This window comes from Opitutia bacterium ISCC 52 (assembly GCA_014529675.2).
Classification (GTDB): Bacteria; Verrucomicrobiota; Verrucomicrobiia; order Opitutales; family UBA2995; genus UBA2995.
Genome location: CP076040.1, coordinates 3287275 through 3344945, shown reverse-complemented (window position 1 = coordinate 3344945; position 57671 = coordinate 3287275). Strand labels below are relative to the sequence as shown.

The following is a 57671-nucleotide window of genomic DNA, read 5'->3' as shown; positions in this document are numbered from 1 at the left end:
GCAAACTCGGCCCGTTGAAAACCGAGGAAGGCCATGTTCATCATGTTCCGCAGGACGCGGAGTAGGGCAGTGCCGATGATGACACCGATGATGGTTCCCGATCCTCCTCGAAGGCTGCAACCACCAAGCACGGCTGCTGCGATGGCGTAGAGTTCGTAGAAGTTTCCGAAGTCAACGGGCTGAGCCAGATTGAGATCCAATACAAAAAGGAGTCCTGCCAGACCGGCCAAGCCAGAGCAAATAACATAGGCCAGCGTGATCATACGGTCGGTATTGATACCGCTGAACTTGGCTGCTTCCTCGTTGTTGCCTAAGGCTAGGAGGTAGCGGCCATAAATGGTGCGATTTAAGAAGATGCCTACGGCGATCGCGATGACGATAAGGATGACAGCCGGGAAGGGGATTCCGAATCCAGGAAAGAGTGGAATCTCACCGGTAGCTATCCAGCGCAGACCTTTCAGATCATTTCCGAATCCAGCGGTTTGGTCGCCGGTGAACCCTCGTGTGACACCTCGATAAATGAGCAGTCCGCAGAGCGTAACGATAAAGGGTTGGAGTCTGAGCTTGGTGATGAGAAGACCGTGACTAAGTCCAATCAGCATGGAAATGACAATTGCCAAGATGAGGACAATCCAGGGTGACCAACCTTGATCCGTAATGAGCCATGGTACTCCGACGCCTACCAGGCAGACAACTGAGCCGAGCGATAGGTCGATTCCACCTGTGATGATGACTAGAGCGACTCCTATTCCCAAGATGCCGAACAACGAGGTTCGACGAATTAGATTCTCTTGATTGTAGGCACCAACAAAGTTCGGGTTGATAATTGCGGTGATGATATAGACCACCATGAGTAGCACAAAAATGCCGAGGACACGTTTCATCCCTTCGCTTTGGGATCCGATCAACTTTGAGAAGAAGGTCTTCATAGTTTTAAAGTGATTGTTTTGTTAGGCAGCTTCTGTGTTACCGGTTGCGAGTTGCATGATGGCTTCCTCGCTGAGTTGTTCGCGGGTGAGTTCACCTGTCATTTGTCCTTCGTGCATGACGAGTGTGCGGTCGGACATTCCCATGATTTCCTCCAGTTCGCTTGATACAAATAGTATGGCGACTCCGCTTTTCGCGAGGTCTTCCATGAGTCCGTAGATTTCCTGTTTCGCTCCTACGTCGATACCGCGAGTGGGTTCATCGAGTAGTAGGACCCGTGGTTCCATTGCGAGCCACTTTCCAATGACAACCTTTTGTTGGTTACCGCCAGATAGGTATCGAACGACTTGTTTTTCACTGGGGGTCTTTACTCGCATTTGCTGAATCATGAGTTGGGTGATTTCTCCCTCACGTGCGTCGTTCATGAAAATGCCATTGGGGCTTTCGCGTTTGAGACTCGCTAATCCCATGTTTGCACGGACTGACATTTCAAGAATAAGACCCTGCAGCTTCCGATCTTCCGGGACGAGGGACATTCCGGCATTGATGGCTTCCTCTGGAGATTGAGCATCGATGCTTTTGCCAGAAATCAGAACCTCTCCTCCTACATTCGGTGTCACTCCAAATAGGGTAGCCAACAATTCAGTTCTGCCGGCTCCGACCAATCCAGCCATCCCAACAATCTCTCCGGCTCTTAATGAAAAATTCAATTCATGGGTTGGGTGAACCGGAGAGCGAAGATTCTTAACCTCTAAGGCCACCTCGCCAGGTTTGTGAATGGTTCTTGAGTAAAATTGTGAGATGTCGCGTCCGACCATAAGTTTGACCATGGAATCGTGATTGATGTCCTCCCGCGGAAGGTCACCCGCATTTTCCCCATCTCGTAGTACGCTCACGCGGTCCGCTAACTCTTTTGCTTCACCTAAGCGATGGGAAATATAGATAACGCTTACCCCGCGTTTCCTCAGGTCCTTAATCACATCGAACAGCGTCTCTGTTTCCTTTTGAGACAAGCTGGAGGTGGGTTCGTCCATGATGAGGACACGAGCATCCACCGATAGTGCTTTGGCAATCTCAACGAGCTGCTGACGGCCAATGGTTAAATCGCCTACGATGATATTAGGATCCACATTCAGACCCACCATCTCCAGATAGCATTTTGACCTTTCGTAGATAGTGGCTTCATCGATCAATCCTCGTTTCTTAGGTTCGCGGCCTAAGAAAATGTTGGCGCCCACACTGAGGTTGGTTGCCATATTAAGTTCCTGGTGGATCAAAGCGATTCCGTGTTCGAGTGCATCTTGAACACCTTTAATCTCAACGGACTCACTGTCTAAGAGAATTTGCCCTTCATCCGCTGGCTGAACGCCCGCCAGGATTTTCATTAAGGTGCTTTTTCCCGCACCGTTTTCACCCAGAAGGGCGAGGACTTCGCCACCCTTTAATTGCAGGTTTACATTATTCAGTGCTCGAACGCCTGGAAAACTTTTTCCAATGCCGCGTACTTCGAGAAGCTGTTTTGAAGTATCAGAGCTCACTTACTTGCCAAGCTTGACCTTCAGGTCGGCCCAGAATTCCTCAACGTTGTGTTTCTTAATTTGCCTGGCGTCGATGTTGATAAAATTGTCTGGTCCGGCTCCTGTGTCGCGACCTTCGTGAAGGGCCTTGAGCACCTCAATCGATTTGTAGCCATACATGTAAGGGTTCTGGACTACCGTTCCGTGCACGTCGCCGTCAATGATGCCCTGCAAGGTGAGTTCGGCTTCATCAAAACCGATAACCTGAACGTCTTTGAGGCGACCCGCCTGTTCCAGGGCTTCAATAATGAGCGGTGGGTTGTAGGCAAAGAGTCCTACCATGGCACCGACGTCTGGATTGCGGGCCAGTGTGTCCTCGGCGTTTGCTTTAGCTTTCGCTCGGTCAAACTGATCGGTCAGGGTCCCAAGAATGGTATAGCCGTTTGCGGTGATTGGACTGCCTGGTGGGTCGAAGCGAGAAGGGTCGTGTGAGCGTCCGAGAACCTCGTCAATGACTCCCTGGCGTCTGCGACGCGCATTATCCTGCTCCATTCTGCCAATTAGAATCATGACTGATCCGCCATCCGGAAGGGCCTCTACCACGAGCTTTCCGCATTCCCGTCCGGCATCGTAGTTGTCCATGCCGATATAAACCTGTCGGTCCGATTCAGGTGCATCTGAATCTTGAGTGATCAAAATGGTTTGGGCGGCCACTTGATTTAGAAAATCGGTCTGGTTTGCTGAGTCGATCGGTGAGACTGCGATTCCGGTAGTTCCGCGGGTCATCAGATCCTCCAACATGCTTTTCTGTTCCACTGCTCCAGCGGCAGGCATTAAGACATCGGCATGCACCCCCAGGTCAGCAGATGCGGCTTTCACTCCGCTTTCGGCAATCGTCCAAAATGGATCTACTCCATTAGACACGAAGGCAAAACTGACTTTGTCGCTGCTGGAGGAACCACCGCCACAACCAGCGATCAGGAGTAATGAGGTGAGAAGAAAGGTATTTTTTATCATAAAGAATGGAGTAATGATTGATTAGAGCCATACAATGTGAGGAGGCGCTCCGAATCAAGAAGGGAGTTTAACCTACCCACTGGCCATTAACATTACCGTCTAGGGAGTTAACGATAAAGGGGGTCCACCGACTTTCCGTTCGTAGTAAGCACATGCACCTGATGCCCTTTTACCGTGGGATGAAAGAATTCCCAAACCACTTCCTTCTCTTCATTAACTTCGAAGAGTTTTACCCTTTGCGGATTTCTTTGACCGTAGCTGGAGATGAGCGTGTTTCCATTGGGGAGTCGTTGGCCTCCACAGGGATCTGCAAATCGGCCTTCTGCGTCGTTATTGTCGCAGACCCAAACCACGGATCCATCCGGAGCAAATTCCGCTGTTTTGTTTCCATGGGTAAGATTGACGACGGTATTCCCGTTGGGCAGGCGAATGGCGGTAAAAGGCCAGTTTTCAGCTTCGAGGCCACCCAGCTCGGGCAGATCCGTGTGAATCACATTTACCACTTCCCCTGTTGGGGTGTATTCTTTGACTTTGAAAGCGAGCAGGTGAGGCACAAGGTAGTTTCCATTTTCGAGCTTCCGGGCCATGCGGGTTTGCATGTGATTGTTCTCGGTCTCAGGTTGCAGAGGCACATCGATCACGATTTCACCTTTTGGGTCTGCCTCAAGGAGTCGTGGTAGGATTCCTCGCTCGATGACCAGCGTATTGCCGTTGGGAAGACGATTGACCGTCCCCAGTTCCTTGTTTTGCGGATCGAGCGCATACGACCATACAACTTCCTGGGTGCCTTTACGAAATTCTTTGGCTATGTTATTAATTGAGAGTAAAATATTCCCGTTTTCTAAGACCATGCCATCACGAGCGTTACCAGGAGTCGACCAGACGACTTCGCTATCTTCGTTAAAGATCGCGGTCACCCTCCCGCACACGAGAAAGGAGTGACGAATACCAGAGTCGCTCACTTGAATGCCATTGGGGATTTGGTTCTCATCGATCTTCTTGAGATTGTCCTTGGCTTCCGGATCAAAGGTCGTGGAGTTTTGCTTTGCCAATTCGGTGATCCTGCGGACCGCATCCAGGTTAACATTGCCCGTTATTTGGACATCCGGGTAACGTTCCTCAAATCTTTTCAAGCCCATAGATGAGATGGGGGAATGCCCGGTAAACAATTTACCTTGAGCGGGAACTTGTAGACTGGTGAGCCCTGTATCTGTGATTCGGGTACCCGATAAATTTAAGGATTGGAGTGACTCCATCTGGTTGATGCGGTCGACAACGGAATCGCTTGCATCACTCATTCGGATGTCGAGCTGCACGAGTTTTGGAAGTTCGTCGATCGCTTTTAATATCGAGTCAACTTCAGAATGGCCTGGTAGGCGTAAAACGGCAATCAATGGGGCGAGAGCATTGAGCGCCTGGATGCATTCTGGTTCTCTCGGATTCTTTAGTTGCTGAAGATCTGCTACCAGGGTGCTGTCTTTCTTTCCTTGTTTGTGAATGATCGCCCCTTTGCTACGGAGAATATTCACCGCAGCGAGTTGTGCCTCTTCGAGCATTTGATCGATGGGAAGGGCAGCCTGCTCAGCCATTTTACTGGGAGCTCCTTCATAGATCCAGTGGACGATTTTAAGAACCTCTTCCGCTGTGGGTGTTTCTTCATCCTCCGGGGGCATCGCATACTCATCCTCTTTGGGAAGAAGCAGGTACTCCACCAAGGGGCTTTGCATGGGATAGAATTTGGCAATCGGTTTCTCGTCGCTGCTTCCTGGAGTTAGTAGGTGTTCATAGGTGTCTAGCCGGTAGCCGCTCTTCTGCTTATCCGGGCCGTGGCATTGGACGCAGTATTTCTCTAATAGGGGAGCGATGTCGTCGTCGTAATCATAGGCAGCGGAAAGGCTTGAGACTGAAAAGATGAGAGTAAAAGCAGTAAGAAATCGGCTCGTAAGGAATGTCGGCTTCGCCTTGGAACGGCGATCAATCCCTACCTTTTTAGTCAGCTGTAGGAGGGGCTTTACGCCCCGATTGTTTTGAGGCTTTATCGCGGAACCGAGGCATAAAGCCTCTCCTACAGTTTTCAAATTGATCAAATTCATTACGCCAAAATCTCGGGGATGATTTCACCATGAACATCGGTCAGGCGAATGTCGCGACCGCTGTAGCGGTAAGTAAGGTTGTGAAAATCTATTCCTAAAAGATGGAGCATGTTGGCGTGCATGTCATGCACCGTCATTTTATTGGCAACTACACGATATCCATATTCATCGGTCGCACCGTAAATGGTGCCTCCCTTGATACCGCCTCCGGCCATCCACATGGAGAAGCCTTGTGGGTTGTGGTCGCGGCCGTTGGTTCCTTGGGCAAATGGGGTTCGGCCAAATTCTCCGCTAAACACCAAGAGAGTGCTGTCGAGCAGGCCGCGAGATTTGAGGTCTTTGATCAGGCCAGCAATCGGTTGGTCCACAGCCATAGCATTTTTCTGGTGACCATCGATGAGCTTACTGTGCTGGTCCCAACGGTCTCCGTTGCCAGGATTGATGGTCAGTTCCACGAAGCGGACGCCTCTTTCTACGAGTCGTCTGGCCATGAGACATTGACCGGCATAAGCACGCGTATTTTCGTAGGGCGCATCTAAGCCATAAAGTTTTTTAGTGGCCTCGCTCTCATTGTCGATGTTTGCCACGTCGGGCACTTCCATCTGCATTTTAAATGCGAGCTCATAGTTTTGAATGGCCGACTCAATGGCCTCGGCATGAGCCATGCGGGCATTCAAATCTCCATCAATGTCATGAAGGAAATCGAGTTTCTTTTTCTGAACCTCAGCTGAACTTTCCTTGAAAGTAGTATTGTTGAGGACAGGATGATCAGGGAGGAAGATGGAGCCGGAATGATTGGCGGGAAGAAATCCGCTACCGAAGGCTTGCATGCCTCCAGCTGGAACTTGGCCGCCGTGAATGACTACATAGCTCGGTAAGTCCTGACTGAGTGTTCCCAAACCATAAGAGACCCAGGCGCCCATACTTGGTCGACCGGAGAGCACATGGCCGCAATGAAGCGCGTAATTGGCATTCGGGTGGTTGGGCGAAAATGCCGTCATTGAACGCATGATGCACAGATCGTCAGCACAGGAACCAATGTGAGGAAATAGATCACTGATGGGTATGCCGCTCTCGCCATAGTGATGAAAATCCCAGGGGCTTTTCAGGATGTTGCCATTGTTGTTAAATACCGTGGCATCGACTTTAAACTTGGGCGCTTGACCATTTTCTTTAGCCAACTGGGGTTTTGGATCAAAGCTATCGACTTGAGAGACTCCGCCATCCATGTAGAGGAAAATGACACTCCGCGCTTTGGGTGCAAAATCCGGTGTCTTTGGATAGAGTGGTGAACTCGTGTTTCCCAACAGGTCTTTTTGCATGACCCCGGAAAGGGCCATGGTGCCAAAGCCCATGGCGCTCTTCTTTAAAAAATCTCTGCGGGTAAACATCAGAACAAATAGATAAAGTCTTTTCGGTTGAACATCAAGTGACAGAGGTCTGTCCAAACGCGTAGATCGTTCGGGTCCGTTTTGTAATCTCCAGCTATGGATTGAAGCACCTGGTTTGCCCAAGTAATCTCCTTTTCTGTGGCTGGTCGACTGAAGGCGGTGATATGGAGTTGTTGGATGCGGTCGTCGATTGAAAGATCGGAAGTGGTAATCCGTTTGGCCCAGGCTTCCGCTTGCTCATGCACAAAGGGGGCATTCATCAGGGCCAGTGATTGAGCGGGGACGTTGGTAACTTGTCGGGCACCTGTCGATTCGGTCGCGTTGGGCATATCGAACGCACGGAGAAAAGTCGGTAAAAAGCTGCGTCGCAACTCCAGGTAGACAGAACGACGACCGTCACCGTCCAGTGGACCGGGATTTGGTTTTGCTCTGCTGTCAGGCAAGTCGGCTACATAGGCCTCAGCGCTGGGACCAAACATCTGGGTGTTCAGTTCACCACTAGAGGCAAGGATGTGGTCACGGATGGCTTCAGCCTCCAGTCGCCTGACTGACATGTGTTGCAATAACTGATTGGCAGGATCCTCCGAGAGGGATGCTTGGCTGGGGGAGGAAGACATTTGATAAGTGCTGGATAGGACCAGCTCACGAATGATTGATTTTACGGACCAATCATTTTTAACCAGTTCCTGAGCCAGGTAATCGAGTAGTTCTGGGTGGGTGGGTGCGCGACCCATTTGACCAAAGTCATTCACGGTAAAGACGAGTCCCGCTCCAAAGATGTGTTTCCAGAGACGATTGACGAGTACCCGGCTTGTGAGCGGGTTGTCGGGATCCACAACATGTTGCGCCCATTCCAAGCGTCCGCTTCCTTTGGTTTTTAGAATGGGGCCATCTAGACCGTCGAGCCAACGACGTGGATTCGGTTCCTTGCTGGCGTTGGTGTGGAGGCCGCGAATGTAAACGGGCTCATCTTTTGGATCACCATCGGTTAAACTCCGGACGAATCGCGGGGCCGGTATCTGGTGGGCAAGCGATCGATAGGTGGTGAGAGCTCGGTCGAGCTTTTCATGTTTTGAGGAATCAGCCGATATGAGGCCCGCTCCAAAAAATGCGCTTAGCAGTTCCGCTTCTGTTGCATTTAATCGATTGCGTCGACCTTTTTCCCAAAGTGTTTGTAGAGCAGCTGCAACTTTCTCCTGGTCATTCCAAAAAGATTTCCAATCGGGTCCTCCATCGAATCTGACTGTGATGTAGGCATTATCATTCGGGGTGGGTTCGGACTCCTTCGGTTTGACCGAGTGAGTAGCCGCTCCGTATTGTAATACCTCGAAGTAAGCTGGCTGACCTTCCCAAAGATAGGTCTCCATTTTAATTTTCTGCCAATGATTGCCTTCTACTGCCTGGTAAAGTTTGGCAGTGGTAGGACCTCGTCCTGTTAGCTCATAATTGCGAACCACTAAACGGACAGCGCCATGTTGACCTTTAGCTTCCAGTTCAATCGGTTTGCCATCTAGAATAAAGTCGGGAGAGCGATAAACTCCACTCACGCGAGCGGTGAGGGGTCCGCCTACCAGAGTGTCGCCAATGATGGCTTGAACCATTTGGCTTCCTTCTCCGCTCACGATCAGGCTACCTGGCTTGGAGGGCTGATGCTCAAAACCTAATCCTTGTGGCATCCAGTCCTCTAACGATTGGCTTAGCTCTGTAAATACATGGCTTGTTTCTTCATCCTCAGAATTTTCCAGATGACCGTGTATGCCAAATAGTTCTGGCCAGCGTTCTTGCTCTTCCTGGTCACTGGTCAGTGCAATCCAGTTAGCAAGAAGATCTGGGTCTAGCTCAGCAGAAGCTGTCGAAAAAGAGCTTATAACTTTTCGTTTGGCTTTCTCGTAGGCCTCTTCGTTTTTGTTTCGTTTGTTTTGGGGGTATTCAGATTCTAATGACGCCAATGCGGCTGTGAATTTCTGATTGGTCTGAAGGCCTTTGGCTGCTTCCAGATAAGCTGCTGCATTCTCCACATCATTTTTGGCTGCATCGAAAACAGCTGCGCGGAGGGACCGTTGTTTTGAGGGAAGGCGTTTGAGTGTTCTTTTTTGCTGAACTTCCGGAATGGTATTGTGATGAGCAAAGCGAGAACTCCGGAGTAGCCCATACATGGAATAATAGTCGGCCGTGGTAACCGCATCAAACTTATGATCGTGACAACGAGCGCAAGCTACCGTCGTTCCCAGGAAAGCCTTACTCACCGTGTCGATCATGCCGTCGAAGATACGTGCTTCATCTTCGTGTATATCCGGCGGACCGTGTTGTCCATCGGTTAGATAAATGAACCCAGGACCTTTGACGGATTCGTTCTCACCTGTTTCCGGATGGTGCCGTGGATTCTTGAGGAGGTCACCCGCAAGTGATTCCAGGACAAATTGATCGTAAGGTAGATCTTCGTTGAGAGCTTGAATCAAGTAGTCCCTGTAACGCCAAGTGAAGGCCATGGTGTAATCCTGTTCAAAGGATTTGCTCTCCGCATAGCGTGTGAGATCCATCCAGTGCCGCGCCCATTTCTCTCCAAAGTGGGGAGAAGCTAATAGGCGATCGACCTGTTTCTGATAAGCATTCTTCGACCGGTCATTTACAAATTCATCGAGCTCCTCTGGAGTTGGAGCCAGTCCGATCAAGTCAAAGCTTAGGCGGCGGAGCAGGGTGCGCCTATCGGCGGCTTCGGCGGGTTGCCAGTCTCGCTCTTCCAGCTTTGCCAGGATAAATTGATCGATCTCATTGGAGGGCCAGTCGCCATCTTCTGTTTTGGGTGGCTGGTGATTTTCGACGGGTTGAAGGGACCACCATTGCTTTCGTTCCTCCAGATTGAATTCAGAAGCCAGCGCATCAGTTTGAATTTCTTCTGTTCTAGGATCTGGCGCTCCTTGATTGATCCATGTGACGAGTGTTTCGATCTCGTTGGCTGCCATTTTATATTTCGGTGGCATGGACTCAAATTCAGGCAACTGGCGAATCATGTTTACCAAGCGGCTGTTTTCAGCATCTCCAGGGGTTATGGCTGACCCACTATCACCTCCTCGCAGCATTGCTGGTTTTGAATCGAGCAGAAATCCGCCTCGAATTCTTTCAGAGTCCGATGCGTGGCATTTGTAGCAATGTTCGACCAGGAGTGGGCGAACCTTCGCTTCGAAATACTCCAGATCAGCTGGTTCCAGTTCTTCGCCATACAGCGATAGGCCGGCCTGCGTAAGGACGATTGATAGCGTGATTTTCTTAAAAATTCCTTCCATTCCCGGGGTAGCGAGTTTGAGACCTGGGTCTCAGTCTATAGGTATACTTGATTATCTGATTTTCGTATACTGCTTTATGGACAATTCCTGATACAATTTCTACAACAATTGCTAACAATCGTTCTATAAATTGTTCTAATAGCATCAGAAGTAACGAGAATGCCCAAAATTGAGCCAGTCAAAGGTCGTGAAGCCCAACGAGAAATTATTTCTCAGGAGAATCAATTGTTTTCCTTCAAAGCCGATACGGATATTTGGACAGCCTGGCACTATCATCCTGAGATTGATATTCTGCTGACTCTCAAGAATACGGGTTATCACATCACCGGAGACTTTATGGGAGACCTTAAACCGGGCACTTTGCTCCTGAATGGCTCAAATGTTCCTCACGCCTTTCATCCCAATGAAGCTCCAGAAGGTGACCCTGACAAACCGGCCATGTTGGTGATTCAATTCTCCACCGAGTCTCTTGGAGAAGATTTCTTGGCCAAACTCGAGATGGATCGCATTCGAAGCTTCATTGATACCACGGGCCGGTCATTTGAATTCCTTGGAGCGACACGCGTCCAAGTTGAAAAGTTAATGTTGGGGATGGTCGATCAGAACCCGGGGCAACAGTTTGCCCAGTTTATCTTGATACTGGATACACTGGCATCGGCACCCGAAACCGATCGTGTGCCACTTGTCAGTCAGATTTATGCACCTTCCCTAAATGAACAAAACGTTGAACTTATTGATCGGGTGAAAAACTGGATCCTGCACAACCTCGATCAGATTATCCGTTTGGAGGGCGTGGCGAAGGTAGCGCGAATGAGTCCGAAGTCTTTCTCCCGTTTTTTCAAAAAGAATACGGGCAAAGCGTTCATTCAATACACCAATGAATTACGGGTTGGCTTAGCGTGTCGAAAGCTGATGCAAAGTGAGGCCAGCGTGTCTGAAATCTGTTACGCCTCCGGCTTTAACAACTTGTCCAACTTCAATCGTCAGTTCAAAGAGCGGAAAGGGATGTCGCCCAAGGAGTTTCGCAAGCAGTACCAGACCAAGTTAGTGAGCTAGGGTTCGCGGCTATGGCTAATCGGTTTCTGAGTTACCTAGTGGTTAATAGCATTATTGCTTTCATTGCCTTCCTTTAAGACTTTCATGCTTGGCCGCTTAATGATTTGCGGACTTCAACTGAGGGGTATCCCCCATGACTTCTGTATTTGACCGTTGGTTCAATGAACCATAGTTTATCCAACCATGAAGGTAACCCTCCTTTTTGCTGCCCTGGTCGCGGTCCTCGTTGTAACGGGTTGTGGCAGACAATCCCTCACCCTCGATAAAGGTAGTCGTCAGCTGGCTCCGTTATTGGGGGCCGACTCTAAGGACCTGCAATACTTCAATCACGCCGTATTCGCTTAGATTCAGGATAGGACCGAAAAAGTGGTGGCTGATAAGACGGGAGCGGTGGCGGTGACGTCATTGGAGTTAATCCTGGCAGAAGGAGCAGCCAATTCGATTACAGAGGATGAGGTCGTTCGCATTCTTATCTCAGATATTGAGGGAGTTTCCATGGAAGGTCCATTTGTCCAGCTCGTGCATGGTGAAAATAGATACGTCATTCTTCCCTATCGTTGTTACATTGATACGGTCGATATGGCTCAATTAAATGCTCTATCGGAGCTACTTGCGTCAAAATCAGTTCCCGCTATGGCACCGGTCGATTTTGAATGGACCCGAAGGATAATTCACAACGCAGAAGGCGCGGGTGTGCATATTGTGAATTCGTCGTCTCAGAAGAGAGGTAGTTATGCGGACTATGAAAGGCATTATTCCGGTGCTGGTAACTACAATGGTGATGGCCCTCCTCGTGATTCACAGGCCTTTACTCCGTGGCAGGAGTGGGGGAAGTAGTTGTCACCCAGATGTTTTTATAAGCTACCGGACCATGGTCCCCTTGTAATAGGAGTGGTCCGGTCGGTCCTTCATCTTCAAATATTGCGCCTCGTGTAGGTCCAGAAATGGAGGCGTGTTCGTGAACGAGGGTTCCGTTCTGCACCACCTTAACAAATTCAGCATCCTGAGTCTTGTTTCCTTGTTGGTCGAATCTGGGCGCACGAAAAGTAATATTGAAGACCTCCCATTCGCCTGGTTTTCGACTGGCGTTTACGCGTGGTATGTGACCGTCGTAGCCTTCTTGCCCTTCAGGTTGAGATGTGTCCCATCGTGGGTAGACGGCTCCACTTGTGTGAGGTCCCGGTTCTTCGTCCTTCCAGCTATCCTTGATCTGAATTTCGTAGCGACCCATGAAATAGATGCCCGAGTTCGATTCTTCTGAGATCATGAACTCAAGGTGCAGTTCAATATCTCCATATTCTTCTTTGGTAAGTATATGCTCAGTCTTACCGGTGGGACCATTGATGAGGATGTTTCCTTTGTTTGCCGAATAGTGGAGTCGTTTGAGGTCTTGTTTATTTATCTGGACACTTTTCGTTGTTGTCCAATCTGCGGTTTCTTTCGTATCTGAATTGTTGATATGCCAAGCGTTTAGAGGGAAATGTTCTTTCATCGAAAATAACTAAACAGAACTGTTGGGTGGGATAGGTTATTCGTGTGGTTTTAGGATCCGTCTGCAAGGTCGGCCATGCGAACCGTTTGTCCGCCTGTATCGAGAGACTTCAAAGCACCAACCACCATTCGGGTGGCTTCCATACCGTACCAGCCATCGACGGGTGAGAGTCCACCTCTTGCATGGGCCGCGATTTCCTGAACGAGTTTGCGGTCGGCTCCGAAGTGGGATGATTCAAAATACTCTGCTTTGCAGGAAATCACTTCATGCTTCTTTTCGCCATAGTCGGTCACAAGATCAATCTCACCACGTAAGCGCGTCAGAATGATTCGACCTTTGGTGCCTACAAGCTCCAGGGTTTCTTCATCTTCTGCTTGGGGGCCGTAAATTGTATAGAAAATCGATGCGACAATCCCATTATCATACTGATAATTGATAGCTGCATGGTCGTAGATATCGGCACCTTTTTTATAGACACAGTTGTCTTTCCGTTTCATTGGATCCGTTTCTTGAGCGAAGCTGGCATCAACCGCACCCTTCACCTGGTCCTGAGTATCGGGGCGAATCTGGTCAGCTCGGTAAGGGCAATCGCGATCGCACTCGGAACAAAATTCTGGAGCATCCTCTTCTTCTTGAAATACATTTCTTCCGCCAAAGGCGTTGACTCGCACAGCACGTCCTTCAGCAAACCAATTAAACACGTCCGTGTAGTGGGAACCTTTGTCGTTTAATGCACCGCCACTCACTGCTCGAGATCGGTGCCAGGTTTGGAAATAAAATGCATAGGGTAGGACCGCGCGTACCAGCATCATTTTCAGATCTCCAATCGCTCCACTTTTCACAAGGGTTTTGCAATCGATCCAAGGTTTTTCATACCTTCGGGTAAAGCCCATGATCATGGAGTTGCCTGACTCATGTTCAGCTTGCCGGATTGCGATAGAGTCTTCGAGAGTGTGAGCAATCGGCTTGTCCAGGTAGACTTTCTTGCCGCTTCTTAAGGCGGGAATCGCTGCTTCGAGATGGGCGTTGGTTGGAGTCGTTATGACGATGACGTCGACCTGATCGTCTTCGATTAAATCTGTGGCTTGGGTATAGAAGGTCGGCGCAAAGGGTTCATTTCCAGCGGCCTTCGCCACCGCATTTACATCTTCCAGCGCGACATGCATGCGACTTTCCGTCCGATTAGAAAACGCCGTTATGTTCATGCTCAATTCAGAGGCCTGTTCAGCGATCTGTCTTCCGATGCAGGTAATTCCGCGACCACCGGTTCCAATGATACCAACTCTGATTATATCTTTCTCCATGGTTGTTCTAAATACTTGGAAGTAGGGATTCTATAGAAAAGTGGATCAGGAACAAAGAACAGTTAAACAGTTCCTATCGGGACTCTTAGAAGAATGTGTGATGTATGAGTTTTGTTAATTTCCTGCCACTATGTCCGGTCTTTTCGGATCGTCATCGAAGAAGCGCGCGTTTGCTCCAATCTTGTCAATATCGCCAATGTCATTCCGTGCATCTTCTACGAGTTGTAGTAGCTTTTTGACTACGGCTGGATGTTGATTAGAGACATCGATTGTTTCGCTGAGATCGGATTCTAAATTATAAAGGAGCGGCTTTGAGAAGTCGATCACGTCTTCCGGTTTACTATAGCGGGCCCAGAACTGATCGGACTTTAAGGGTAGATGCAGTTTCCATGGACCGGAGCGAACGGCACGGAGTTGAGTGCGTGCGTAATAATAAAATGCTTGGGTGGGACTTCTTGTGCCTTGAATTCCATGTAGTAAGTCTGAGATATCGTGTCCGTCGATGACGCGGTCGGTGGGAGCTTCTCCGCCGGCGAGTTTTGCGATGGTGGGTAGCATGTCCATGGTTGAGGCAATTTCAGAGCAAACAGTTCCGGCGGGGATCTGACCGGGTGCCCACATAATGCAAGGCACGCGCAAGCCACCTTCCCAGGTGGCAGTCTTGGCTCCCCGAAGCGGGAGGGCAGATCCACCATGAGCTTCTGCGTCCGGGCCTATGCGATCCAGGTGCCCTTTGCTGCTTCCCAGGTACCAGGGCCCGTTGTCACTCATGTAGAACACATAGGTGGAATCATCGAGGCCTTCTTCCTTTAAGGTTTCAAAGATTCGGCCGACGTTCCAGTCGATCTCTTCAATTACATCCCCGTAGATGCCGCCTTTGGATTTGCCTTCAAACTGGGCGGAACGTTCCAAACGAATATGAGGCATGGTGTGTGGCATGTAGATGAAGAAAGGACTATCCTTACTTCGCTTGATAAAACCTATGGCCTCATCCGTATAGCGGCGCGTCAACTGACTCATGTCAGCTTCCATCTCAATGACGGTTTCGTTACGAATTAGATGAGCTTTGCTGTCGTTGCTACTCGAGGTTCCAAAGTAATAATCGAATCCTTGATGCGTAGGCATCAACTCCGGGGCATAGCGTTTGGGGTCCTGGGTATGACCAGCCAGATCCCATTTTCCAAAGGCAGCCGTTTTGTATCCCAGAGGCTTTAGCACTTCCGCGATCGTAATTTCTTTAGTGTGCATATACGGATGTACATCCACTCGGTTTCCTTTGGTTGCGATGCGAAGAGGATAACTACCGGTCATCAATGCAGCTCGCGAAGGCCCGCAAACGGTTTGGGCATAGAAGTCAGTAAAGCGCATACCTTCCTCAGTCATGCGATCTAGATGAGGTGTTTTGATATTGGGTGATCCGTAAACACCGATGTCCTGATAGCCTTGGTCATCAGTAAAAATGAGAATGATGTTCGGTGGCTTGGAAGCTGTGCGTGAGGCAATTGCTAATTCCCTGGAATCTCCAATAGGTCGTTGTGCGGTTCCTCTGGATTTGGAACTTCCGAGCTCCTGGCGGGTTGTTTGGGCTTCAGAGAGTAACTCATTGACGACGCTCGTATTCTTGCTGGCGATATTTTCGGATTCACCGATGTCGTTGTTCAGGTTAACCAGGTAGGGTTCCGCCAGTTCCTGGAATTCCTTATTTCCGTTGCGGTGCCAGAAAGGAAGGTCGTCCATGGTGCGAGGAAGATGTATTTTCCAATCCTGCCTTCTGATAGCCTGCAGGTTATTGTCGTTGTAATAGTAATCGATCTCTCTTGGTGGCGTTTTTGAATCACCGGTTAAAATCGGCCAAATGTTTCTTCCGTCCAAAATACGATCATCCGGTAATCGAGCGCCAAGAATTCCTGCAATGGTTGGCAAAACATCCATCGAACTAATAGGCACTTCACAGACCTGTTCGGATGGAAGTCGATCTGGCCAATAGAAAATGGCGGGCACGCGGTGACCACCTTCAAAGGTGACATATTTGCTGCCACGAAATGATCCGGCCGAACCAAATTCATCTGCGTATCTGGGAAGTGGACCGTTGTCGCTGGTAAAGATGATCAGGGTATTCTCGGCGATCTCCAATTCATTCAAGGTATCGAGAATGCTTCCGGTGCTAGCGTCCAGTTCCTCTATGATATCTCCATAATCACCGGCTTTGGACTTACCTGCAAATGCGGGATTAGGTTTCAGAGGAACATGTGGGTAGTTGTGAGCCAGATAGAGAAAGAACGGTTTTGCGCTGTTGTTGGTTATAAACTCCACCGCTTTGTCAGTGTAGCGTGAGGTCAGCATCGAAAGATCCGTATCCTCCTCAATCACTTGCTTGTCATCAAAGAACCTTTTATCGTGGCTGTAGTTGGTAGGTAACCCGTAGTAACTATCAAATCCATAATTGAGTGGATGGAAGACGTCGTCGAACCCGAGGTGCCATTTGCCAATCATGGCAGTTGCATAGGCCTGAGTTTTTAAAAGTTCGGCGATGGTAAACTCATTCGGGTGCAAGCCCAGGTGCCGATGTTCTGGACGCTTCGGACTGATCCCGTTGGGAATACCTGCGCGTTGAGGATAAGAACCAGTCAGTAGTGCCGCGCGTGAAGGCGTACAGATGTTGGCTGCGACTCGATACTCTTTGGCTCGCACCCCCATCGAGGCCATCTTATCGATACGTGGCGTTTTGATGAACTCAGAACCGTAACAACTCAAATCCCCATAACCAAGGTCATCGGTTAGGATTAGGATGATGTTGGGCTTCTCTGCAGCATCAATTGCTGACTGTGGGGCAACAATTGAAAACGAAAACACCAGGAAGGTAACTAGTATGTAGGGCGTTCGATTCATGGGATGATATTAAGATGGTTAGACGATACCTTATCTATGCGGACTTGGATACCGTGATTCGGACAAATAGTGATACTATTTTCTCCCATATTGAAATACTTTCATTCTAAAATAGGAATAAAGAGTGCCAGATATAGAGTCGAAACAGAAAATGAATCTCAGCGGGTAAATTCCCCGCCGCTTGCGGCGTCGCTGATTTCTGCGATTCATCAAGGCTCGAAGTCCGAAGGCTTGGATTGCCGTGGATACTCCGTTGCGGTGCTCCGCAATCGACGAAGTCGACCGCTTGCGGCGGTGTGGTAATTCAAGGGCGAAGATGTTCTTTTTAGGAGCTCAACGAGAAAAGCTGTCTGCTCTGCCCAGAAGAAGTCTGAGTCCGATAAATACTAGGTATTCCTCATTGAGATGGTTCAGAGCAAAGACCACGAGTTGCAGAAAGTCCAGCGTTTGTCGCAAGGGAGCGAACGGGAAAGCCTGTAGTCGAAATCAAAGTATTCTCATCTGATTCCTCAAGATTCTAGGATCTGATGGCAGTTGTGCAGCCCTTATTCTCTGCGGGTTTCTTAGCCAAAGAGCGCTGTTGGTTCGATGAAATAGCTGTCTGGGCTAGGAATACACAGCGGTTTCGGAGACTTTGGAGGCCGATGCGTATTCTATCAGAAGCATGTGCGGTACGGTCAGGGCAGCTAAGCCAATAAATGTTATTTGAATAAGCGACTGGCTAAGAGAGATCGAAGGAAGATAAAAATAAAAGGTGACAGCTCCGAGTAAGGTGACACCGGTAATCAATACACAGACCAGCCACGCCAAAGTTTTCTGATGCTCTTTGAGGGTGCTACAAAAATGACGGGGGCTGTGGAGTCCGCAAAAATAGAGAACAAAGAAAAGCAATGGTGTTAGAAGGATAACTGAAAGAAGAAGCAGAGCAATTTCCAGCATGTCCCAGAAGCCTTTCCTGCTGATCTTCAGGAGTGGTAATAAACAAGCAGGTATCACCAAAACCCCGAGATAGCTCATCCATTGTGTGATCGCCACTCCTGCTGCAGGTGTTGAAAGCATCGAAAATAGAGATTCGACTTCGGTGCGATGAAATAGAGCGGGTCCTGTTACAATCAATAATCCAAGGGGAAGTCGATAGAGAAAGGGAAGAGCTCCTCGCCAATCACCTGAAAAGTGAATGCCCGAGATGAGCAAAAAAATAAGGAGGGATATTCCAGGCAATGAGTGCCAAATCAGAATAACGAGAACAGCCAGAATTACATAGAACAGTAGAAAGCCCACCATGCCGATTTTGCTTTTCCACCTGGGCATGTCATAAGCCACCAAGGGATCCAGCGCCCCATGCGGAATTCCAAACAAAGCTACCAAGATGGCCAGAACGCTAACCTGGATAATCATTGGTATTGATCCAGCAACTACAGAAAGAGTGATGAGTCCGGCTGCACTTATTTGAAAGAGGTATCTCTGCCAAACGAGATTCATGGTTGTAGGGCTTGTGTTGTTGTTTCGAGGTTGTTCCTTTTGAAAGGAGTGTTGTGAATGAGTTCTTCGATAAAGGGTTTGGCAGGAAGCGATCTGATGACAGCGAGATAATCCCCAAGCAGTGGAGTACCTGTCATGAAGCGTGCAAAGCGATCGGGAGGTAATTGCGAAGCGAGTGAGGAAAACAGTGAGACCGAATCAGTTGGGTGTTTTCTAAGTACGCCTAAGAATAGCTCATCCATTTTTCGGCTTAATAGGGAGTCTTTGGGATGTCCAATCACGGTTCCCTTATTAATCAGATGTTGCCGACATTGTTTGGCCCAATCCTGTATGCGAAGAAAAGCATATCCACTGGAAGGCCGCACGGCATTCCCGCCCGTGCCTGCTCGAACCCAATTCGGTTCTATGAAAGTGCTTTCGTAGGGTAGACCCATGGGAATCGAGCCAGACTCCTCTCGGATGACTTGATGGGGCATGCCTTTGGTCGCGCGTTTGACACTGTCTGCCAGGTCTTCGGCTAATCGTTTCTTAGCAACTGGATGTTTTGAAAAACGAGTGGCTTCGATAAGGGCGCGCGAGGCGCTCCGTGGGAGGATGTAATCAAAGCGAAAACCCCATTCATCGACTTGCATGGCGTCCATAAGACTAGCTGTTTGGCTGTCAAATCCTGGGCTTTCCAGCTCTATTTCAACACCGGCGAAATCCTGGAAGAGATAGCTTTGTCTCACCTGAAGGTCGGCAGGTGGCCGTGTATCGACAATCATGCCGCAGGAAATCTGCTCCTCTCCGGTGCTTATAGTAAAGCGTCCGTAGCTATCCTTGTTTATGCTCTGAGAACTCAGTCCTTTTCGGAGTTCAATCCTAGGAGACGATTCAATGATGCTCAAACGACTGAGATAAAATCGGTCTGCTGGTATCGAAACGTAGGACCAGGTGTCGCTTTGCTGTGTGAAGGTTTCACTGTCATCGGAGAAGGACCACCGGGACCACGATTTCGCAATCACATCTGTCCACCGTTCGGTATTGTCCGACCAAAAGCACCAAGTGCGATCATGATGATAAATTGTTCTTGGTTCTACAATGATCGTACGTGGGATGTGTTGGCCCCTCGTTTCGGCCTGTGCTAACTCATAGCCGAGGGACAATCCGGCGCAACCGCCACCGAGGATGATTAAGTCGCAGTGGTCCATCAGATCCAATTTCAGCTGTAGGCCAAGGGATAGTCTTTGAGGGGATGGTGCAACTCCGAGGTATGTTGCTTTGGTAAGGTTTCGAAGGTGCCGTTGGCGATAAATTCTTGCAGTGATTTCAGTGTGAGAAACACTTTACGGCTTTTTCCTACATAACAGCGACCCTTATTATGAGCATAGCCCAGTTTGCGGATCTCCGTTCCTATGGCTTGATAAAGACGGGCGGCTACTAGTATGGGAAATCTAGCTCTTCTTGGTAGATAACCGAGGCCGGATATTCCTGACTGGTAGTAGCGGTCAGCGAGGTCTAACATTTTTTTGATCGCAAATCCGGTTTCAACGGCTGCCTCATTTACTCCTGCCAGAAACTCTTCTACGTGGTGGTGGTTTACCCAGGTGTTGGGAACGTAAATACGATTTGAAATCGCATCCTCTTCAATATCTCTGGCAATATTAGTGAGCTGCATGGCGATGCCCAGATAGATCGCAAATTGGTAGGCCTTCGAGTGGGTGACGCCCAGTACCCCGCACATGAGTAAGCCAACGGTTCCCGCAACATGGTAGCAATATTGGATCAAATCCTCATCTGTTTCTATGCTAACCATTCCGAGATCCATCTGCAGGCCATTGATCAGGTCGATGGCGGCTCCCCGATCGATGTTTTCCTCCGTGGTCAGGTTTAAAAAATCCTGAACCATGGGAATCTCGCTGGCTCCGATCTCGAGATCCGTCTTGATTTGGCGTAGCCTCGGCCCAGCCAGGCTCGGACTGGTGTGATCCGCTAAATCATCAGCAAAACGGCAAAAACGGTAGAGCCGGGCGCTATTCTTCAGCTGCTTTTTTTCCAAGAAGATGCCTGCAAAGCGAAATGTCTTACCATGCCGCGATAGCACCTCAATAGCATCGTCGTTAGCTCCGCCCGATAGAAATGGATCCGACTGCGAGGTATCGTGTTTCATGCGGCGCCTTTTTCTGCGTGAGTTACTTCTGCCGCTGGAACCAGTTTATCCATAACTTTGGCGGATGATAGTACTCCGGGCAGTCCTGCTCCGGGATGAGTTCCGGCGCCGACCAAGTATAAATTGTCGGGACCTTCTGCCTTGTTATGAAAGCGGAACCACGCGGACTGGCTAAATACGGGCGCGACGGAAAAACCGGCTCCCTCTGCGCTTAGGTAGTCGTGAGCAAAGTCCTTCGGGGTCATGAAGAAATCTGAGGTGATGTTTTTTTTGAGATCAGGTAGCAGGGTTTTGTCTAGGGCATCAACAATCCGTTTTTGTAAGCGTGGCCCTTCGGTTTTCCAGTCGATGTTTGCCTTCAAGTTCGGGACCGGCGCCAGGACATAAAATGAATCGCATCCGCTAGGAGCGAAACTCGGATCGGTTGCTGTCGGGCGATGCAAGTAAAGTGAAAAGTCATCGGGGAGGTGAGTAGCTTTAAAGATATCTTTCAACAAGCCTTCGAACCGATCACCCATCCATATGGTGTGGTGTGCGACATCTGGGTATTGTTTCCGTGTGCCAAAAAAGAGCACAAAAAGACCCATAGAAAGTTTTGCGCGTTTCCGCTTCATTTGAGCCCAGCGACTTTGATGTGAGGAGTCTAGCAATCGAGAATACAGATGCATTGGATCGACGTTAGAAATGACGATGTCGGCTTTTACAGTTTCGCCCGATTCGAGTGCTATTCCGCAGGCAGCTCCATTTTCTACCAGGACACGATCTACAGTGGTCCCTGTTCGGATCCGGATGCCTACTTCTCGCATTAAACGTTCCAAGGCACTTACTAAAGCACCAGTCCCACCCATCGCAAAATGGATACCCCATTCGCGCTCTAAGTAGTGAATGAGGCTGTAAATACAAGTGGTGTCGAGAGGGTTGCCGCCTACTAACAAAGGTTGGATTGAAAAGGCGCGCTGCAGTCTTTCGTCTTTTAAATGGATCCGCACCATTTGCCATACGGTTTTATAACATCCCAGTTTTACTAAGTTTGGCACTTGCGCCAGCATAGTAGAAAAGGAGTCAAACGGCTGATCTGATAACTGTTTAAAGCCAACCTCAAAAATGTCCCGTGATTTACTGAGCAATTTCCGATAACCCTCGTCATCTCCAGGGCTCAGGCGGGCAATTTCTCGACACGTATCCTCGGTGGTGCCGCCGTAGTCAAACGTTTCGCCATCTGCAAATTGGAATCGATACCAAGGCTCCACCGGTGCAAACTGAATGTAATCCGCCCGATTGCGTCCAAAAAGAGAAAATAGCTCATCAAACATGAACGGAGCCGTAATAACGGTCGGTCCGGCATCATGCCGAAACCCGTCTTTCTCGAACACCTGTGCCCGGCCTCCCAGTCTGGAGCAACGATCAATGATGGTGGTGTCGTAACCCTTAGCGCGAAGTCGCAAGCTGGCTGCGATACCTCCGAAACCCCCGCCCATTACGATGGCCTTAGGCATGGCGGTAATTGATTATAGTTTCCTCAAGCGGTTTTATGAGTGCTTCGATCAAACTCAGAAAACCATTGGGTAATTCGGCGACAAAACTTCGAGAAATCTCCAATTGTTCTTGGGCAAGATCGAGAGTTTTGCTGAGTGCCAATTCTTCTCCTAGCTTCTGTTCTAATATCAAAAAGGCGTTAACTCCTGCTTCACAATAGCGGTCAGTCTCCTTGTCTGCTATATCGTCGATGATCTGGTAGCCTAGAGCAAAGTGGGAAGCCGCACGACTGGCGTCGACGACGTTTCCTTGATGACCGGCAACGATCAACGGAAGTTCGAGTGCGAGAGCGAAAAAGGGGCCTGACTTGCGCTCGGCAATTGATAGGTAATTCTCAATAGTGCTGTTCTCATCCCTAGAGACATCATTAAGTTGACCTCTGAGTGTTTGGGTGACCGCGCGATGCAAGTGGCTAATCAATTGCGGAACTACGGAAGTATGACTAATTGTAGAAAGTGATGCGAAGCTGGAAGACAGCAACAGATCGGTCAAACAAACCGCCGTATCCATTCCGTAAGTATACCACACGGAAGATCGCCCCCGGCGGTTTTCAGAGCGGTCCTGAAAATCATCTTGGACCAAAGACGCATTGTGCACCAACTCCACTGCGGTCGCTAGCTCGAGTGCATCTTCTTCGGTTAGGTTCAATAACAGGCTAGCTTGGTAGGCTAGGCGTGCGCGGGTTCTACCGCCACCAGCTCTTACGTGGTGACTGAACGCGATTAGCAGCGGATCGTTTCCGGGCAAGCTACTGCGGCATCTGGCCAACATAGCGACGTCGATTTGATCGCTTGTGAGAATCTTTCCGGAGTTAACCGAGGGTCGAGCTTCGTTGAGAGTAGTCATTGTGAAAAAAGGGTCGCCCTGGACCAGGTAATCCTAGTCCAGGGCACAGCTCCCTAAGTTGTTACAGCTCCTTCGGGCAGATTTACTTTGTCAGTCGCCTCTGCTTCAGCGGTAGATTTTGCTACAGCAATCTGATATATCAGGATTCCAAACACTGCTTTCGATACCACATCAGCGATGGTGTATCCCACTTGCACAGCAGTGGCAGCGCCTCCGCCCGTGAATCCGATCATCGGGAATACAAACACAATCGGGTAGAAGGACCAGGAAAGGACTGTCAACCAACGGGCCCGATTAACGAGCGGCCTTACTCTTTCAGGTTGATTTGCGATAGAATCTTTAAGACCCACGAAGAGCTCGAATACGATCCACACAAAAGGAACCATCGCTAGGATCCACCACAACCAGCGAGTACCCGACTCTGCTGCGATTTCGCCGGGATATCCCAATATGACCATGATGGCGGCCAACGCTCCAAGGCGCCAACTTTTTGAGATAGCCTGGGCCTTTGCTAATCTCATGACCAAGATCAGCTCGACAAGCAACAGAGGAACCGTTAGCAACCAATCCACATAGCGGTATGCGTCGTTGAATGCATACCCAGTAGCTACCAGGATACCGTCTTTCGTGGAGTAAGCGGCATCCCAACTCGCGTAAATTCTTACATAGTGGTACAGAGCGATTGCAGTTACTAAACCACTGATGGTGATCGCCGCACGGTAGTGTGGTGCGACCTGAGAGCGATTTAGCCACAAGAAAAGTGTGGCAGCACCCATTGCAGCAATGGTGAATGAGAAGAAATTAGCGACCAAGTTGTATTGGCCGAGTGTTAATTGTTCCATTATTTTTATGATTAGTGATTTTGGACGTCTATTTTAGAATCACAATTGAATCTAATAATACAATCCATGGACAGTTTAATTTATTTTTGAATCATAATAGTTTATTCAAATATGATTCAGTATAGATAATGAACAACTTAAAGTAGTTCGTATACGTGTCACTCGAACAAGACCCCTGAGGAATTTCTCCAGGCACTTCGGTCTGTTGGCGGACTTCCAGCTTTCGTCCCTGGATTCGAGACTCTGAACTTCGGTTGAACGTCAGCGCGTTCCTTTGGCAGCTTCAATCGCTGCTAAATGTTCACGCATCGTCTGAGCGACGACTGGGTTGTCACGAATTACGTTAGTTGCCTGGTATGGATCGGATCTTAGGTTGTAGAGCTGTTCCTTAGGTGCATCCGGTTTCAGTTTTCCGTTTTCCATATTGCTATTCACTTCTCCTGCGAAATGGAGAGCAGGGTATCCCCCGAAACCATGTGTGTTTAAGTGAGGGCTGCTAAATCCTCCACCTGCTTCGCCGCTTATATACATCCAATCCCCCGCGCGAAGGGAGAGATGGCTTTTTCGGAATGGTGCAAGGACCAGATGATCACGAACGGGTTGTGAGATATCTCCTGTGAGAGCTGGAAGTATGTTGAAGCTATCTGGACCTTGGTTGTCTTTTAATTCCTGTCCTGTCAGATTGGCCAGCGTAGCGATCAGATCGACATTTGATACAAGTTGATCTGAAACACTACCTGCAGGAATTTTACCTGGCCAACGAGCGATGAATGGAACTCGGTGACCGCCTTCCCAGGCATCAAATTTAAATCCGAGAAGATCGCCATTTTGTTTGTGACCCAGTCTCCAAGCATCTTGGCCGCCCAGATTGATCATGCCCCCATTGTCACTGGTAAAAATAACCAGGGTATTATCGGCTAAACCTTCCTCCTCCAAGGTGCGCATGACTTCGCCCACCATCCAGTCCAGCTCATGCACGAAGTCTCCGTAGCGACCGGCCTCACTCGTGCCACGAAATTGTGGATGCGGTGTAAAGGGGTGGTGGATATTAGTGGTTGGGAAATAAAGGAAGAACGGTTCGTCTTTGTGGTCTTTGATCCAGCTAACAGCTTTTCCAGCCAGAGTGGTACCTACCATGGAGTCGACATACGCTGCATGGGCAGCATCAGCTCCTCCGATTTGATCGATCCCCATCTTTTCCAGATAAGGGTGAGTCTTGGCCACTGTATCGTAAACAAAGGGATCGCTGGGATCGTGATCCACGACCCGGTGATTCTCGACGTAAACGAAAGGTGGGTGGCTATTCACCACTGGCATACCAAAGTAGTAATCAAATCCCAATTCCAGTGGGCCTGGTTTTAGATCGCCATTCCAGTTGGGTGTCTCCTCGCCAAAGCCTAAATGCCATTTCCCAATACAAGCAGTTGCATAACCGGCATCTTTCATGACATCTGCCACCGTTTTCTGATCAGGATCTACTATAAGTCCGACCTTGAGGAAAACCGGTGACCAATGTTCGCCCCTGAAAGCATACTCCCCGGTCAGTAAACAATACCGCGAGGGCGTGCAAACCGCCGAGGCGGTGTGGGCATCGGTAAAGCGTCGACCTTGAGCCGCCAACTTATCGATGTTGGGTGTCTGGATCTTGGTGGCTCCGTAGACGCTCGTGTCACCGTAGCCAAGATCATCGGCAAAGATGACGATGGCGTTGGGTTTGTCCTGCGCGAAGCCGAGGATGGTTGAAATGAAGAATAGTAGAGTTGTGATATGTTTCATGGGGTAAGCGTAAGATGGTATCTTAAAATTCTGTAGTTGGATTTAACCACAAAAATCACAAAAGACACAAAATGGAGAACAATCATTTGATTAATCGATATTGTCTTCACTGGTTTGATAAAACCCTAACTGTTCGATCCGTTGTCGCTTATGTGCTTTTTGTGCCTTTTGCGGTTTCAAAAATTAATTGCCTGATCACGGTGCTGTTCTTGCCACTTCTTGGCTGTGTTTCAGTAGCGCTTGGAGTTCCTTCACTTTTTCAGGATGTTTGCGATACAGGTTGGTTGTTTGGGAAGGGTCTGCTTCGAGGTCATAGAGTTGGGCTGGTGGGGCGTCTGCTTTGTAGCGGCCATTTTCGATGTCGCTGTTTTTGTCTCCGGTCATGAGGAGTGTGCCTGGGCCGCCGCGTTCGTATTTGGTTTCCAGTTTTCCGCCGAATCCTCCGCTGCCTTGAGCGTCGATGTACATCCATTTACCTTTGCGGATGGACATGTTGGCTTTCCTTGACGGGCTGAGAACCAGGTGATCCCGAATCTGGCTTTTGGGTGAACCGGTAAGTGCGTCCAGGACGTTGAAACTGTCGGGACCTTCATCCTCGCCCAATGGTTGATCGGTAAGTGCTGCCACCGTGGCGAGCAAGTCGATGTTGCTGACTAACTGATCTGAGACGGAGCCCGCCAGAATCTTGCCTGGCCAACGGGCTATGAAAGGAACGCGGTGTCCTCCTTCCCAAGCGCCGAATTTGAAGCCGAGTAGCTTTCCATTCAATCGATGTCCAGCCATCCAGGCATCCTGTCCACCCACATTGGCCATGCCACCGTTGTCACTTGTAAATACAACCAGCGTGTTATCATCCAAGCCTTCTTCCTTCAGTGTGTTCATCACTTCACCCACCATCCAGTCAAGCTCATGGACATAGTCACCATAGCGTCCAGCTTCACTGGTGCCAACAAACCGAGGCGCTGGTGTAAACGGGTGGTGAATGTTCGTTGTTGATAGGACCATGAAAAAGGGTTCGTCCTTCTGCTCTTTAATCCATTCGACTGATTTCTCAGTTAGCTTCGTTCCCACTTCACGATCTTTGTAGAGAGCATGAGCTGCATCGGCACCACCAATGTCATCGAGTTTTCTTTTCTCAGGAAATATTTCGGTCTTAGCCATTTTGCCGTAAATGAATGGATCTTCAGGAACCAGCCCAACCACGCGGTGGTTTTCTACATACACAAAGGGTGGGTGACTATTTACTACTGGAACACCGAAGTAGTAGTCGAAACCAAGTTCAAGCGGCCCTGGCTTAAGGTCTCCATTCCAGTCGGGCGTTTCCTTTCCAAATCCCAGATGCCATTTCCCGATAATGGATGTTGCATAACCCGCACGCTTCATCACGTCAGCTATGGTGGTTCGATTTTCGTCAATGAGTAGACCCACTTTAAGGAATACGGGCCCAAAGTTGTTGATGCGGTAAGCGTAACGCCCAGTGATCAGGCAATAGCGTGAAGGTGTGCAAACGGCCGATGCTGAATGACCGTCGGTGAATCGGCGTCCTTCCTCCGCCAGACGATCGATATTAGGCGTGTTCAATAATGTGGCACCATAGCAACTTAGATCCCCGTAGCCGAGATCATCGGCGAATATGACAACCACGTTGGGTTTGCTCTGCGAGTAGCCGAATATGGAGGTAAGAAGTAGAAGAAGTGTAGTGAGTTTTTTCACGGGGTAATGATGTTAACTGTAGGAGGGGGTTGTTATTCTGCGCTTCGCTTGTAGATGTGTCGCTGCGCTCGGTAATCTTTCGATTGCTTGGAGGCCTTTATGAGATCGCGGGGTAAACCCGCTCCTGCAGTTTTGAAATATGTGAGTTAATGAATGTATTTGAATAATGGGTACTCTTTAGTGTTGTAATTATAACGGTTTTGGGCGCTTTACGTTGATCCCGTTCTTGTGGCCGATTTCTTCGGTCAGGTCTTTAGATGGATTCTTAATGGGCATCTTGGCGCTCACGGCATGCAATGACTCAAACAATCGGAATTTCATAGCTGAAGCCAAGTCTGGTTTCTGATCGAGTAGATTGTGCTCCTCATAGGGATCGGTCTCAAGATTGAAAAGTAGGTCTTTGTCGTAGTGATAATTGTGAATTAATTTGTAGGGCCCTTGGCGGATCGCGGAAGACGGGTAAGCGCCTTCGCCCTGGTAATGAGGAAAGTGCCAAACCATTTCCTCCCGGTCAAGGTTCTTGCCTTTGAGAAGGGGAGCTATGCTGACTCCATCCATGTTCTTTTGTTTGCGTTCGCCGATGCCGGCTATATTGAGAAACGTTGAATAGAAATCGGCACTGTTGACGGGAACATCCGATGTCATGCCGGGTTTGGTCACTCCGGGCCAATGAATGATTAGTGGTACTTTGATCCCACCTTCGAAGACAAAGGTCTTGCCGGCTCTAAGGGGTTGATTGGATGTCGGATACTTCTGTGTCCAGATACTGACCCGACCTCCGTTGTCCCCAGTAAAAACAATGATGGTGTTTTCGTATTGGCCGTTCTTTTTGAGTGCATTGATCACCCGACCGATATTTTCGTCCAGGTTCTCCAATTCGCCTGCGTAGTGAGGATCATCCTGTTGTGCTTTGAGCAACTTATGGCTGTAAGGATCCTTGAGATCTTCAACCTGTTTAATCTGGGCTCGTTTCTTTTCGTATTTTTCAAACAGTTCCTGTTTTGCCTCGATGGGTGCATGCATCGCGAAATGCGCCAGATACATAAAGAAAGGCTGATCGGTATCCTTCTGTTCGTTGAGATAATCGATGGCCGTGTCAGTCAGTTTATCGGTGAAATAATCGCCTTCCTTTGCATCTGGAAAATAGGGGACACCACGGAAGGGAAAAAACATCTCGCATCGATTCGCTTCAATGATGGCTGCAGTCGTATCGAAGCCATGCGCCTCTGGACCACCGAAATCTAAAGGACCCATGTGCCATTTCCCGATGAATGCGGTATTGTAACCGTTGTATTTGAAAGCCATGCCCACCGTATATTCCTCTTTAGACATATACTGCGTGCTGATGGGCGTAATGGTTCGGAACTTTTTCGAATACCAACCAGGAAGATATTGGGTGATGCCTGTCCGGGCAGGGTTCTTACCTGTAATGATGCTCACGCGTGTAGGCGAGCACATTGGGCTCGCTGTATAGGCCGAGTCAAAGCGCATGGCATCCTTTGAAAACTGATCGAGGTGAGGCGTCTCGTGAAAGGTGCTTCCATTGTATCCCATGTCCATCCAACCGAGATCGTCGATGAGGATAAAAAGGAGGTTGGGTCTGTCCTCGGAGTATGCAGTTCCGCTGAAAGCTATTATAGAGCTAAGGCATAAAAAAAGAAGTTTCCTCACCAGTCTAATTGGATGCGAGAGGCACTTGTAGCTTTCGCTCTCCTTTATCAAAGAAACGGGCACCTGATCCGCTTTGATCAATATCTCCGAGTTCTTCCCGTGCCCAATCGATCCGCTTCATCAAAGACTTAACTACATCGGGATGTGCTGCTGCTAGGTTCCAGGCTTCTGATGGATCGAGATCCAGGTTGAATAATTGCACTTCCGGAATTTCCTCAATCAAACGACCCCACCAACCGGTGCCATCAGGATTTCCGGAACGTGGTAAAACCAGTTTCCATTTTCCGGAACGAACTCCGGTTAACAAACAGCCTGAATAATAAAAGTAATCGTCACGGGGGCTGGTATCCGTTTGTCCCAAGAGGAAGTTAGTGGCATCCCGTCCATCGATCTCCCATTTGGGGAGTTTGGCTTTCGCCAATGTGGCGAAGGTGGGGAAAAGATCCATGGTTGAGAGTAGTTGGTCGGACTTTCCCCCTGACGCTATTTTACCGGGCCAGCGGGCAATGAAGGGCACGCGTGAGCTACCGTCCCAGGCACTCATTTTCCATCCGCGCAAGGGCAGGGCACTTCCTGAATGGTCTAAGGGAATAAAGGGTTTTCCATCTGCCGCTGCTCCACGAGGAGCATGAGTAGGTTCAATCCAGGGGCCGTTGTCGGAAGTGAATATCACCAGTGTATTCTCGTCGATTCCCAGTTCTTTTAGCTTGGCCAGTATTTGACCACTGGACCAGTCAATCTCTTCTATCGTATCACCGTAAGGTCCATATTCAGATTTGCCTTTAAATCCTTCGGAAGCCCCAACTGGAACATGTGGCAGATTGTGAGCCAGATAGAGAAAGAAGGGCTGATCCTTGTGTTGCTCAATCCACTGCAGTGATTCGCGTGTATAGTCCTGGGTGATATGGTCCCAGCTTTCCACGGCTTCCACAACCACCTCCTCATTGCGCATTATTCTGCTGCGCATAGGCGTGTCTTCAACGTAAGTGGTAAACCCATTAAAACGAGGCGTGCCGTAAAAGTAATCGAAACCTTGGGCGTTGGGCATCAGCTCTGTCTGAAAAGAATTGTCAGGGCCTTTCGGATTTCCGGCCAAATGCCATTTGCCGATTAGCGCAGTCGCGTAACCCGCTTCTCTAAGCGTCTCGGCCATGGTAACTTCCTTGGGATGGGGGACCGTGTGGAGCAGCTTCACATTATTCGGTTCAGCAATGCGAATCGGGTAGGATCCGGTCATGAGCGCTCCGCGAGATACTCCACAGACTGGCTGAGCGTAAAAACTGGTGAGCATGAGTCCTTCCTCTGCCATGCGATCCAAGTGAGGCGTCTTGATCTTTTGCGAGCCGAAGCAGCCCAGATCATTGTACCCCTGATCGTCGGTGAAGATGAGAATGATGTTGGGTTTAGTCGCCGCGTTTGCAGCTATTGCGAAGATGAAGTGGGACGAAAAGAAGAGAAGAATTAACAAAGAGTGTTTCATAAAGGTAATAGGGAGCTAGCGGACGTAATTATACGATTCCTAAGGAGTCCCGTATACTGCGTTTTGGACAATAACCGATACTATTTTCGCCTGGCGCGTGTGCAATTCGATTCTTTACTGTCGAAAAGTGTCAGTGGATTGGGCGCCAGATCCTGCTACATCCACAGATTAGGCTTTTTCCAGTAAGGCCAAAAGCTTCTCAGCGCAGGTTTTAGAAAAGGTCGCACTGTTGATCGTATCGTCGATATCGATGACCTCGACTTGTGCATGTTGACGAATGGCATTGAACAGAGACTTATCTGCTTCCGGGTCGTAAAAGGTGCCTCCTTCGCCATTAATTTCACTCACTGCTTTTAAGGGGTTGAGAATCGCCACAGGAGCAGAATTGGCGTTGGCCTTTTCAGCGATGATCTTCCCAATCTGGCTGCACTCTTCAGGAGTGGTCCGCATCAAGGTGATCTGAGGATTGTGTATGTACAAATTGCGGCCTTCGAATTGTTCAGGCACAGCATCCCGTTCTCCGAAGTTGACCATGTCCACACAGCCTGGAACTACGACAGCTGGAATATTCGCTTTGCTCATCGCATCCATGCGCTCGGGACCAGCCGCCAGAACGCCTCCCACCACTTCATCAGCCCATTCGGTGGTGGTGATATCCAGCACCCCGGCGATCATACCGCTTTCAATAAGGCTCTCCATGGCCTTTCCTCCGGTGCCAGTTGCGTGAAAAACAAGGACTTCGTAACCGGCTTCTTCGAGCAATTCTTTGGCGATGTTTACGCAGGTAGTAGTGTTACCAAACATACTGGCGACGATGAGTGGTTTACCGCCTTCACCGTCCAATTGTGTTTCGACCATGCCGCAGATGGCTCCGGCCGCTCGGGTAAAGATCGTGCGGGATATTCGGTTAAGGCCATTCACATCGACTACACTTGGAATCATCACGATATCTTTTGTGCCGACATAGTGGGCGGTATTACCACTGGCCAGGGTAGAGACCATTACTTTGGGAAACCCAATGGGCAGAGCTCGCATCGCTGCTGTGCCAATGGCCGTTCCGCCTCCACCGCCTAGCGTAATTATGCCGTCGATGTTTCCTTCCTCGACAAGCTTGGTAACAAACGCAGGGGCTGCTTTCGACATGGCACTGACACAGGCCCCCCGGTCTTGTTGCTTGATCAGCTCATCCAGGTTTAGACCTATCGCGGATGCCACTTCGTATCGGCTATAGTCTGGATCGATCTTGGGTTCACTACCAGTGCCTACGTCTATATAGAGTATTTGGTGGCCACGCTTACGAATGTGCTCGGCGACAAAGCCGTGTTCGTCTGCTTTAGAGTCGAGGGTTCCGAGGATGGCGATGGTGGACATGGGGTTATGATTGATTCGGGTTTTGTGACTGCGGCACTGCGGGGACGCAGTTGCCCTACCTTTTGGTTTTACTTTGGTAGGGCGGGAGCATCCCTGCTCCGCCGCTTATTTTTTTCTATGCACCGGTATGGATTTAAATTCCTGGGTAATATCGACCAGGGAACGCTCCACCGCGATGCGTTCCAGGCTGGAGGCGCCCACGAAACCAACCGCGTCGGTTCGTTCATTGATATAGGCGGCGTCTGGAGGGGAAAGAATGGGTCCTCCATGACTGAGGTAAATGATATCGTCGCGAACGGATTTGCCGGCATCGATGATGGCTTGGGTTTGCTTGGCTGCTTCGTCGAGACCGATCGCGGCATCGGTTACGCCGATTGAACCACCTACGGTGCAACCGACGTGGGCGATGATGACATCGGCGCCGGCCTCGGCCATCTTCTTGGCTTCCTCTGGTTGAGCTACATAGACGATGGAGAACATATCCATCTTTCGTGCCAGGGCTACACAGTCGTATTCCTTCTGCACACCCATGCCGGTTTCTTCGAGCATCTGACGGTGCATCCCGTCGATAATCATGTGTGTAGGGAAATTGTTGATACCGCTGAATCCCATATCTTTAACCTGCAGTAACCAATGCCACATGCGACGACGAGGATCAGTCGCATGCACGCCACAGATCACGGGTGTTTCCTCTACGACCGGGAGCACTTCGAACTCACCAATTTCCATGGCCACCGCATTGGCATCGCCGTAGGACTGGAGGCCGGCCAGGGAGCCATGGCCTGACATACGAAAGCGTCCCGAGTTATAGATGATAATTAGGTCGGCTCCTCCCTTCTCAATGAACTTGGCACTGATGCCGGTGCCAGCACCGGCCGCGATGATCGGCTCGCCCTTTCTCAGGGTGTCGTGAAGTCGTTCAAGTACTTCGGTTCGTGTATAAGGGTTTCCTATTCCGGTCCAGGGGTTTGGCATGGAATAAATAATGAAAGGATCGTTTAGGTTTGGGCAATCCTGTTTGTGATTCAGTTTAAAATTTCGGTATCGGAGATAAACTGGTAGGGCAATAGCGCGTGCCTTGCCACAGCCTTATGGCGACGGCTGGTCCCCGCTATGCCGAATCTTCGTCCTCAGGAATACGGCATAGCTGGAAGCTCTAGCCCTACCTATATAGAATTATTTTGAAAGGGGAACCGCGTCGTCGATCCAGCCGGCAGGACGACTGTTCTGTGCCAAGTCTGCCTCGTATGGTTCTGTGTAGCTGAAAAGTTTTTCAGCAATCGCCTTGTGCTCAGCTAATACATTCTGCGATTCACCGATGTCTGCTTCCAGATCGTAAAGTGCCTCGGGAATTCCTTCCCCAATATGTAATTTCCATTTACCGGACCGAACAGCCCTCAACTCGTTTCTGCTATTGTAGAAGAATGCCTCGTGTGGAGTAGGTGCACCTTGAGTAAGAACGGCCCATATGTCTTTGCCGTCGATCACTCGGTCAGTCGGGACCTGGGCACCTGCAAGCTTGGCAAACGTGGGCAGCAGATCCATGGCAGTCATCAACTCATCGTTCGATTGCCCCACTGGAATCTTTCCTGGCCAACGGATCACGGTCGGCTCGCGCATACCGCCTTCGAAGGTACTGCCTTTGCGTCCTCTTAATGGATCCGCTTTGCCAACCGCGGGCCCATTGTCAGAGAAAAACATGACCAGGGTATTTTTATCGAGCCCGTTGTTTTTTAAAGTGTCTAGAATCCGACCCACCGACCAATCAATTTCATCAATCGCCTGGCGGAAGAGTTTGTCCCGGGTTGGGTAATCGATTGAGTTCTTTTCGCTCTTGAGAGTTTCCTTTATCTCGTTTGAGACACTTTCCATATAGGGCGGTGAAACATGCAGCGGTTTGTGAGGAATGGGTTGAGGGATATAAAGGAAGAACGGATGCTCTTTGTTCTTCTCGATAAATTCGACCGCTCGCTCGGTAACTCTTTGAGTCAGGTAGTCAGCATCAGGATCCATTTCGATGACTTTCTCTCCGTCTAACAACGGGAGTGAGGGAAATTGGAAGTGATCCTGACGTGGATGTTGTTGGTGAATGTCATGGCTATAGGGGATGCCGAAATAGTCGTCGAAGCCCTGCCGAGTCGGAAGGAATTCTGGCTGGTCGCCCAGGTGCCACTTTCCAAAAATGCCGGTTTTGTAACCCACGGTTTTAAGAATCTCGGCCAAGGTAATCTCGTCGGTGTTCAGCCCTTTGGGATCTCCGGCGAGTAACACACCAAAATTGGAGCCATAGGCCATGTCTACTCTTCGAGGATAGCTTCCTGTCATCAAAGCAGCCCGGGATGGTGTGCAGACGGCAGCTGCCACATAGAAGCTAGTGAGCTTCATGCCCTCAGTTGCCATTTGATCGATACGGGGTGTCGAAACATGGGTGCCACCATAACTGCTGAGGTCGGCATAACCTTGGTCGTCCGTCATGATGATGACGAAATTGGGTGGTCGAGTAACCTCCGTTGGTTTACAAGCGAAAATGATCAGCGAAACCAGGAGTAAGGGTACAGCGAGATATCTCATGATGGGGTGGCTAGGAGTTAATAGTGAAGGCGTTTAAAAATATACGGCAATCCCATTTGTTGCCGTTCCAGCAGTAAGAGATAGTCAGGCCTTCATTTTATTAATGACTCCCCCGTCAATAGTAACCAGTTTGGTAATGAACGCTACCTTTTATCCAAAGGCGTAACCTGCCGCCATTTATGTTAAATACCCCATTGAGAATCTATTTTAGCCTGCTCGTTTTTGCAGGCGGGCTTTGGGGTGCAGATTCTCCGATTCCTGAGCGGCAGGACATACCTGAGTATCGGTTGGACCGTGACTACCGGCCGGAAACGACGGCGGTGCGTGTGGATACTCCACTTAAGATTGACGGCCATCTAGATGAGCAAGTCTGGCAAACGGCACCCCTTGCTGGACCTGTACTACAGAACCGACCTCACTCCTATACGCACATGGATCAGCAAACGTTCTTTCGGGTAGCCTACGATGACAACCACCTCTATGTTGCGGTTTGGTGTTGGGATACGGAGCCGGATAAGATTGTAGCACGCTACATGCGACGTGATGACCGCTTATGGGAAGACGATTCGTTTAGTATATCTCTCGATACCTTCAACAATCAGCGGAATGGTTATGTGTTTATTGTGAATCCAAATGGCACAAGGCATGACGCACTCGGGATCAACAACGTTACCTTTAACTCTCAGTGGGATGGTGTCTGGAATGCAAAAACACAAATTACCGACTACGGCTGGCAGGCTGAAGTATCCATTCCGCTGACCACCCTCAGCTTTGATCCGGAAGCCTCCCAGTGGGGAATCAATGTTTCCAGGCGAATCAAGCGTCTGGATCAACGGGGCATTTGGTCTTCTCCACGGGACGGTATACGGAGTTACTACTTCTCCGAGGCGGGAAAGCTAAACGGGCTGAGTGGTCTCAAGCAGGGATTGGGACTTGAGATTAATCCCTATATTCTGGGTAAACAATCCGACGACAAGGACCTCGGAACGGATGATTTCGATTTCGAATGGGGCGGTGACTTTCGCTATCGAATCACACCCAAGATGAGTGCGACCCTGAGCTACAATACCGATTTTGCGGCTGCGGAAACAGATGCACGGCAAGTCAATCTAACTCGTTTCTCGCTATTTTTTCCTGAAAAACGCCGCTTCTTTCTCGAGGATGCCGGGGTATTCAACTACGGTGGATTGGCCGGTCGATTCAGGCGAAGGACGGGATCCCTAGCATCGCCGGTTATCCTTCCTTATTTTAGCCGACGAATCGGTTTGAGTAATGCGGGGCAAGTGGTGCCTCTGGTGGGCGCGGCCAAACTGTCCGGGCGATTTGGGGACTACAATATCGGCGTCATCAATGCGGTAGTCGAGGAGAACGGAGATCTGGATAGCCAAAACGCATTCGTAGGGCGGATCACCCGCCAGGTCTTTGATCAGTCAGCTGTCGGGATTCTGGCAACGCATGGCGATCCCAATTCCGAGTTCGATAACCTCTTGATCGGGAGTGATTTCCAGTACCTGACAAACAAGTTTCTCAACCAATACCGTTTGGAAGTGAATACCTTTGCCATGGCCACGGACTCTGATCATCCGGATTTTAATAGTGGTTTGGCACCTGTGGTAGGAGGGAGTGCGATTCTACCGGCTGCGGAATTCGATGCTGAGATGGCTTTCATGCATGTCGATGAGGACTTTAATCCTGCGCTCGGGTTTGCTCCTAGAACGGGGGTACGCAGGTATTACACAAGAATGGTCTACAAACCCTACGTTGAATCGAAGGATTGGCTGCGCCAGATGTATTTCTCTTATGAGGGAGAATACATCACCGACCTTTCAAACAAACTGGCATCCTCAAGCCACATCTTCACACCTCTTCAACTGTTATTTGAGTCGGGAGACGAATTCATTGTTGAAGTAGAAAGCTCTGAGGATGTGCCCGAAAACGATTTCACCATCTACAATGTGAAAGAAGATGAAAATGACGTGCCGATTCTGGCGGGGGATTATTCATGGACGCGTGGCATCATTGCCTTTCAATCGGCTGACAAACGAAAGCTTCAATTCAACCACGATTTTTCCTTTGGCGATTTTTATGATGGTACCCGAATTGAGAATACATCCGAGTTGACCTTTCTTCCTTCTAAACATTTTGGAACCGTTCTCAGTTACTCGAAGCAGAGTGTCGGGTTGCCGACGGGTGATTTTGACATCAAGCTGACTTCCTTGACTGCGCTGATCAATTTTACCCCCGACTTCAGCTGGTCGAACTTGGTGCAGTACGACAATGTTTCTGACACCATGGGCATCAATAGTCGCTTAGTCTGGGAATACCAACCGGGAAAGCGTGTGTTTTTAGTGCTGAACCAAAGTTATCTGGATGAACGGTCCGGTTTTGTACGCAAGCAAATGGATGCGACGCTGAAGTTGAGCTCGATCTTTCGGTTTTGATATGGAGGGAATGGATATCTAATCCTTCAGTGCTCCGGGAATAGTCAGCCGATCGGCCTCCACTTCTTCAAACCAGGTTTCCAACTCTGCCAACATTTTACGGGTCTTTTCGGGTTGGTCCTGAGCCAGGTCGGTTTGTTCGCCGGGATCGTCCGCGAGATTGTATAGCTCGGGCGGTTCGGGATCTGGTAGTTTTACACGAGGTATAGGGAGTAGCTCAGAGATGGATTGAGGATCCTGTTTGTGCTGTGAGTCGGCTTTGCTGAAAGCCTTGGTTCGAAGTTCGTCTTCTTCGCTCACATAGAGCTCCTTACTAAAGTAGCGTGTACCTGAAATCATCGGACGAACCAGCTTCCAGTCGCCATCACGCATCGCGGCGTTGGTACCGATGTTCGGGACATAGAAATTCCATTGCCAAAACCTTCGCGGTTCGAGATCGATACTACCTCCGAGGAGCATGGGGGACAGATCGTGGCCGTCAAAGGCCGGGCCCTCGAGTCGATCGATACCGCAAAGCCCAATGAGCGTTGGCAGCCAGTCCGTGAAATGAACGAGATCGTTGTTCAGCTGTCCGGCTGCAATACGTTCCGGATAACGCACAATCATGGGAACGCGGATGCCGCCTTCGTAAATCCAGCCTTTGCTGCCACGCATGCCGCAATTGAACCGCTCGTTGAAATTCTTTTCCCCTGGCTCGAGTTGCCGGGAAGGATTGAAAAACGCCGGCCCGTTATCGCTGGTGAATAGGACAATGGTATTCTCGTCCAGCTGCGTATCTTCCAGGTGTTGAAGAATGCGACCGATTCCCTGGTCCATGATTTCGATCATGGCGTAGGTAGTAGCAGTGATACGATCGTATCCCTTGGCCTTATACTTATTGATGACTTCTTGGGGAGCTTGGAAGGGTGCGTGCGGTGCGGTGTAGGCGAGCTGAATAAAGAAAGACTCATTCTCATGTCGCTCAATAAAAGATAGTGCCTCATTGGTAAAAACATCCGTCAGGTACGATCCATCAGACTTCTGGTAGGATTCATTTACCCGCAAGGTGTAATCGTAGTAGTCCGACCAACCGCCACAGAATCCGACAAACTCCTCGAATCCACGGGCATTCGGTTCAAAGCGTGCATCGAGAGCTCCATTGTGCCACTTCCCCACGAGGCCGGTCGTGTATCCAGAATTCTGAAACATGTCCGCGATGGTTACTTCTCTTAGTGCAATCCGGTCAAGTCCATGCAGTTCGTGTTGGGTAATCGCTCCGGTGCGATGAGGCACACGCCCGGTGAGAAGCGAGGCACGTGCAGGTGAACAGATAGGTGATGCGGAGTAGTGCTGTCGGAAGCAGGTGCCTTGAGTTATCAGAGAATTCAGGTTCGGGGTTTGAACGGCCGGGTTGAAGGTTCCGAAATCTCCATACCCCATATCGTCTGCCACAATGAGGAGGACGTTTGGTTTAGAAGCAGTGGCATTCATGGATTAGTGTTACATAGCTGGTTTAGGGCGTTAACTACAATACGATATGTGGAGTTAATGAATTTACTTTGACGGTCTTCAATCTCATCGCCATGAAATAACTCGAAGTTTCTCCAACCGTCAGCCCCATTAGAATGCCTCCAGACTCAACGCCACCCAACGAAAGCACCGGTATACAAGATCCTCCAACCAAACTAGGGTGCATGTTGCGCTATTGGGGGCCAGGGCTGATCATGACCGCCGGAGTAGTTGGATCGGGAGAGCTTATTGCTACGACAGGCTTGGGAGCCAAGGCGGGCTTCGTTGCTCTTTGGCTGATCCTGGTGAGCTGTGTGATTAAGGTTGCCGTTCAGCTGATGCTGGGACGATACGCTATCTATTCCGGCAAAACCACCTTAGAGGCATTCAACGATCTTCCGGGACCGCGACATAAGGCGTCTTGGTTTATCTGGTGGTGGATGCTGGTCCTTTGCATGATTATGTTGCAACAGGGGGCTATGCTGGGAGGTGTGGCAATGGTTCTGAATATTTTGGTGCCGGCGATTCCCGTCTGGGGATGGGCTGTGTTCATGATGGTCTTTACCATTTGCGTACATCGATTCGGGAAATACAAGCTGCTGCAAAATGTTTCAGCAGGGATGGTTCTGGCATTCACGATCACGACGCTGATTTGTGTGCTTTTAATCCAAGGAACGGATTATGCACTTACGTGGGATCAGGTAAGTTCCGGTTTGCAGTTTGATCTTCCTATTGGCGGATTGGCGGTGGCTCTGGCCATGTTTGGCATAACGGGAGTGGGCGCCGGTGAGCTTATTTACTATCCGACTTTTTGTCTGGAAAAAGGTTATGCCAAAGCGACCGGTCCCTTTGAACGCACCGAGGCCTGGTTAAAACGAGCCAAGGGTTGGATGCGTGTCATGAAATTGGACGCCATGCTGTCATTGGTCATCTACACAGGATTGACGGTTGCGTTTTACCTGCTTGGAGCAGCCGTCCTGCATGCGCGTGGATTGGCTCCCGAGGGCATGGACATGATTAAAAACCTGTCCCTCATTTACACGGAGACCTTGGGTGAAGGTTCCCGCATCGTCTTTCTAATCGGTGCCTTTGTGGCTCTCTATTCGACCATCTTTGTCAGTACCGCCACTCATTCCCGAATGTTTACCGACTGCTTTAAACTAGTTGGGTGGTTAGAGGTCAGAAATGAAGTAGACAAACAACGGTCGATTAAACGCCTGGTGACCATCCTTCCCTTTTTCCATCTAACGCTCTTTCTGGTATTCAAGCAACCCCTGTGGATGGTAGTGATTGCTGGTACATTTCAGGCAGCCAGTTTAATCGCGATCTCGTTCGGCGCGTTGTATCTGCGTTACAAGAAATACACCCCTGAGCTGCGACCGACCAAGGTGTTCGACATCTTTCTTTGGGTCTCAGGAATTACCATTACCGTCATAGCCCTGTATGGTTTGATCGCAAAACTAGGGGGCGGATCTTGATCCATGAAAGTAATTATACCATTTGTTATCCTCCTTTGTTCATGCCTTTGGCTCAACGCAGCCGAAACTGACGATAACGGTTTTCTTCTTCATCGAATTGACTCTCCCTATCAAGCGAAGGATACGTCGTTGCGCGTATTGATGCCGGATCAAATCGAACCGGGGAACTCTTACCCTGTACTATACGTTTTACCGGTCCACGAAGATGGCGAGTTTCGGCATGGAGATGGGTTAATCGAGATGAAGAAGCTGAATGTGCACAATGAGCACCAAGTGATTTGTGTCTCTCCGTCGTTTACTGCGCAGCCCTGGTTTGCCGATCACGATTTAAATCCGCAAAAACGGGAGGAGAGTCATCTCATAAAAACGGTGATTCCCTTTGTGGATGCCAATTACCCGACGCAGGCAAGCTCTGACGGACGACTCTTAATTGGCTTCAGCAAGTCTGGTTGGGGAGCCATTGCACTTTTGCTTCGTAATCCCGAGCTCTTTCACAAGGCCGCAGGTTGGGATATTGGCATCCGTGTGGATACAGGACCGATTGAAGAGGATGAACGAGCCGAGCGCATAGCTCGAGAGTGGGGAACGGTTGAGAACTTTGAAGCCAACAGGATTTCCAACCTCGTTAAAACGAGAGGCAAGGACCTCGGAGATGAATCACGCTTGTTTTATTACAGCACTGAAGGAAAACGTGCGATCGGCGGAGTGGAAATACATCGCCTGTTGGTAGAATACGAAATTCCTCACAGCTATGTAATGGAGCCGCATCGCAAGCATGCCTGGGACACTGGGTGGATTCCGGAGGCGGTGGCGTTTATTCTGAGTGATTTGTGACTCAAATATTTAATTTATTCCGATCTTGATTGAGAATGCCTTTGGATTACATGATCTTTGGCAATCCTATGTTGATTAGTTAATCTTTCCATGTCTCAACCCGAACTCGATGCCTCCCATTGGTTTAATATTGAAATTAAACCGCATGATATGAGCCCGCATTAGAAAATGCGTTCAGAACTACCTTGGGAAAAGCAAGTGGCCCGATTTTGAGACTCGATCTCCAACGCATCTTAAAGATGGATGCCTCTGGACTCGGAATAGTTGAAACAAACGGTTTTGAAGAGTCGATCAATATGCGTGAGCTCGATCTCTCGAACAATGCCATAGCTGACCTTTGGCAGGTAGGTGATATGCGTGAACTGCGCATTCTTGATCTGAGCGATAACCAGATTGAAGATATTAGCTATCTATCAAGCCTGACCAAGCTGGTGAGTTTGGATCTCAGTGGAAATTTACTCAGTGATGGACCATCCCAATCGGCCGACTCAGGACAGGTCCAAATGGCGAGTTTCTCTCTGCTAGAATCCACAGGAGTATTGGGTTATTTAAATGGCATCGAATCTTTAGAGATTTTGAAATTCGCCAACAATAACATCAGTGATCTGGATGTCTTAAACTCACTGCCTGCGCTCGAAGAGTTAGACCTCAGTGGCAATAGTGTCGTGGATCTGACTCCACTAGCTCAATTGCCAAACCTGGAGAAAGTTTCCATATTTGATAACCCTGTTGATCTTTCAGAAGGATCAAGTCAATCCACGGTTCTGGAGAATATCGTAGCAAGCACCGGAGCGAATATTTTGGTCGAAGCACCCGATCCTAATGCACCGCTTCTGAGCGTAGATTGGGATGCAGGTAATCAGCAGTTTCAACTTCAATGGGATGTCGGTGAATTACAGACATCGACGGATTTGAATATTTGGACTGATATTGGGAGTGCCCAGTCGCCTTTTACCGTTGTTTCCTCTGATGGACCCGTTTTCTGGCGATTGGAACTGTAGTGTCCATACGAAACTTAAGTCGGATTTGAGACTCAGGCCTTCAAAAAAATAAAGGAGTATAACGGCACTGCGGGGACCAGCCGTCGCGAGAAGGCTGTGGCAAGGCACGCGCAGTAGCCCTGCCTTTCTTGGTGAAATCGGTAGGGCAGGAGCATCCTTGCTCCGCCGTTCAGAGCAAAGATAAATGCAGAATTTGTTAGTCCTTGCTGTTATTGCTCACCGATACACACAACTTGCTTCAGTCCGCGGTGGTAGATTCGACCGTTGGCGTAACTAACCGTACTCAGACTCCAAGTGTCCCCAGCGGGGCCGAGGTCGTTGATGGATATCAGGGCTGTTTCGTCAAGAACGGGTGCCTGTGAATCAATTACATAGGTCATCCCAATCATTGTGGAGAAAAAGACGTATTGATTGACCGCGATGGGGCTGCCAGCTGTGACATGACCCCAGCCATCTCGTTCAGAGCGTTTGTCGTTAGCGGTTTTCATGCCACGGGAGTTGCGGCCTTGGCTAGGGATGTGGGAGTCCCAACGGATTTGATCTGGGGAGCCAGGTTTTCTAACCACCTGGATAGGGACTTGGAGAAATTCAGTCTTTCCAGTCTCGGTATCGATACGGCCAATACAGTGTCCTGAGTGCGAGAGGAAGAGGTAGTATTTGTCCACCAGGATGGGAGTCTGATTGGTGGGGTAGGTTCTGAAGTTCTCAGCGACGATAGTGAAGGGGGCGTTCTTGTGTAGTTCATGGCTTTCCTTGTCTGTATTCCAGAGACGGATGTCAGCTTTCTCGAAAGCAGGAATGCTTTTGAGAACTTTGCCTGTCCTTGAATTCAACCGGATGAGTTTTCCTGAATCCCATCCGTAAGCATACTTTTCATCGAAGTGAGATACCGTGTATGCAGCGGCATCTTTCACTTCGTAGCTCCAGAGATCTTTGCCTCCGATTTTGGATAATGTATAACCATAAGGCATCTCTGGCGGTTGATGGCCACCGCCGCGTGCGTGAAATATGTAGGCTTCACCATCAAGGTAGCCGATGCGTGGTGTGTTGTGGACGGAGGTGCCGCTCGGTTCGGTCCAGAGCGGGTTGCCGGAAAGTGCATCGAAACTGCGGATGTGCATCTTGGGCCAGTGTTCGGGAGGGGTGTTGCGTTGACGGGGCTTGGCCAGCATAGGACGTCGAAGTGGATCGTCTGGTGCCCGCATCATCACAAAGAGCAGTTGGTTATCGACCAAGATGGGTTCAGCTTGTTTAGCATTGTGGCGGCTGCGCGATTCGAAGGACCGTTTCCATACTTCGTTCCCTTCCATATCGAAACAGATCATGAGTCCGCCATGGTTGATGAACCAGACATGTTTGCCATCCGTGATGGGCGTGGCGCTGGTATTGTCGGAGAATAATCCCGAGTAGGGCATGGTCTTTGGACTGGGGATCTCTCGGGTCCAGAGTACTTCTCCGGAATTAGAATTCAGGCAATAACCAATGATATCGCTGCCTTCAGCTTTTTCGAGCGGGGTGCCTTGAGGAAGGGGACGATTGATCGTCAGAAACAAGCGATCATTCCAAACCGCAATCCCGCTCTGACCGCCTTCGGGTAATTCGGTTTTCCAAAGGATGTGTTCATCGGTGCTGACACTCCATTCGGTGGGGACGGCTTGGTCGCTAATCGTAGTCCAGGTCCCGTAAGGACCGGACGCCATGGGACACTGACCATCTGCCTGTTGGATGGGGGAGGCCGCTTGTAATAGTGAGGAAAACAGGAAAAATACAATTAGGGTGGGGAGTATCTGATTCACGCCTTAGTCTCTGTTTTTGCAGTAAAGTGCGGCAAATGAATTTTTCCAGGTGTTTTCTCTTTTTGGAAGGCATCTGGAAGCTCAGGGGTTGCAATCGAGGAACAATCCTTCCAAATACCCATCTTTATTCAATTGGATCTCTATGAATAGTGGTAAATCCGTTAAACAAATGCTGACCTTTTCTTCCCTGTTGTTGTGGGGGAGTTGTTTTCTGTTGTTGCCTATCAATAGTTACGGCCAACCGAGTGACGAGCAGGTGTTAATGGAAGGTCATCAACTTGCTCAGAAGCATTGTACTACCTGTCACGATTTTACCGAACCTGAATTGCTGCCCAAAAAGAGTTGGGAATTTTTGCTGACCTATATGGGTATGTTTCTAGGAGTCACCGAATATCGATATCTCAAAGATAGCTCTGAGAATGCCATGGAGATTATCGAGGCCCGGGAAGAATTTGTCAGGGCTGCAAATCTTCTGCCCGAAGAGCCTATCATTTCACCGTACGATTGGCATAAATTGAGATTCTATTACTTTACAAATGCACCCGAGGAAGCGCTCCCTCAAATCGAGAAACCAGCCTTGGTAGAGGACAGTGAATGGTTTTCGGTTAAGCGGTCTCAGTATCGAGCGAACAATGCAATTACCTCCATGGTTCACATTGATGAAATAAACTCCATGGTGCTGATCCATGATAGTGGAGCTGAGAAGCTGACTGTTTTAGATGAGGATCTTTATTTTTCTGATGCTCATATGGCCCCGAGTGTATTTCTCATTGAAGCTGAATCACGAGGGGACGAGCTGTTTCTTTTAAATATTGGAGATCTGTTTGCCTCTGAGATCGGTAAATCTTTCGGTGAAATTCAGCAGGCTTCGTTTCGTGCGGGAACCTACTACAATATGCGGATCCAATTAGAGGACCTTCATCGTCCGGCTGATTTCTGTATGGCCGATATGGATGGAGATGGTGCTGAGGAAGTTATCATAAGCAATTTCGGGGACTATACGGGGAACTTGTCGATGTACAAAAAGGATCCAACGACGGGTGTGATTTCACCGGAACCTCAAATACTGAGTTCCGAGCCAGGGATTGTTAAAAGTGAAGTGCATGACTTCAATGGTGACGGGCGTCCTGACATAGCGGTGTTGATGAGTGCTGCTCGTGAAAATTTAAGTATCTTCATAAACGAGGGAGAAGGGGTCTTTACTAGAAATATAATTGTCGAAGCGCATCCATCCTATGGGTACACGGGATTGGAACTTCGCGATTTTAATGAAGATGGGCTCATGGATATTATGACGCTCAATGGTGATAACGGTGATTCGGATCCGTATAACTCACTCAAGCGAGACCAAGGTATTCGGATCTACTTGAATGAAGGTGACCTGCAATTCAAGGAGGCCTACTTCTATCCCATGTATGGCGTTTATAAAGCAGAGATCCAAGATTTCGACTTGGATGGTGATCTGGATATCGCTGCCATAGCTTTCTTTCCTGACTTTCATCCTGAAAACCCCGAGAGCTTTGTTCTGTTGCAGCAATCCTCAGATCTGAACTTTATGCCGAAGACTCATCCAGCCACCTATAATGGGCGTTGGTTATCAATGGACTCCGGCGACATCGATGCGGATGGGGACAAAGACCTCATCTTGGGTGCTGCTTATTCTCCCGTAGGCATGCGGGAGAATCATGAAGAGAAATACGAGAAATGGGTAAAAGAGGGTCCACCCGTGCTGGTTTTGGATAACAAGACGATCAGGTAAGGGATACTTTAAAAGTCTCCCCTTGATACTCTACTTCATCTCCGGATGCGATTTGTTTCCGTTTCCGGGTTTCTACTTCTCCATTCACTTTGACCATGCCTTCGGAGATGACGATCTTGGCCTCGCCACCAGTTCCTACGACCCCGGCAAATTTAAGTAACTTTAATAGTTCGATGGGTTCTTTGCGGATTTGGATGTCGGTCATTGGTGAATTTGAGCTGTAGGAGCGGGTTGTTTTTCTGCGCTTCGCTTGTTGAGGTGTCGTCACGATGTTCCTCGGTAATCCCGCGATTGCTTTGAAGCTGTTCGATCTGATCGCTACAGCTTTCCAATAAACAAATATCACTCATAAATAATTACGAGTTAGAAATCCATCAAGCCGCTCCTACGCAGAGGGAATAACTGGCAAGGTTGTTGACTGCTTAGCTTGTATATTCGTAGGTAGATCGCATGAATCGCCGTAACTTTCTTCGTATATCTGCTGCCGCGGGAGTCGGTCACGCAGCTCTTGGGCCTTCCTCTCTCTCTGGGCAAACGCCTGCTGGTTTCGATCGTTATGGCGGTTGGAAGGGGAAACGCTTTCAGGCGACTGGATACTTTCGGACAGAAAAAGACGATCGCTGGTGGCTGGTGACGCCGGAAGGGAACGCGTTTCTAAGCTGGGGTATCAATCACCTCTATCCCGATCTGTGGATGCAGGATTACAATAAGGAAGCCTGGCGAAAGAAACTCGGACTGAAGGAGATGAAACAAGGGGATGCTTTCAATGCGGCCTTGAAGGGTTGGTTTCTGGAAACCTGTGAGCAGTTTGGTTTTAATACGGTGGGCGTTCACAACGCACTACAGATAGTCAATTCACCCTCTCCGAAGGTGCCCTACATGCAGCCGATCCATTTCGTGAATATACCTCATTGGAGAGGAGAGATTCCGGATGAGAATTTCCTGGACGTCTTCGCTCCGGCCTTTGAGTCCCACTGTGATGGAATGGCTAAGGAATTGGCTCTCCCGGTGAAGGATGATCCTTACTTGCTGGGCTATTCCATGACGGACTGTCCACTGTTTACGGAAGAGGATCTTCGTGAGCGAACAGACACCATCGGTGGTGCCAGGCGCCCGTCTCGCATTGGTTGGCCCAGACGTTTGAGGAACTTAAGTGCCTCTGCTCCAGGAAAACAAGTGTATGTCCAAACGATGAAGGATGTATACCGAGGAAGTATCGGTGCATTCAATACAACGTATGGCACGACCTTTCGTTCTTTTGATGCCTTGGCTTCAGCTGTTGACTGGCGTCCACAGTCCGAGCTTTGGAATGTAAATGAAACACGAGACAACACCCAGTTCCTTCATCGAGTGGTCGATCGTTATTACCAAGTGACCCGTGATTCGATTCGTCGTTACGATGCTAACCACATGTTTTTTGGTGATAAGCTCCATGCGAACACAGACTCCATCGATACGGTTCTACCGATCACTGCGAAGTACACCGATGTAGTCATGTATCAGATGTATGCTCGCTACGAAGTGCAGGAGCCTGGTCTCGATCGCTGGTCTAAGCAGGTGGATAAACCGTTTATTAACGGTGACTCCGCATTTACCATGGTCACCGATACTATGCCGCGACCCTACGGTCCGGTGGCTGACAACTTGGAGCAGCGGGCAGAATGGACAGAAGAATTTTTCCGCAAGGCTTTTGCGCGACCCGAATTTGTAGGATGGCACTACTGCGGTTTGATTGACGCATCGCAGTTGGTAACTCGAAAGCAGGACCGGCAGCACTCTGGATTGTTGGATGGTCTTGGGAATGCGTATCCGAACTTGGTGAAGGTGCTGAAAACCTGTTCCAGCGAGATGTATGACATTGCTCGAGCTTGATTGAACTCAGGCAAAATATCTGGTCGACCTGAGGCTAAATCCATATTCTATGGTTCTCATGTCTTCTTTTCGATTCATCGTATTTCTTTCTTTCAGCTTGGGGCTTGTAGCTTCCTTAAAAGCCGAAAAGCCAAACATCCTCTTCATCTTCGCCGATGACCAATGCTATGAGACCATAGCTGCGTTAGGTCACACCGATATCGATACACCCAATCTCGATCGACTGGCAAACGGCGGCACCGTATTTACCAACACCTACAATATGGGTGGTTGGCATGGAGCCGTTTGCGTGGCTAGTCGGACCATGATCAATACCGGGCGTTTCGTTTGGCGTGCACGCGAGTTGGATAAGAACCTAAGACCGGAAATCAGCAATGAGCGCATGTGGTCACAAGTTCTGCGTAATGGCGGTTACGAAACTTTTTTCACAGGTAAGTGGCATGTGAATGCGGACACGGGAGCCATCTTCGATCATGTTTCCCATGTACGTCCTGGTATGCCAGGTCCTGTTTATTATCCGGAGGCTTATAGTCGTCCTGTTGAAGGTGAGCCCGATCCCTGGGATGCGACGGATCCTAAGTTTGCTGGTTTTTGGGCTGGTGGTACGCACTGGAGTGAAGTGGTGGCTGATAACTCCGAACGCTTTCTCGATATTGCAGCGGAGTCACCCGACAAACCCTTTTTTATGTATCTGGCGTTCAATGCGCCTCATGATCCTCGGCAAGCTCCCCAGGAATATTTGGATCGCTACCCATTGGATCGAATCAAAGTCCCCGAGAATTATGCGGAAACCTATCCTTATATGGAAGCAGGCAATATTGCGACCGTCCGGGATGAGGTTCTGGCTCCGTCCCCGAGAACTGAATACGCAGTGAAAGTACATCGTCGCGAATATTACGCTATCATTACACATATGGACGATCAGATCGGGCGCATTTTGGACAAGCTCGAAGAAACCGGACAGGTAGACAATACCTACATCTTTTTCACGGCTGATCATGGACTATCGGTGGGACACCACGGTTTCATTGGAAAGCAAAACATGTATGAACACAGTCTTCGTCCACCCCTACTGGTTGTAGGCCCCGATATCCCCAAGGGGAAAAAAATCGATGCTCGGGTCTACTTGCAGGATGTGATGCCGACATCCTTGGAACTTGCAGGAATCGCAAAGCCTGAATACGTGGAGTTCCAAAGCCTGATGCCGTTGGTCGAAGGAAAGAAAGATAAGCAATACGATTATATCTATGGTGCCTATGAGCCGGGTAGTCAGCGAGCGCTGATCAGCCAGGGTTTTAAAATGATCTTTTATCCCACTATTGAGAAATACCGGCTCTATAACTTGGACGCAGATCCTATGGAGATGAACGACCTCGCCGATGACCCGAAATATAAGGGGCGCCTGGAACGTATGATTGCCGAATTTATATGGGTCCAGGGACGAATGGCAGATCCGCTTAAGGGCTAGGTCTCCACCACCGCATCAGGAATTCCTGTCAAAATACCAAAATCGTCCAATATTTGGTCATAGAATCAGGATTTCTGCAGGTCGATTTGGCTCGTTTTGCACCGAAGCGTATGCATAGATGGACGTGCCTTTTTTTGTGAGATAGGTTCTCACATCAGTCCTCCCAATTTTTTAGTTACGCATGCCCAAGAATCTAAGTGACCTGACCGGCCGCAAAGGAATTGAAGAAAACCTCTTCAACAAGCTCGGTGAAGCTGCCACCAGTGGAGATGGAACACCCTCCGCCGAAGAACTGAAACGCTTGGCCGACGAGTTTCTCATCGGAAAGGCGAATGTCTATGGAAGCGCCAGCTTCTATGACTTCCTGAAACCAGAAAACCAGGGAAAGAAAGTCTACGTCTGTAATGGCTCGGCCTGTCTCTGCGCTGGAACCCAGGATAAACTTATTTCGGATTTGAAGGGGAAGTTTAAGGACGAGGAGATTGGCCACATGACCTGTCTCGGCCGCTGTCATGAAAATGGAGCTTTCCAGTATGACGGCAAAAACTACAGCGCCCAGGATGCTGACGGATTTGACACCATTTTCGAAGGGAATGGTGACAATGACGACTCCTATGGCACCGCTGCTCTTGGCCAGGCTGTGTTGACGGCTCCATTTGAAGGGATCGCTGCTTATGGCGATTTGTTGAAGTCGGCTCTGGAAAAAGACTCTGCAGAAGTGCTCGAGGATGTGAAGGCGTCCGGAGTACGTGGTCGTGGCGGAGCTGGTTTTCCCATGGGTGTAAAGTGGGAGTTTTGCCGTAATGCGGAGAGTGATCTGAAATTTATTATCTGTAACGCCGACGAAGGTGACCCTGGTGCATACTCGGATCGGTACCTTTTAGAGAAACAGCCGCATGCGGTATTGTTTGGCATGATCATTGCCGGTTACTGCATGGGAGCGGAGTGGGGCGTTCTTTATATTCGCACTGAGTATCCTGAATCGTTCCCGATTGTTGAATCGGCTATCGAAGACTTTCTTAGCTCTGGCCTGCTTGGAAAGAATATCCTGGGAAGCGGATTCAATTTTGATTTCAAGATCGTGCCAGGCCAAGGATCCTACATCTGCGGTGAGGAAACCGCGCTGATCAGTAGCATTGAGGGTCAACGACCTGAAGTAAGAGTGCGTCCACCATTTCCGGCTCAGAAGGGTTTGTTTAATAAACCAACCATCGTGAACAATGTGGAGACGCTGGCTACCGTTCCGTTTATCATAAAAAATGGCGGTGCGGCTTACGCTGCATTGGGCACGGACAAATCCAATGGCACCAAATTGGTCAGCCTGGATAGCTTTTTCAATAAGCCCGGTATCTACGAAGTAGAGATGGGCACACCTTTGGCCACCGTCGTGAATGATCTTGGAGGTGGGTTCAAAGAGCCTGTCAAAGCACTTCACATCGGAGGCCCGTTGGGAGGCCTTGTGCCCGTGGGTAAGATCGATGACCTGACGATCGATTTCGAATCGTTTGCTCAAGGTGGATTCTTATTGGGGCATGCTTCCGTGGTGTGTGTGCCAGAGAGTTTCCCGATTATGACTTATCTGGTCGAGCTGATGGACTTTGCCGCGGTCGAAAGTTGTGGGAAATGTTTCCCCTGTCGTCTCGGTACGAAACGCGCTCACGAAATGTTGGAGAAAGCGAACACCAGTAGTTACAGAATCGATACGGATCTGTTCGATGATTTATTACATACTTTAACAGAAGGTTCGCTCTGTGCACACGGAGGGGGTATCCCGCTACCGGTTAGGAATGCCTTGGAATACTTTGAAGAAGAACTGGAGCCCTATTTCAGCAAGGAGGTCAGCCATGTCTAATATCGCATACTTGAACAACCGCCCCTATGAAATTGAAGCAGGTGAAACCATCATCTCCTTCGCCCGTCGATCCTTAGGAGCGGAATCCATTCCCACTCTCTGTGACGCCCCCAATCTCGATCCTTTTGGATCCTGCCGCGTATGTAGCGTGGATGTGGCCTTAGAGAAAAACGGCCCTACCAAAGTGTTTGCCTCCTGCCATACACCAGTAGCCGCCGGACAATACATTTATACCGATTCAGCCAATGTCCAAAGGCTTCGCAAAAACATCATCGAACTGGTTCTCACCGACCATCCGCTCGATTGTTTGACCTGCGAAGTGAATGGTAACTGTGAGCTGCAGACAGTTGCGGCCCGCGTCGGAATTACCGATGTCCGCTATCCGGAAGGAGATACTCACCTCGATCGCGAAAAGGATCTGAGTCACCCTTACATGACTTCGGACTTGAGCAAATGTATCAACTGCTACCGCTGTGTCCGGGCTTGTGATGAAGTGCAAGGGCAGTTCGTGCTAAGCATGGCTGGACGTGGATTTGATAGCCGTATCATTAAGGGTATGGACGAGAGTTTCGACGACAGCCCTTGCGTGAGTTGCGGTGCCTGTTCTCAAGCGTGTCCGACCGCGGCGATCTCCGATGTTTTCCAATCCAAGTCCATCGCCAACACCCAGAAAACTCGCACGGTATGTAATTATTGTGGGGTAGGGTGTAATCTTGAAGTTGCCACGATGGGCGACCAGATCATGGGGATTCAAGCACCTTACGATGCTGAGGTGAACCAAGGGCACACTTGCCTGAAAGGTCGTTACGCTTTCAAATTCTACAATCACCCGGATCGTATCCAAACACCGCTTATTAAAAGAAACGGTGAATTTGAAGAAGCGACCTGGGATGAGGCTTACGATTTTATCGCTGATAAGTTCCAGGCGCTTAAGGACGAACATGGTCCCGATTCCCTCGCCGGGATTTCCTCTTCTCGTTGTACCAATGAGGAAAACTATCTCATGCAGAAGTTCTTCCGTGTGGTTGTGGGAACGAACAACATTGATGGTTGTGCCCGCGTGTGCCACTCGCCGACTGCGCTCGGCATGCAGAGAACTTTTGGAACCGGTGCAGCTACCAATTCAATTGAAGATTTAAAGTTCACCGATGCCATCATGGTGATCGGAGCCAATCCTACCGAAGGGCACCCCGTTACCGGAGCAAAGCTGAAGCAGCATGCCTTTAGTGGGAAGACTACGATTGTGATCGATCCTCGTCGGACTGAGCTCGCTCGTTACTCGACCCATCACCTTCAGCTTCGGCCCGGCACCAATGTGGCGGTACTGAATATGATGTTGTATTACATCGTGAAAGAAGGACTGGCTGATAAAGACTTTATCGAAAAGCGTACGGAAGGTTATGAAGATTTCTGTGACGAGTTGTTGAACATCGATCTCGATGAGATGGAAGCGGTCAGCGGTGTGCCTCGTGAAGAAGTGCGCCAGGCGGGAATTGCCTACGCAAGTGCTGACAAAGCGATGAGTTTCCATGGCTTGGGTGTGACTGAGCATTCGCAGGGGACGTTCACGGTTATGCAAATTGCTGATCTCGCTTTGATCACCGGAAATATTGGCCGACGTGGAGTAGGGGTTAATCCACTACGCGGACAGAACAATGTCCAGGGGATGGCTGACATGGGGACGCAACCTCACCAGGGTGCCGGTTATTTTGATGTGACGGATCCTGATGTTATCAAGCGTTACACGGAATTTTACGGGGTCGATATGCCGACTGAAGTCGGATGGAAAATCCCCCAGATGTATGAGAAAGCCCTCGAAGGAAAGCTGAAAGGTATCTGGGTCATCGGGGAAGACATGGCTCAAACCGATCCCAATAGTATCCACGTGCACAAAGCGTTGGGGAATCTCGATATTTTCGTCGTCCAGGAGATCTTTATGACCAAGACCGCGGAATTGGCCGACGTCGTTCTTCCGGGAGCTTCCTTCCTTGAGAAGAGCGGTACCTTTACCAATGGAGAACGCCGCATCCAACGCGTGAACCAAGTCGTTGAACCTCTTGAAGGAACCAAGCCAGATGGACAGATTGTGATCGATCTGATGAATCGCATGGGCTTCCAACATCCTGAATACGATCCTTCACTTATGATTCAGGAGATTTCAGGTATTGTTCCTTTCTTCGCGGGCGTCAAGTGGGATGAACTTGGTGATAACGGCAAACAATGGCCGGTGACTCCCGATGGCCAGGATACGCCAATCTTACATGCGGACTCATTTAAACGCGGACTCGGATTATTCGAATTCAATCCGTTTAAGGAATCGCAGGAATTGGTCGCAAATGCCAAAGAGTTTCCTTACATACTGACAACCAATCGAAATCTTGAGCACTACAACTGTGGTGCCCAAACCCGCCGGACGGCCAACGTCGAATTGGTTACTGAGGATGTGATTCTGATTCACCCGGAGGACGCCAAGGAACAGGGGATTGTGGATGGCGATATGGTGTGTGTGGAATCTGAGCGAGGCAAAGTCGACATCAAGAGCAAGGTGTGGGATGGCATTAAAAAAGGAGTGCTTAGCACTACCTTCCATTTCCCGGAAGTCCTTGTGAACGATCTGACTTCGAGTGTGACGGATACGGAAGCCCTGTGTCCCGAATACAAAGTGGTCAGTATTCGTTTTCGGAAGGCTCGTAAGGTTGAGTTGCGAGCCAAAACAGCCTCTCAGGAGCAAAGCTAGCTGCACTACTTCAAAGTTCTCTTTGAAGGGCTTTGTCGAATGTAAGAAGGCTTCTATTCTTGGAGATGCATTTTTCTGCGAGTATATAGTCAGAGAAATCTGCTTTTCCTTTTTTGAATCTCAAAACCGCTGACTTTATAATTTTCTGGTCCTCAAATTCAAAGCATGGCTCTTGTAGCAACCCATCAAGTACACTAACAATATCGTTTCGGTTGGCAGTGTAGGCGCTTTTTAGAACCCAAATGGTTTCGCATAGTACGAGGTCTAGAATTAAAATTGCTCTTCCTTGGCTGATTTCCTCTTCAACGATTTTTGCGACAACCTTTGACTGTTTGCTGTCATCCTGGACCAGATGACGAACTAGATAATTGGTGTCGAAGGCAACCATGGTTACGGTTTAGGTTCGGCCGTGCTTTTTAGCCATCTCTTTGGCAATCGCTTGGTCCATTTCTTTGACGGTGACTGTCTTCTTTTTGCCAAGATGCTTCAGTATCCCGGCGCTGGATCCTGGTTTTCTAAGTTTAACCAGACTTATCTGCTGATCCGAGTTTAGAGCAAATTCCACGTGATCACCTTCGTGCAAATCAAGTGTATCTCGCAGCGGCTTGGGAAGTGTCACTTGTCCCTTGGTCGTGACTTTCGCTCTTACAGTATTCATTCCTTACTAATATTGGCATTAGGTAAGAAATCAAGTTATTAAATTGATGATGTAAATTCTCAAACATCCAACAGCCATCGCGCTTCTGAACTGATTCGCCCGAGTGTCTCTTGAGTAATCCATTTCTTCTGGTCGGTTTGCTGAGGCTGGCCGCGTTGACAGAAGTAACTATGGATAGCTCTTCTTGGCAATGTGGTTCGATTGATCGTTCCTCCATGCCAGATGTGTGAGTTGAAAACCACGACCGTACCGGCCGATGCTTCAATCAGAACCTGGTCTGGGTGAGGTGATTCTGTATCTTCCATGTCGTCTTCAGGAATGCGACCACATAAATGACTGCCTGGGACTACTCGAGTGGCTCCGTTGGCCTCTGAGAAATCGTCGAGTAGCCATATGGAATTAGAGACTTTAAATTCGCCAGGATTTACGGGCTCTTTCCAGTCAACGTGCAATTTCTGCAAACCACTCCCAGGTTTGGCTGCCCGGTAGTTGAGTGATGATAATTGTATCTCAGATCCTAGTACGTGAGTGACAGCTGCAAGGAGTTTCGAATGTGTGTACAGTGTATCGAATGCTTCACCCTTGTTCGGAAGGTTGGCTAAACGATCCACCCCTTCTTCCTTCGGATGCTTGATATGCTTTGTATTGAAGAGCTCACTGCCTGCTTGTTCACCTTCCGCCTCAAGTATGCAATCTACGCGAGATCGAATATGCTCCAGCTCTTCATCTTCGAGGAGTTTCCCTAGAGAAACAAAGCCGTCTCTATCCAGTGATTGCCTCTCAGAATCGGAGAGAAGTGTATTGTCAATTTTGATCAAAACCCGGGTTCCGCTTCTTCGGCCTTTTCCTGTCCGTGTAAGTCGACCGGCTTATAGCCTCCCTTGGACTTGAAGTAGAAAAACAGTATCAAGTAACAAGCTAGCATGAAACTTGGAAGAATAGCGACTTTGGCGAAGCTTCCTTTCTTGCTGGCTTTTTGAATGCCGGATAATTCTTCCTGGGCTGCTGGCGGCAGGGCAGCGATGGCTTCCATGTTCACGCTGGGAACTTCTCCGAAAATGGTTGAACGAGGTTCTCCACTGATCTGTTCGTGGATGGCCTGGTTACTGGCTGCTAGCTGCGCATCTACCTCGCGGTCCTGCAGAACGCCCATGAATGGAGTGCCGATAATTCCCATTCCAAGTACCCCGACAGCGGATACACCATTCAAGGTTAGCGCGCCTCCCTTAGGGAATTGTTCGGAAACCAAGCCAAGGGTCGTGGACCAAAGGAAGGTTTTGCCAAAGGCATACACCGTTGCAGCTATCACCACCACAAAGGCGGTTGCTTTGGATAGGAATAGAAGTCCAACGATCGCGACAATGGCACTGATGACCAGAAGACCAATCGGTGAGAACTTATGAACAATCGGTCCTGCGTAGAACCGCAGGATGGTCATAATGGTGGAAACATAAATGAATACCCAGGTTGCACCCGTTGCAGAAAGTTCAGCTCCAAGAAGATCTGGCATCCAGGAATCAGTTCCCAGCTCGGTTGTGGCCAGAGGCCCCATGGTCAGCAAGATGAGTAGGAACATCCAACTGCCGAAGCCTCTTGTATAAACAAAGGCAAGGACTCCAACCACAGCGGCGATTCCTAAAGGAACCATAGCTGACAATTGAACGCCGGCGATTTGAGCTACACCCATAGTCATGAGCCAACCAATTATAAAGAAACCGACCGCTCCCACTTCTCCCAGCATCTCCCGATAGGATACACCGGCTTCCACCCGTTCATTGGGTGGGAACTTACAGGGCATTACCAACACAGTGTAGATAACCACTGGAATTAAGCACATGCCGTATTTTACCTGCCAATCGAGACCACCCAGGAAGATGGTGAAGAGTGCGCCCAAGGCCAACCCTGCTGGCCAACCGGCGTGCAGGATGTTTAGCCATTTGGCTTTCTCGTCGCGGTAAATAGTGGCGACCACCGGGTTGATAAAGGCTTCCACGATGCCATTGGCGATCGCTACGAGGAAGGTGGCCCAATAAAGACTGGTATAACCCGTGGAAAAAATGGTCAGCAGCAGGGATGCGACATGACAAACGATGGCAATGACGGCCGCGGTTTTATAACCGATCTTATCGATGATCAGGCTAAAGAGAACAATACTGATGGCGAAGGGCCAGAGACCGACACCGAGAATGGTTCCTTTTTGAGCTTCGGATAAATCAAACTTCACAGCCAGGTCGCCTATCACATTGGCGCGCACTCCAAAAACAAAGGAGGTGGCTACCAGGGCGATAAAACAGGCCCAGAAGATTTTCTTTTTTGTACGTTCGTCGAGTTGGTCGGCGTTGCTTAGATCAGTCATAGTGAATGGGGTAATACCTGAGTTTACTCCTCTTATTTTCAGGTGTAAACTGTTGTTGGCAACCTTTTCCTTGTACGCCGGATGGGTTGTTACTCCCTCTGGTTGCTTGGAAAGATTGCCAGACACATGAACGCTTTGCTACCTTATCCATATGAAGATCAACCGACGTCAATTTCTGTCTTCCACTGCTATTGGAGGCGCAGCGGTGGGTATACCAAGTGCTCTTACTGGGCAGTCCGATAGCGTGGATGCAAACTATGCAAAGCTGGATGAGGTATTGGCCAAACCGCTTTTCAAAAGTGAGCTCTTTTCCGATCCGGTGATCATTGAATCGGTTGAGCTCTTGAAGTATGAGCGCAAATTTATCTGCCGTGTGCAATCGAAAGACGGGGCCGTCGGCCATTCGGTGTCTCACAACACAATGAATTTGTTGTATCCTATTTTCGTGAACCGGGTGCAGCCCGTATTTATCGGCCAAGATGCACGTCGTTTAGATGAGTTGCTGGATAAGGCGCTTGAGTTTGCATTCAACTACCGCTTTGGCGGATTAGGTATAGGTATCCCTCTTGCGACGGTTGAGTTCGCGATATTGGATATGATGGGCCGGATAGCTGGAAAACCCGTTGGGCAATTAATTGGCGACATTCACAACACTCACATCCCTGTCTATCAGGCAACCGAGTGGAGAGAAAAGCCGGTGAAGGAATCTGTAGCTTTGATCAAAGCAGCGGTCGAAAAGAGCAAGGCCCAGGCGGTGAAGATCAAAGTCGGTGCCTTGATGTTTATGACCAAGGATGTGGATGCACGAGGTCCAGTGGGTCGCACTGAAGAAATCATCCCACTCATCCGAGAAACCTTTGGCCCTGATATGGCGCTCTACTCGGATGCCAATGGATACTATAAGGATGTTGGGGAGGCGATTCGGGTTGGAAAGCTGCTACAGAAGTACAACTACAGTTATTTTGAAGAACCGGTATTCTTCGATTGGTTGGAAGGCACCAAGCAGGTTGCGGATGCGCTATCTATCCCGATCGCAGGCGGTGAGCAGCAGCACAGTATGTACGCGTTCCGTTGGTTACTGGCCAACGGTGGCCTGGATGTGGTCCAACCCGATCATTATTATTTCGGTGGATTGATTCGATCGCTCAAAGCAGCGCATATGGGAGCAGCCATGGGCAAAACCTGTATTCCTCATTTGTCTGGAGGTCTTGGTTACCTCTACATGCTGCATCTGGTTTCCGCCATGCCCAACGCTGGACCCCATATTGAGTTTAAGGGGTACGAGAATATACCGATTGAATGTAGTACTTCATCCTTGCGCTTGGAAAATGGGAAAATCGAAGTGCCGACGGGACCGGGTATCGGTGTGGATATAGATCCGGATTGGGTGAAGAAATATCACCTGGTTGAAAATGTGTAGTGAGCCCGAGAGCTTGCAGAGTTTCTTCACTTGATTATACTGTATGTGTTCCACCTTAAGTCATGAACCGAAGAGCATTTATCAAATCCACGGCGTTAGCACTT

At 49.3% G+C, this 57671-nt stretch carries 43 protein-coding genes (2 of these 43 only partly in view); 14 read left to right on the top strand and 29 right to left on the bottom strand.

Going from position 1 to position 57671, the window contains the following annotated elements:
* From GA003_14240 to GA003_14215, 6 genes are all read right to left on the bottom strand, one after another.
* On the bottom strand, positions 1–884 hold the 5' portion of the coding sequence (locus GA003_14240; GenBank protein QXD30443.1) for an ABC transporter permease. 103 nt of this gene lie to the left of the window's left edge; 884 of the gene's 987 nt are visible here — the first part of the coding sequence; it begins with the start codon at positions 882–884; its stop codon lies beyond the left edge, outside the window.
* Between the two features lie 66 nt (positions 885–950).
* Positions 951–2465 (bottom strand): sugar ABC transporter ATP-binding protein, encoded by a 1515-nt coding sequence (locus GA003_14235; protein QXD27176.1) that lies wholly within the window; start codon positions 2463–2465, stop codon positions 951–953.
* Positions 2466–3461, bottom strand: coding sequence for a sugar-binding protein (locus GA003_14230; protein QXD27175.1), 996 nt, complete (start codon positions 3459–3461; stop codon positions 2466–2468). It lies immediately after the preceding gene.
* A 107-nt stretch (positions 3462–3568) separates the two neighbouring features.
* A complete protein-coding gene (locus tag GA003_14225; GenBank protein ID QXD27174.1) occupies positions 3569–5554 on the bottom strand; it encodes a hypothetical protein in 1986 nt (661 codons plus the stop codon).
* On the bottom strand, positions 5554–6945 hold the full coding sequence (locus GA003_14220; protein ID QXD27173.1) for a DUF1501 domain-containing protein: 1392 nt from the start codon (positions 6943–6945) through the stop codon (positions 5554–5556). Before GA003_14220 ends, GA003_14225 begins: the two co-directional genes overlap by 1 nt.
* Entirely contained in the window at positions 6945–10229 is a 3285-nt protein-coding gene (locus GA003_14215) for a PSD1 and planctomycete cytochrome C domain-containing protein (GenBank protein QXD27172.1), read from the bottom strand. The genes GA003_14220 and GA003_14215 overlap by 1 nt, the downstream gene beginning before the upstream one ends.
* Positions 10230–10388: 159 nt before the next feature.
* On the opposite strand from GA003_14215, the gene GA003_14210 reads away from it, so the two are divergent.
* The 3 genes from GA003_14210 to GA003_14200 all read left to right on the top strand — a co-directional run bounded on the left by GA003_14210 (position 10389) and on the right by GA003_14200 (position 12122).
* Positions 10389–11285 carry an AraC family transcriptional regulator gene (locus GA003_14210; protein QXD27171.1) on the top strand — a complete coding sequence of 299 codons (897 nt, stop codon included), beginning with the start codon at positions 10389–10391 and terminating at the stop codon, positions 11283–11285.
* 183 nt (positions 11286–11468) lie between these two features.
* Complete coding sequence (locus GA003_14205) at positions 11469–11630, top strand: hypothetical protein (protein QXD27170.1); 162 nt, start codon at positions 11469–11471, stop codon at positions 11628–11630.
* Positions 11631–11654: 24 nt separating this feature from the next.
* The gene (locus tag GA003_14200; protein ID QXD27169.1) at positions 11655–12122 is read left to right on the top strand and encodes a hypothetical protein; all 468 of its coding nucleotides are present in this window, start codon (positions 11655–11657) and stop codon (positions 12120–12122) included.
* Here the strand turns inward: GA003_14200 and GA003_14195 are convergent.
* The 16 genes from GA003_14195 to GA003_14120 all read right to left on the bottom strand — a co-directional run bounded on the left by GA003_14195 (position 12094) and on the right by GA003_14120 (position 34407).
* The gene (locus GA003_14195) at positions 12094–12777 is read right to left on the bottom strand and encodes a DUF1080 domain-containing protein (GenBank protein ID QXD27168.1); all 684 of its coding nucleotides are present in this window, start codon (positions 12775–12777) and stop codon (positions 12094–12096) included. The two genes, GA003_14200 and GA003_14195, sit on opposite strands and share 29 nt — an antisense overlap.
* Positions 12778–12827: 50 nt before the next feature.
* Positions 12828–14081, bottom strand: coding sequence for a Gfo/Idh/MocA family oxidoreductase (locus GA003_14190; GenBank protein ID QXD27167.1), 1254 nt, complete (start codon positions 14079–14081; stop codon positions 12828–12830).
* Between the two features lie 114 nt (positions 14082–14195).
* Positions 14196–16970 (bottom strand): sulfatase, encoded by a 2775-nt coding sequence (locus GA003_14185; GenBank protein ID QXD27166.1) that lies wholly within the window; start codon positions 16968–16970, stop codon positions 14196–14198.
* A 606-nt stretch (positions 16971–17576) separates the two neighbouring features.
* Positions 17577–18452, bottom strand: coding sequence for a Brp/Blh family beta-carotene 15,15'-dioxygenase (locus tag GA003_14180; GenBank protein QXD27165.1), 876 nt, complete (start codon positions 18450–18452; stop codon positions 17577–17579).
* A complete protein-coding gene (locus tag GA003_14175; GenBank protein QXD27164.1) occupies positions 18449–19642 on the bottom strand; it encodes a hypothetical protein in 1194 nt (397 codons plus the stop codon). The genes GA003_14180 and GA003_14175 overlap by 4 nt, the downstream gene beginning before the upstream one ends.
* Before the next feature lie 11 nt (positions 19643–19653).
* Entirely contained in the window at positions 19654–20601 is a 948-nt protein-coding gene (locus tag GA003_14170) for a phytoene/squalene synthase family protein (GenBank protein QXD27163.1), read from the bottom strand.
* Positions 20598–22097 (bottom strand): phytoene desaturase, encoded by a 1500-nt coding sequence (gene crtI / locus GA003_14165; protein QXD27162.1) that lies wholly within the window; start codon positions 22095–22097, stop codon positions 20598–20600. Before crtI ends, GA003_14170 begins: the two co-directional genes overlap by 4 nt.
* Entirely contained in the window at positions 22090–22983 is an 894-nt protein-coding gene (locus tag GA003_14160; protein ID QXD27161.1) for a polyprenyl synthetase family protein, read from the bottom strand. Before GA003_14160 ends, crtI begins: the two co-directional genes overlap by 8 nt.
* 53 nt (positions 22984–23036) lie before the next feature.
* Positions 23037–23825 carry a bacteriorhodopsin gene (locus tag GA003_14155; protein QXD27160.1) on the bottom strand — a complete coding sequence of 263 codons (789 nt, stop codon included), beginning with the start codon at positions 23823–23825 and terminating at the stop codon, positions 23037–23039.
* Positions 23826–24086: 261 nt separating this feature from the next.
* A complete protein-coding gene (locus tag GA003_14150) occupies positions 24087–25601 on the bottom strand; it encodes an arylsulfatase (protein ID QXD27159.1) in 1515 nt (504 codons plus the stop codon).
* A 195-nt stretch (positions 25602–25796) separates the two neighbouring features.
* Positions 25797–27314 carry an arylsulfatase gene (locus tag GA003_14145; protein ID QXD27158.1) on the bottom strand — a complete coding sequence of 506 codons (1518 nt, stop codon included), beginning with the start codon at positions 27312–27314 and terminating at the stop codon, positions 25797–25799.
* A gap of 189 nt (positions 27315–27503) precedes the next feature.
* Positions 27504–28985, bottom strand: coding sequence for a sulfatase (locus GA003_14140; GenBank protein QXD27157.1), 1482 nt, complete (start codon positions 28983–28985; stop codon positions 27504–27506).
* Between the two features lie 4 nt (positions 28986–28989).
* Positions 28990–30465 (bottom strand): sulfatase, encoded by a 1476-nt coding sequence (locus GA003_14135; protein QXD27156.1) that lies wholly within the window; start codon positions 30463–30465, stop codon positions 28990–28992.
* A gap of 168 nt (positions 30466–30633) precedes the next feature.
* Entirely contained in the window at positions 30634–31836 is a 1203-nt protein-coding gene (locus GA003_14130) for a Tm-1-like ATP-binding domain-containing protein (protein ID QXD27155.1), read from the bottom strand.
* Positions 31837–31941: 105 nt separating this feature from the next.
* On the bottom strand, positions 31942–32811 hold the full coding sequence (locus tag GA003_14125; GenBank protein ID QXD27154.1) for a phosphoenolpyruvate hydrolase family protein: 870 nt from the start codon (positions 32809–32811) through the stop codon (positions 31942–31944).
* 201 nt (positions 32812–33012) lie between these two features.
* Entirely contained in the window at positions 33013–34407 is a 1395-nt protein-coding gene (locus GA003_14120; GenBank protein QXD27153.1) for a sulfatase, read from the bottom strand.
* Positions 34408–34586: 179 nt separating this feature from the next.
* Between GA003_14120 and GA003_14115 the strand changes: the two genes are divergently transcribed.
* Entirely contained in the window at positions 34587–36848 is a 2262-nt protein-coding gene (locus GA003_14115) for a carbohydrate binding family 9 domain-containing protein (GenBank protein ID QXD27152.1), read from the top strand.
* A gap of 18 nt (positions 36849–36866) precedes the next feature.
* On the opposite strand, the gene GA003_14110 is transcribed toward GA003_14115, so the two are convergent.
* Positions 36867–38318 (bottom strand): sulfatase-like hydrolase/transferase, encoded by a 1452-nt coding sequence (locus tag GA003_14110; GenBank protein ID QXD27151.1) that lies wholly within the window; start codon positions 38316–38318, stop codon positions 36867–36869.
* 134 nt (positions 38319–38452) lie between these two features.
* Between GA003_14110 and GA003_14105 the strand changes: the two genes are divergently transcribed.
* The 3 genes from GA003_14105 to GA003_14095 all read left to right on the top strand — a co-directional run bounded on the left by GA003_14105 (position 38453) and on the right by GA003_14095 (position 41649).
* A complete protein-coding gene (locus tag GA003_14105; protein QXD27150.1) occupies positions 38453–39814 on the top strand; it encodes an Nramp family divalent metal transporter in 1362 nt (453 codons plus the stop codon).
* A gap of 3 nt (positions 39815–39817) precedes the next feature.
* The gene (locus GA003_14100; GenBank protein ID QXD27149.1) at positions 39818–40648 is read left to right on the top strand and encodes an esterase family protein; all 831 of its coding nucleotides are present in this window, start codon (positions 39818–39820) and stop codon (positions 40646–40648) included.
* Between the two features lie 209 nt (positions 40649–40857).
* Complete coding sequence (locus GA003_14095) at positions 40858–41649, top strand: leucine-rich repeat domain-containing protein (protein QXD27148.1); 792 nt, start codon at positions 40858–40860, stop codon at positions 41647–41649.
* Positions 41650–41858: 209 nt separating this feature from the next.
* Here the strand turns inward: GA003_14095 and GA003_14090 are convergent, their stop codons facing one another.
* Positions 41859–43445, bottom strand: coding sequence for a PQQ-binding-like beta-propeller repeat protein (locus GA003_14090; protein ID QXD27147.1), 1587 nt, complete (start codon positions 43443–43445; stop codon positions 41859–41861).
* Positions 43446–43614: 169 nt separating this feature from the next.
* Here GA003_14090 and GA003_14085 point away from each other — a divergent pair, with 169 nt between their 5' ends.
* The gene (locus GA003_14085; protein ID QXD27146.1) at positions 43615–45204 is read left to right on the top strand and encodes a VCBS repeat-containing protein; all 1590 of its coding nucleotides are present in this window, start codon (positions 43615–43617) and stop codon (positions 45202–45204) included.
* On the opposite strand, the gene GA003_14080 is transcribed toward GA003_14085, so the two are convergent.
* On the bottom strand, positions 45197–45409 hold the full coding sequence (locus tag GA003_14080) for an RNA-binding S4 domain-containing protein (protein ID QXD27145.1): 213 nt from the start codon (positions 45407–45409) through the stop codon (positions 45197–45199). The two genes, GA003_14085 and GA003_14080, sit on opposite strands and share 8 nt — an antisense overlap.
* Positions 45410–45654: 245 nt before the next feature.
* Between GA003_14080 and GA003_14075 the strand changes: the two genes are divergently transcribed.
* The 4 genes from GA003_14075 to fdhF all read left to right on the top strand — a co-directional run bounded on the left by GA003_14075 (position 45655) and on the right by fdhF (position 53133).
* Entirely contained in the window at positions 45655–47076 is a 1422-nt protein-coding gene (locus GA003_14075; protein ID QXD27144.1) for a hypothetical protein, read from the top strand.
* Between the two features lie 58 nt (positions 47077–47134).
* Positions 47135–48544 carry a sulfatase-like hydrolase/transferase gene (locus tag GA003_14070; GenBank protein QXD27143.1) on the top strand — a complete coding sequence of 470 codons (1410 nt, stop codon included), beginning with the start codon at positions 47135–47137 and terminating at the stop codon, positions 48542–48544.
* A 181-nt stretch (positions 48545–48725) separates the two neighbouring features.
* A complete protein-coding gene (locus GA003_14065; protein QXD27142.1) occupies positions 48726–50396 on the top strand; it encodes an NAD(P)H-dependent oxidoreductase subunit E in 1671 nt (556 codons plus the stop codon).
* Positions 50389–53133: a formate dehydrogenase subunit alpha gene (gene fdhF / locus GA003_14060; protein ID QXD27141.1), complete on the top strand. Its 2745-nt coding sequence runs from the start codon at positions 50389–50391 to the stop codon at positions 53131–53133. The genes GA003_14065 and fdhF overlap by 8 nt, the downstream gene beginning before the upstream one ends.
* A gap of 10 nt (positions 53134–53143) precedes the next feature.
* Here the strand turns inward: fdhF and GA003_14055 are convergent, their stop codons facing one another.
* Genes GA003_14055 through GA003_14040 form a run of 4 tightly spaced genes read right to left on the bottom strand, consistent with a single transcriptional unit; the run spans position 53144 to position 56147 of the window.
* Entirely contained in the window at positions 53144–53521 is a 378-nt protein-coding gene (locus tag GA003_14055) for a type II toxin-antitoxin system VapC family toxin (protein ID QXD27140.1), read from the bottom strand.
* A gap of 9 nt (positions 53522–53530) precedes the next feature.
* Positions 53531–53791: an AbrB/MazE/SpoVT family DNA-binding domain-containing protein gene (locus GA003_14050; GenBank protein ID QXD27139.1), complete on the bottom strand. Its 261-nt coding sequence runs from the start codon at positions 53789–53791 to the stop codon at positions 53531–53533.
* Between the two features lie 59 nt (positions 53792–53850).
* On the bottom strand, positions 53851–54600 hold the full coding sequence (locus GA003_14045) for a phytanoyl-CoA dioxygenase family protein (GenBank protein QXD30442.1): 750 nt from the start codon (positions 54598–54600) through the stop codon (positions 53851–53853).
* A gap of 5 nt (positions 54601–54605) precedes the next feature.
* Positions 54606–56147, bottom strand: coding sequence for an MFS transporter (locus GA003_14040; protein QXD27138.1), 1542 nt, complete (start codon positions 56145–56147; stop codon positions 54606–54608).
* A gap of 151 nt (positions 56148–56298) precedes the next feature.
* Here GA003_14040 and GA003_14035 point away from each other — a divergent pair, with 151 nt between their 5' ends.
* Together GA003_14035 and GA003_14030 are read left to right on the top strand one after the other, a co-directional pair.
* Positions 56299–57567 (top strand): mandelate racemase/muconate lactonizing enzyme family protein, encoded by a 1269-nt coding sequence (locus GA003_14035; protein QXD27137.1) that lies wholly within the window; start codon positions 56299–56301, stop codon positions 57565–57567.
* 62 nt (positions 57568–57629) lie between these two features.
* Positions 57630–57671: the beginning of an aldo/keto reductase gene (locus tag GA003_14030; protein ID QXD27136.1), read on the top strand. It continues 978 nt past the right edge of the window; 42 of the gene's 1020 nt are visible here — the first part of the coding sequence; it begins with the start codon at positions 57630–57632; the stop codon falls past the right edge of the window.

Bases quoted from the DNA above. Each gene is read 5' to 3' on its own strand.
- GA003_14230 (QXD27175.1), bottom strand. From the start codon at position 3,461: ATGATAAAAAATACCTTTCTTCTCACCTCATTACTCCTGATCGCTGGT.
- GA003_14225 (QXD27174.1), bottom strand. From the start codon at position 5,554: ATGAATTTGATCAATTTGAAAACTGTAGGAGAGGCTTTATGCCTCGGT.
- GA003_14220 (QXD27173.1), bottom strand. From the start codon at position 6,945: ATGTTTACCCGCAGAGATTTTTTAAAGAAGAGCGCCATGGGCTTTGGC.
- GA003_14215 (QXD27172.1), bottom strand. From the start codon at position 10,229: ATGGAAGGAATTTTTAAGAAAATCACGCTATCAATCGTCCTTACGCAG.
- GA003_14210 (QXD27171.1), top strand. From the start codon at position 10,389: ATGCCCAAAATTGAGCCAGTCAAAGGTCGTGAAGCCCAACGAGAAATT.
- GA003_14205 (QXD27170.1), top strand. From the start codon at position 11,469: ATGAAGGTAACCCTCCTTTTTGCTGCCCTGGTCGCGGTCCTCGTTGTA.
- GA003_14195 (QXD27168.1), bottom strand. From the start codon at position 12,777: ATGAAAGAACATTTCCCTCTAAACGCTTGGCATATCAACAATTCAGAT.
- GA003_14190 (QXD27167.1), bottom strand. From the start codon at position 14,081: ATGGAGAAAGATATAATCAGAGTTGGTATCATTGGAACCGGTGGTCGC.
- GA003_14185 (QXD27166.1), bottom strand. From the start codon at position 16,970: ATGAATCGAACGCCCTACATACTAGTTACCTTCCTGGTGTTTTCGTTT.
- GA003_14180 (QXD27165.1), bottom strand. From the start codon at position 18,452: ATGAATCTCGTTTGGCAGAGATACCTCTTTCAAATAAGTGCAGCCGGA.
- GA003_14175 (QXD27164.1), bottom strand. From the start codon at position 19,642: ATGGACCACTGCGACTTAATCATCCTCGGTGGCGGTTGCGCCGGATTG.
- GA003_14170 (QXD27163.1), bottom strand. From the start codon at position 20,601: ATGAAACACGATACCTCGCAGTCGGATCCATTTCTATCGGGCGGAGCT.
- crtI (QXD27162.1), bottom strand. From the start codon at position 22,097: ATGCCTAAGGCCATCGTAATGGGCGGGGGTTTCGGAGGTATCGCAGCC.
- GA003_14160 (QXD27161.1), bottom strand. From the start codon at position 22,983: ATGACTACTCTCAACGAAGCTCGACCCTCGGTTAACTCCGGAAAGATT.
- GA003_14155 (QXD27160.1), bottom strand. From the start codon at position 23,825: ATGGAACAATTAACACTCGGCCAATACAACTTGGTCGCTAATTTCTTC.
- GA003_14150 (QXD27159.1), bottom strand. From the start codon at position 25,601: ATGAAACATATCACAACTCTACTATTCTTCATTTCAACCATCCTCGGC.
- GA003_14135 (QXD27156.1), bottom strand. From the start codon at position 30,465: ATGAAACACTCTTTGTTAATTCTTCTCTTCTTTTCGTCCCACTTCATC.
- GA003_14130 (QXD27155.1), bottom strand. From the start codon at position 31,836: ATGTCCACCATCGCCATCCTCGGAACCCTCGACTCTAAAGCAGACGAA.
- GA003_14125 (QXD27154.1), bottom strand. From the start codon at position 32,811: ATGCCAAACCCCTGGACCGGAATAGGAAACCCTTATACACGAACCGAA.
- GA003_14120 (QXD27153.1), bottom strand. From the start codon at position 34,407: ATGAGATATCTCGCTGTACCCTTACTCCTGGTTTCGCTGATCATTTTC.
- GA003_14115 (QXD27152.1), top strand. From the start codon at position 34,587: ATGTTAAATACCCCATTGAGAATCTATTTTAGCCTGCTCGTTTTTGCA.
- GA003_14110 (QXD27151.1), bottom strand. From the start codon at position 38,318: ATGAATGCCACTGCTTCTAAACCAAACGTCCTCCTCATTGTGGCAGAC.
- GA003_14105 (QXD27150.1), top strand. From the start codon at position 38,453: ATGCCTCCAGACTCAACGCCACCCAACGAAAGCACCGGTATACAAGAT.
- GA003_14100 (QXD27149.1), top strand. From the start codon at position 39,818: ATGAAAGTAATTATACCATTTGTTATCCTCCTTTGTTCATGCCTTTGG.
- GA003_14085 (QXD27146.1), top strand. From the start codon at position 43,615: ATGCTGACCTTTTCTTCCCTGTTGTTGTGGGGGAGTTGTTTTCTGTTG.
- GA003_14080 (QXD27145.1), bottom strand. From the start codon at position 45,409: ATGACCGACATCCAAATCCGCAAAGAACCCATCGAACTATTAAAGTTA.
- GA003_14075 (QXD27144.1), top strand. From the start codon at position 45,655: ATGAATCGCCGTAACTTTCTTCGTATATCTGCTGCCGCGGGAGTCGGT.
- GA003_14070 (QXD27143.1), top strand. From the start codon at position 47,135: ATGTCTTCTTTTCGATTCATCGTATTTCTTTCTTTCAGCTTGGGGCTT.
- GA003_14065 (QXD27142.1), top strand. From the start codon at position 48,726: ATGCCCAAGAATCTAAGTGACCTGACCGGCCGCAAAGGAATTGAAGAA.
- fdhF (QXD27141.1), top strand. From the start codon at position 50,389: ATGTCTAATATCGCATACTTGAACAACCGCCCCTATGAAATTGAAGCA.
- GA003_14055 (QXD27140.1), bottom strand. From the start codon at position 53,521: ATGGTTGCCTTCGACACCAATTATCTAGTTCGTCATCTGGTCCAGGAT.
- GA003_14050 (QXD27139.1), bottom strand. From the start codon at position 53,791: ATGAATACTGTAAGAGCGAAAGTCACGACCAAGGGACAAGTGACACTT.
- GA003_14040 (QXD27138.1), bottom strand. From the start codon at position 56,147: ATGACTGATCTAAGCAACGCCGACCAACTCGACGAACGTACAAAAAAG.
- GA003_14035 (QXD27137.1), top strand. From the start codon at position 56,299: ATGAAGATCAACCGACGTCAATTTCTGTCTTCCACTGCTATTGGAGGC.